The organism is Streptomyces parvulus (genome assembly GCF_014648855.1).
GTDB classification, from domain to species: Bacteria; Actinomycetota; Actinomycetes; order Streptomycetales; family Streptomycetaceae; genus Streptomyces; species Streptomyces parvulus.
Genome location: NZ_BMRX01000002.1, coordinates 343,202 through 399,665, shown reverse-complemented (window position 1 = coordinate 399,665; position 56,464 = coordinate 343,202). Strand labels below are relative to the sequence as shown.

General features: G+C 72.9%; 51 protein-coding genes (1 of these 51 only partly in view). 28 read left to right on the top strand and 23 right to left on the bottom strand.

The annotated features are described in order from the left end of the window. Positions 1-494: 494 nt before the first annotated feature. From phoH2 to IE108_RS04730, 3 genes are all read left to right on the top strand, one after another. Entirely contained in the window at positions 495-1,820 is a 1,326-nt protein-coding gene (gene phoH2, locus IE108_RS04740; protein WP_161343966.1) for an RNA 5'-3' helicase PhoH2, read from the top strand. Positions 1,821-2,258: 438 nt separating this feature from the next. After that, complete coding sequence (locus tag IE108_RS04735) at positions 2,259-2,960, top strand: aggregation-promoting factor C-terminal-like domain-containing protein (RefSeq protein ID WP_189397576.1); 702 nt, start codon at positions 2,259-2,261, stop codon at positions 2,958-2,960. A 151-nt stretch (positions 2,961-3,111) separates the two neighbouring features. After that, the gene (locus tag IE108_RS04730; protein ID WP_064729608.1) at positions 3,112-4,494 is read left to right on the top strand and encodes an AI-2E family transporter; all 1,383 of its coding nucleotides are present in this window, start codon (positions 3,112-3,114) and stop codon (positions 4,492-4,494) included. A 92-nt stretch (positions 4,495-4,586) separates the two neighbouring features. Here IE108_RS04730 and IE108_RS04725 read toward each other — a convergent pair whose 3' ends face one another. After that, a complete protein-coding gene (locus IE108_RS04725) occupies positions 4,587-5,123 on the bottom strand; it encodes an alkyl hydroperoxide reductase (RefSeq protein ID WP_064729609.1) in 537 nt (178 codons plus the stop codon). 6 nt (positions 5,124-5,129) lie between these two features. After that, entirely contained in the window at positions 5,130-5,684 is a 555-nt protein-coding gene (locus IE108_RS04720; protein WP_064729610.1) for a peroxiredoxin, read from the bottom strand. A gap of 133 nt (positions 5,685-5,817) precedes the next feature. On the opposite strand from IE108_RS04720, the gene IE108_RS04715 reads away from it, so the two are divergent. Further along, entirely contained in the window at positions 5,818-6,756 is a 939-nt protein-coding gene (locus IE108_RS04715; RefSeq protein ID WP_064729611.1) for a LysR substrate-binding domain-containing protein, read from the top strand. A 572-nt stretch (positions 6,757-7,328) separates the two neighbouring features. Here IE108_RS04715 and IE108_RS04710 read toward each other — a convergent pair. The 5 genes from IE108_RS04710 to IE108_RS04690 form a co-directional block, all read right to left on the bottom strand. Further along, positions 7,329-9,707: an ABC transporter permease gene (locus tag IE108_RS04710; protein ID WP_064729612.1), complete on the bottom strand. Its 2,379-nt coding sequence runs from the start codon at positions 9,705-9,707 to the stop codon at positions 7,329-7,331. Further along, a complete protein-coding gene (locus tag IE108_RS04705) occupies positions 9,704-10,393 on the bottom strand; it encodes an ABC transporter ATP-binding protein (RefSeq protein ID WP_064729613.1) in 690 nt (229 codons plus the stop codon). The genes IE108_RS04710 and IE108_RS04705 overlap by 4 nt, the downstream gene beginning before the upstream one ends. Further along, positions 10,390-10,914, bottom strand: coding sequence for a PadR family transcriptional regulator (locus IE108_RS04700; RefSeq protein ID WP_064731948.1), 525 nt, complete (start codon positions 10,912-10,914; stop codon positions 10,390-10,392). The genes IE108_RS04705 and IE108_RS04700 overlap by 4 nt, the downstream gene beginning before the upstream one ends. 163 nt (positions 10,915-11,077) lie before the next feature. Then, positions 11,078-11,428 carry a type II toxin-antitoxin system antitoxin gene (locus IE108_RS04695; RefSeq protein WP_264200419.1) on the bottom strand — a complete coding sequence of 117 codons (351 nt, stop codon included), beginning with the start codon at positions 11,426-11,428 and terminating at the stop codon, positions 11,078-11,080. Beyond that, positions 11,374-12,312 carry an SPFH domain-containing protein gene (locus IE108_RS04690; RefSeq protein ID WP_064729615.1) on the bottom strand — a complete coding sequence of 313 codons (939 nt, stop codon included), beginning with the start codon at positions 12,310-12,312 and terminating at the stop codon, positions 11,374-11,376. The genes IE108_RS04695 and IE108_RS04690 overlap by 55 nt, the downstream gene beginning before the upstream one ends. Before the next feature lie 282 nt (positions 12,313-12,594). Here IE108_RS04690 and IE108_RS04685 point away from each other — a divergent pair, with 282 nt between their 5' ends. Continuing rightward, the gene (locus IE108_RS04685; RefSeq protein ID WP_064731949.1) at positions 12,595-14,901 is read left to right on the top strand and encodes a transglycosylase domain-containing protein; all 2,307 of its coding nucleotides are present in this window, start codon (positions 12,595-12,597) and stop codon (positions 14,899-14,901) included. 77 nt (positions 14,902-14,978) lie between these two features. Here IE108_RS04685 and IE108_RS04680 read toward each other — a convergent pair whose 3' ends face one another. From IE108_RS04680 to IE108_RS04665, 4 genes are all read right to left on the bottom strand, one after another. Next, entirely contained in the window at positions 14,979-17,066 is a 2,088-nt protein-coding gene (locus IE108_RS04680; RefSeq protein WP_064729616.1) for a SpoIIE family protein phosphatase, read from the bottom strand. 282 nt (positions 17,067-17,348) lie between these two features. Continuing rightward, positions 17,349-18,053, bottom strand: a complete 705-nt coding sequence (gene fomD, locus IE108_RS04675) for a cytidylyl-2-hydroxypropylphosphonate hydrolase (protein ID WP_064729617.1) — start codon at positions 18,051-18,053, stop codon at positions 17,349-17,351. Positions 18,054-18,119: 66 nt separating this feature from the next. Further along, entirely contained in the window at positions 18,120-19,505 is a 1,386-nt protein-coding gene (locus IE108_RS04670) for a class II fumarate hydratase (protein ID WP_064729618.1), read from the bottom strand. 70 nt (positions 19,506-19,575) lie between these two features. Further along, entirely contained in the window at positions 19,576-21,243 is a 1,668-nt protein-coding gene (locus IE108_RS04665) for a fumarate hydratase (protein WP_064731950.1), read from the bottom strand. A 199-nt stretch (positions 21,244-21,442) separates the two neighbouring features. Here IE108_RS04665 and IE108_RS04660 point away from each other — a divergent pair, with 199 nt between their 5' ends. Further along, complete coding sequence (locus IE108_RS04660) at positions 21,443-22,126, top strand: DUF1707 SHOCT-like domain-containing protein (RefSeq protein WP_064729619.1); 684 nt, start codon at positions 21,443-21,445, stop codon at positions 22,124-22,126. 104 nt (positions 22,127-22,230) lie between these two features. After that, positions 22,231-22,611: a WhiB family transcriptional regulator gene (locus IE108_RS04655; protein WP_079163650.1), complete on the top strand. Its 381-nt coding sequence runs from the start codon at positions 22,231-22,233 to the stop codon at positions 22,609-22,611. A gap of 191 nt (positions 22,612-22,802) precedes the next feature. Here IE108_RS04655 and glpX read toward each other — a convergent pair whose 3' ends face one another. Then, complete coding sequence (gene glpX, locus IE108_RS04650; protein ID WP_064729621.1) at positions 22,803-23,834, bottom strand: class II fructose-bisphosphatase; 1,032 nt, start codon at positions 23,832-23,834, stop codon at positions 22,803-22,805. Positions 23,835-23,960: 126 nt separating this feature from the next. Here glpX and IE108_RS04645 point away from each other — a divergent pair, with 126 nt between their 5' ends. After that, the gene (locus IE108_RS04645; RefSeq protein WP_064729622.1) at positions 23,961-24,494 is read left to right on the top strand and encodes a DUF4245 domain-containing protein; all 534 of its coding nucleotides are present in this window, start codon (positions 23,961-23,963) and stop codon (positions 24,492-24,494) included. An 88-nt stretch (positions 24,495-24,582) separates the two neighbouring features. Here the strand turns inward: IE108_RS04645 and IE108_RS04640 are convergent, their stop codons facing one another. Then, a complete protein-coding gene (locus IE108_RS04640; RefSeq protein ID WP_064729623.1) occupies positions 24,583-25,173 on the bottom strand; it encodes a malonic semialdehyde reductase in 591 nt (196 codons plus the stop codon). 224 nt (positions 25,174-25,397) lie between these two features. Here IE108_RS04640 and IE108_RS04635 point away from each other — a divergent pair, with 224 nt between their 5' ends. The 4 genes from IE108_RS04635 to IE108_RS04620 all read left to right on the top strand — a co-directional run bounded on the left by IE108_RS04635 (position 25,398) and on the right by IE108_RS04620 (position 30,087). After that, a complete protein-coding gene (locus IE108_RS04635; RefSeq protein WP_064729624.1) occupies positions 25,398-26,690 on the top strand; it encodes a nucleotide sugar dehydrogenase in 1,293 nt (430 codons plus the stop codon). Next, positions 26,687-28,150: a glycosyltransferase family 2 protein gene (locus IE108_RS04630; protein WP_064729625.1), complete on the top strand. Its 1,464-nt coding sequence runs from the start codon at positions 26,687-26,689 to the stop codon at positions 28,148-28,150. The genes IE108_RS04635 and IE108_RS04630 overlap by 4 nt, the downstream gene beginning before the upstream one ends. A 100-nt stretch (positions 28,151-28,250) precedes the next feature. Continuing rightward, on the top strand, positions 28,251-29,768 hold the full coding sequence (locus IE108_RS04625) for a polysaccharide deacetylase family protein (protein ID WP_064729626.1): 1,518 nt from the start codon (positions 28,251-28,253) through the stop codon (positions 29,766-29,768). Between the two features lie 106 nt (positions 29,769-29,874). After that, complete coding sequence (locus tag IE108_RS04620; protein WP_064729627.1) at positions 29,875-30,087, top strand: DUF4287 domain-containing protein; 213 nt, start codon at positions 29,875-29,877, stop codon at positions 30,085-30,087. Between the two features lie 25 nt (positions 30,088-30,112). On the opposite strand, the gene IE108_RS04615 is transcribed toward IE108_RS04620, so the two are convergent. The 3 genes from IE108_RS04615 to IE108_RS04605 form a co-directional block, all read right to left on the bottom strand. Further along, a complete protein-coding gene (locus IE108_RS04615; RefSeq protein ID WP_064729628.1) occupies positions 30,113-30,379 on the bottom strand; it encodes an exodeoxyribonuclease VII small subunit in 267 nt (88 codons plus the stop codon). A 9-nt stretch (positions 30,380-30,388) separates the two neighbouring features. After that, the gene (gene xseA / locus IE108_RS04610) at positions 30,389-31,597 is read right to left on the bottom strand and encodes an exodeoxyribonuclease VII large subunit (protein ID WP_064729629.1); all 1,209 of its coding nucleotides are present in this window, start codon (positions 31,595-31,597) and stop codon (positions 30,389-30,391) included. Positions 31,598-32,236: 639 nt separating this feature from the next. Further along, positions 32,237-33,613, bottom strand: coding sequence for an APC family permease (locus IE108_RS04605; RefSeq protein WP_064729630.1), 1,377 nt, complete (start codon positions 33,611-33,613; stop codon positions 32,237-32,239). 128 nt (positions 33,614-33,741) lie between these two features. Between IE108_RS04605 and IE108_RS04600 the strand changes: the two genes are divergently transcribed. Continuing rightward, the gene (locus tag IE108_RS04600) at positions 33,742-34,758 is read left to right on the top strand and encodes a 4-hydroxy-3-methylbut-2-enyl diphosphate reductase (RefSeq protein WP_107420265.1); all 1,017 of its coding nucleotides are present in this window, start codon (positions 33,742-33,744) and stop codon (positions 34,756-34,758) included. 30 nt (positions 34,759-34,788) lie between these two features. Then, positions 34,789-35,529: a polyphosphate--glucose phosphotransferase gene (gene ppgK, locus IE108_RS04595; protein WP_064729632.1), complete on the top strand. Its 741-nt coding sequence runs from the start codon at positions 34,789-34,791 to the stop codon at positions 35,527-35,529. Between the two features lie 28 nt (positions 35,530-35,557). Here the strand turns inward: ppgK and IE108_RS04590 are convergent, their stop codons facing one another. After that, the gene (locus IE108_RS04590; RefSeq protein WP_064729633.1) at positions 35,558-36,172 is read right to left on the bottom strand and encodes a DUF6542 domain-containing protein; all 615 of its coding nucleotides are present in this window, start codon (positions 36,170-36,172) and stop codon (positions 35,558-35,560) included. Between the two features lie 174 nt (positions 36,173-36,346). Here IE108_RS04590 and ychF point away from each other — a divergent pair, with 174 nt between their 5' ends. Next, positions 36,347-37,435 carry a redox-regulated ATPase YchF gene (gene ychF, locus IE108_RS04585; protein ID WP_064729634.1) on the top strand — a complete coding sequence of 363 codons (1,089 nt, stop codon included), beginning with the start codon at positions 36,347-36,349 and terminating at the stop codon, positions 37,433-37,435. A gap of 35 nt (positions 37,436-37,470) precedes the next feature. Continuing rightward, complete coding sequence (locus IE108_RS04580; protein ID WP_064729635.1) at positions 37,471-38,208, top strand: helix-turn-helix domain-containing protein; 738 nt, start codon at positions 37,471-37,473, stop codon at positions 38,206-38,208. Here the strand turns inward: IE108_RS04580 and IE108_RS04575 are convergent. Both IE108_RS04575 and IE108_RS04570 read right to left on the bottom strand, forming a co-directional pair. Further along, positions 38,198-38,776: a dihydrofolate reductase family protein gene (locus IE108_RS04575; protein ID WP_064729636.1), complete on the bottom strand. Its 579-nt coding sequence runs from the start codon at positions 38,774-38,776 to the stop codon at positions 38,198-38,200. The genes IE108_RS04580 and IE108_RS04575 overlap by 11 nt on opposite strands. A gap of 110 nt (positions 38,777-38,886) precedes the next feature. Continuing rightward, positions 38,887-39,576, bottom strand: a complete 690-nt coding sequence (locus IE108_RS04570) for a TetR/AcrR family transcriptional regulator (RefSeq protein ID WP_064729637.1) — start codon at positions 39,574-39,576, stop codon at positions 38,887-38,889. A gap of 258 nt (positions 39,577-39,834) precedes the next feature. Here IE108_RS04570 and IE108_RS04565 point away from each other — a divergent pair, with 258 nt between their 5' ends. Both IE108_RS04565 and IE108_RS04560 read left to right on the top strand, forming a co-directional pair. After that, complete coding sequence (locus IE108_RS04565) at positions 39,835-40,515, top strand: DUF3159 domain-containing protein (RefSeq protein ID WP_064729638.1); 681 nt, start codon at positions 39,835-39,837, stop codon at positions 40,513-40,515. An 82-nt stretch (positions 40,516-40,597) separates the two neighbouring features. Next, positions 40,598-41,194: a TetR/AcrR family transcriptional regulator gene (locus IE108_RS04560; protein WP_229851600.1), complete on the top strand. Its 597-nt coding sequence runs from the start codon at positions 40,598-40,600 to the stop codon at positions 41,192-41,194. Positions 41,195-41,293: 99 nt separating this feature from the next. Here IE108_RS04560 and IE108_RS04555 read toward each other — a convergent pair whose 3' ends face one another. Beyond that, on the bottom strand, positions 41,294-41,794 hold the full coding sequence (locus IE108_RS04555; RefSeq protein ID WP_064729640.1) for a DinB family protein: 501 nt from the start codon (positions 41,792-41,794) through the stop codon (positions 41,294-41,296). Positions 41,795-41,929: 135 nt separating this feature from the next. Continuing rightward, positions 41,930-42,556 carry a class I SAM-dependent methyltransferase gene (locus tag IE108_RS04550; RefSeq protein ID WP_064729641.1) on the bottom strand — a complete coding sequence of 209 codons (627 nt, stop codon included), beginning with the start codon at positions 42,554-42,556 and terminating at the stop codon, positions 41,930-41,932. A 99-nt stretch (positions 42,557-42,655) separates the two neighbouring features. On the opposite strand from IE108_RS04550, the gene IE108_RS04545 reads away from it, so the two are divergent. The 3 genes from IE108_RS04545 to IE108_RS04535 all read left to right on the top strand — a co-directional run bounded on the left by IE108_RS04545 (position 42,656) and on the right by IE108_RS04535 (position 47,357). After that, a complete protein-coding gene (locus IE108_RS04545) occupies positions 42,656-43,240 on the top strand; it encodes a helix-turn-helix domain-containing protein (RefSeq protein ID WP_064729642.1) in 585 nt (194 codons plus the stop codon). A 53-nt stretch (positions 43,241-43,293) separates the two neighbouring features. After that, entirely contained in the window at positions 43,294-45,537 is a 2,244-nt protein-coding gene (locus tag IE108_RS04540) for a DEAD/DEAH box helicase (RefSeq protein ID WP_064729643.1), read from the top strand. A 236-nt stretch (positions 45,538-45,773) separates the two neighbouring features. Beyond that, complete coding sequence (locus IE108_RS04535; protein WP_064729644.1) at positions 45,774-47,357, top strand: S8 family peptidase; 1,584 nt, start codon at positions 45,774-45,776, stop codon at positions 47,355-47,357. A gap of 21 nt (positions 47,358-47,378) precedes the next feature. Here the strand turns inward: IE108_RS04535 and IE108_RS04530 are convergent, their stop codons facing one another. Continuing rightward, positions 47,379-48,581 carry a serpin family protein gene (locus IE108_RS04530; RefSeq protein ID WP_064729645.1) on the bottom strand — a complete coding sequence of 401 codons (1,203 nt, stop codon included), beginning with the start codon at positions 48,579-48,581 and terminating at the stop codon, positions 47,379-47,381. Between the two features lie 118 nt (positions 48,582-48,699). Between IE108_RS04530 and IE108_RS04525 the strand changes: the two genes are divergently transcribed. The 7 genes from IE108_RS04525 (at position 48,700) to IE108_RS04495 (ending at position 56,355) form a co-directional block, all read left to right on the top strand. Beyond that, positions 48,700-49,899 (top strand): DUF4190 domain-containing protein, encoded by a 1,200-nt coding sequence (locus tag IE108_RS04525; protein WP_064729646.1) that lies wholly within the window; start codon positions 48,700-48,702, stop codon positions 49,897-49,899. Positions 49,900-50,046: 147 nt separating this feature from the next. Then, complete coding sequence (locus tag IE108_RS04520) at positions 50,047-50,799, top strand: GntR family transcriptional regulator (protein ID WP_064729647.1); 753 nt, start codon at positions 50,047-50,049, stop codon at positions 50,797-50,799. Between the two features lie 407 nt (positions 50,800-51,206). Further along, positions 51,207-51,398 (top strand): hypothetical protein, encoded by a 192-nt coding sequence (locus IE108_RS04515; RefSeq protein WP_064729648.1) that lies wholly within the window; start codon positions 51,207-51,209, stop codon positions 51,396-51,398. Positions 51,399-51,455: 57 nt separating this feature from the next. Then, the gene (locus IE108_RS04510; RefSeq protein ID WP_064729649.1) at positions 51,456-51,878 is read left to right on the top strand and encodes a (deoxy)nucleoside triphosphate pyrophosphohydrolase; all 423 of its coding nucleotides are present in this window, start codon (positions 51,456-51,458) and stop codon (positions 51,876-51,878) included. Between the two features lie 136 nt (positions 51,879-52,014). After that, entirely contained in the window at positions 52,015-52,425 is a 411-nt protein-coding gene (locus IE108_RS04505) for an ATP-binding protein (RefSeq protein WP_064729650.1), read from the top strand. Positions 52,426-52,634: 209 nt separating this feature from the next. Further along, positions 52,635-55,217: a SpoIIE family protein phosphatase gene (locus IE108_RS04500; protein WP_064729651.1), complete on the top strand. Its 2,583-nt coding sequence runs from the start codon at positions 52,635-52,637 to the stop codon at positions 55,215-55,217. A 97-nt stretch (positions 55,218-55,314) separates the two neighbouring features. Further along, a complete protein-coding gene (locus IE108_RS04495) occupies positions 55,315-56,355 on the top strand; it encodes a glycoside hydrolase family 18 protein (protein WP_229851597.1) in 1,041 nt (346 codons plus the stop codon). Here the strand turns inward: IE108_RS04495 and IE108_RS04490 are convergent. After that, positions 56,352-56,464, bottom strand: the final stretch of a protein-coding gene (locus tag IE108_RS04490) for a succinate dehydrogenase/fumarate reductase iron-sulfur subunit (protein ID WP_064729653.1). 655 nt of this gene lie beyond the right edge of the window; the window shows 113 of its 768 coding nt (coding positions 656-768); its start codon lies beyond the right edge, outside the window — the gene reads right to left on this strand; it ends in the stop codon at positions 56,352-56,354. The genes IE108_RS04495 and IE108_RS04490 overlap by 4 nt on opposite strands.

Below are 56,464 nucleotides of genomic sequence, written 5' to 3'. Positions count from 1 at the left end.
CCCCCCTCGGGCCGGTCCGTATCCCCCCCCCACGGACCGGCCCGTTTTTTCTGCCCGGGCGCAGGGTCGCCCGTGAGTGCCCGCCCGGACGTCCTCCGGGGGCCGCGGCAGGGGCGTCGCGCGGTGCGCCCGTAACGAGGAGTTCACCGGTGCGCCCTCCTGTGCCGTGGCATGGCCGCGCTCGTTCCAGGGCATAAGGCAAGCAGGTCGACGCCCGAACCACGGGTGTCGGATCTCAGCGGACGGCACGGAGCCGTCCGCCCGGGAGGCCCTTTGCACCAGCCCCACCGTGCGGTCACAGCACGGAAGACGCGGCGGAGGACCGGCCCACGGTCCGCGCCAGTGCAGGGCGGCCCCGAGGGTCAGTCGGACCATTCCCGCAGGCCCGAACCGGTCGGCTCGTTTCCGCCCTCCCGGCGCGACGCGATCCCGCCCTCCCGGCCCAGCGTCCACTCCGTCGCTCCCCGACCTCATCCGAGGGGGTACGTCCTTCCGTGGTGACCAGCACAAAGCGCCACAAGCCAGATAGGCGCACCTACGTTCTCGACACCAGCGTCCTGCTGGCCGACCCGAACGCTCTGAGCCGCTTCGACGAGCACGAGGTAGTGCTCCCGATCGTCGTGGTGACCGAGCTGGAGGCCAAACGGCACCATCCCGAACTCGGCTACTTCGCCCGGCAGGCCCTGCGCCTGCTCGACGAGTTCCGCGTCCGGCACGGTCGCCTCGACGCCCCCATTCCGATCGGGGACCTCGGCGGCACCGTCCGTGTCGAGCTCAACCACTCGGACCCCAGCGTGCTGCCCAGCGGCTACCGCCTGGGGGACAACGACTCCCGCATCCTCGCGGTCGCCCGCAACCTCCAGGCCGAGGGATTCGACGTCACCGTCGTCTCCAAGGACCTCCCGCTCAGGATCAAGGCGTCCTCGGTCGGTCTGCTCGCCGAGGAGTACCGCGCCGAGCTGGCCATCACGGACTCCTCCGGCTGGACCGGGATGTCCGAACTGACGCTGCCCGGCGAGCAGGTGGACATCCTCTTCGAGGAGGGGCACGTCTACGTCCCCGAGGCGGCCGAGCTGCCCGTGCACACCGGTCTGACCATCCAGTCGGAGCGCGGCAAGGCCCTCGGCCGGGTCACGCCCGACGGCAACGTCCGGCTGGTGCGCGGCGACCGGGAGGCGTTCGGCATCAAGGGCCGCAGCGCCGAGCAGCGGATCGCGCTCGACCTGCTCCTCGATCCGGACGTCGGCATCGTGTCGATGGGCGGCCGGGCCGGCACCGGCAAGTCGGCGCTGGCCCTGTGCGCGGGGCTGGAGGCGGTCCTGGAGCGCCGGCAGCACCAGAAGGTGATGGTCTTCCGTCCCCTCTACGCGGTCGGCGGGCAGGAGCTGGGCTATCTGCCCGGGTCCGAGGCCGAGAAGATGAGCCCGTGGGCGCAGGCGGTCTTCGACACGCTGTCGGCGGTCACCAGCCGCGAGGTCATCGAGGAGGTCACCGCCCGCGGGATGCTGGAGGTCCTGCCGCTCACCCACATCCGCGGACGCTCCCTGCACGACGCGTTCGTCATCGTGGACGAGGCCCAGTCCCTGGAGCGGAACGTCCTGCTGACGGTCCTGTCCCGGGTGGGCGCCAACTCGCGGGTCGTCCTGACCCACGACGTGGCCCAGCGGGACAACCTGCGGGTGGGGCGGTACGACGGAGTCGTCGCCGTGGTCGAGAAGCTGAAGGGGCATCCGCTCTTCGCGCACGTCACGCTCACGCGGTCCGAGAGGTCGCAGATCGCGGCGCTGGTGACCGAAATGCTGGAGGACGGACACATCTGACCCGTCTTCGACCATCCGCGAACTCCGACCCGTGGCGGGTCGGTTGTCCGACAATCGGCGCCGTCCGGAAAGGCCAAGAGCCTAGCCGGGCGGCGCCGCGGTGTGTGTGCGTTTCCGGGAATCCCTTGGGCCAAACGGGATGTGAGCTTTCACACGCAACACAGAATTGCCTCACCCCGTCGGGTTACGGCAGAGTCTCATTCCTGTCAGGCCCCGCATACGACACACCTGTACCCCCAGCGGTACGGCACCACAGCAGCACCAGCCTCAACTCCATAGCAGCGTCGTATGCCGCCCGAGCACCACACGGCGCTCCCCGCGAGGGGAGTTGTCCACCGGGCCCGTGCCTCCCGTGACCAGTAGTTGAGGAGGCCAGCGCCAGGGGCACGATTGCGTCCGCGAGGGTCACCGAAGCGGGCGATGCTGGAAGGAAACCGTGTGAGCCGGATCTCGGTCCGGGGATTCGCAGTGGCCTCGGCCACGGCAGTCACCGCTGTCGGTAGCGTCGTCGGAGTTGCCTCGGGCAGCACCGCGCAGAGCAACGACGCGGAGGCGACGGCAGCCGGCACGACGCTGCTCGCGGACATCCCCATGGGTGAGCAGGCGCAGGTGCAGACCGCGTCCCTGACTCAGCAGGCCGACGTGCAGGCCATCGCCGCGGACGCGAGCGCCAAGAAGGGCGCCGAGGAAGCCGCCCGCAAGGCCGCCGCCGAGACCGCCGTGGCCAAGCAGGAGAAGGCCAAGAAGGCGGCCGAGGAAGCGGCCAAGAAGCGCGAGGAGGAGAAGGAGGCGGCTGCCAGTCGCAGCGCCGAGCGCGACTCGACCAGCTTCGCCGTCCAGAGCTCCTACAGCACGAGCCAGATCCAGGCCATGGCCCGTCAGATGGTGCCCAGCGGCCAGTTCCAGTGCTTCAGCAACATCGTGGACCACGAGTCCAGCTGGAACTACCAGGCCGTGAACCCGTCCTCCGGCGCCTACGGTCTCTTCCAGGCCCTCCCGGCCGGCAAGTACGCCTCCGCGGGCGCCGACTGGCGCACCAACCCGGCCACCCAGATCAAGTGGGGCCTCAGCTACATGGACGGCCGCTACGGCAGCCCGTGCGACGCCTGGGCCTTCTGGCAGGCCAACCACTGGTACTGAGCCCGCCGCCCGCCCGGCGCGGATCACCGCTCAACCTCGCGGAGCCCCTCACCGTCCTACGGTGAGGGGCTTTCGCGTTGCCGCCCTGTACCGTCGGACCGGACGGCTCCAGGGGGGAGTGGTGGGGACAGACGGGGGAAGAGGACGGATCATGTCGCGAGTGCCAGGGTGGCTCGGCCGGCTCGGCGCCGGACTGACCGAGATGAGTGGGCGGTTGGAGCAGCGCCGCCAGGAGGCGCGGCGCAGCGCCGCCGACGACGGCCGGTCGGCCTCCTCCGACCAAGGGCCCCCGACCCCCGAGGAAGCGGCCCTGGAGTACGCCGCCACCCACCACGCGGTCGTGGTCCGCGACCGCCCCGACCCCGCGCAGGCCGTGCCCTGGGGCGTGCGCGTCGCCGCCGAGGCCGGCTGGCGGCTGCTGGTCCTGGCCGGCACGGTCTGGGTCCTCATGCGCGTCATCAGCGCCGTACAGCTGGTGGTGCTGGCGTTCGTCGCCGCGCTGCTCATCACGGCGCTGCTCCAGCCGACCGTGGCGTGGCTGCGCCGGCACGGGGTGCCGCGCGGACCGGCCACCGCCCTGACCGCGATCCTCGGGTTCGTGGTGATGGGCCTGATCGGCTGGTTCGTCACCTGGCAGGTCATGGAGAACATCGACAACCTCTCCGACCAGGTCCAGGACGGCATCGACGAGCTGCGCAACTGGCTGCTCAACAGCCCCTTCCACGTCACCGACAAGCAGATCAACGAGATCGCCAAGAACCTGCGCGAGGCGGTCGGCGCCAACACCGACCAGATAACCTCCGCCGGCCTGGAGGGCGTCACCGTCGTCGTCGAGGCGCTCACCGGCATCCTGCTGGCCGCGTTCTCCACGCTCTTCCTGCTCTACGACGGCAAGCGCATCTGGCAGTGGACGCTCAAGCTGGTGCCGGCCGCGGCCCGGCCGGGCGTCGCGGGCGCCGGGCCGCGTGCCTGGCGGACGCTGACGGCGTACGTGCGGGGCACGGTGATCGTGGCGCTCATCGACGCCATCTTCATCGGGCTCGGCATCTACTTCCTGGACGTGCCGATGGCCGTCCCGCTGGCCGTGTTCATCTTCCTGTTCGCCTTCATCCCGCTGGTCGGCGCGGTGGTGTCGGGCGCGCTCGCGGTCGTCGTGGCGCTGGTGACGCAGGGCGTGTTCGCGGCCGTCATGACGCTCGTGGTGGTGCTGGCGGTGCAGCAGATCGAGGGGCACATCCTCCAGCCGTTCATCCTCGGCCGCGCGGTGCGGGTCCATCCGCTGGCGGTGGTGCTGTCGGTGGCGGCCGGCGGAATGATCGCCGGCATCGGCGGCGCGGTGGTCGCCGTACCGCTGGTGGCCGTGACGAACACCGTCGTCGGCTATCTGCGGGCGTACTCCCGCGAGGCCGCCGCCCGGCAGACGCCCGAGCCGCGCGGAGCGACCGCCGTGGGCGCCTCACCGGCGACGGATCCGCCGCCCGGGCCGCCCCAGCCCCCGTCCGCCGAACCGCCGTCGGACGCCTCACCGGCGTGACCCCCGCGGTCCCGGACGACCCGACCACGCGAAGGGCCCCGCCCACCCGAAGGCGGACGGGGCCCTTGCGCGCGGGTGGTGCGTGCGGACGGCTACTCGCCGGCCAGGACCGCCTCGGCGTCGAGCGTGACGCCGACGGCCTCGACCACGGCGGCGATCTTGAACGCCTCCTGGATCGTCTCGCGGTCCACACCGGCCTTGCGGAGCACCTGCTCGTGCGAGTCCAGGCACATGCCGCAGCCGTTGATGGCGGACACCGCGAAGGACCACAGCTCGAAGTCGACCTTGTCGACGCCCGGGTTGCCGATGACGTTCATCCGCAGACCGGCGCGCAGGGTGCCGTACTCGTGGTCCGACAGCAGGTGCCGGGTGCGGTAGAAGACGTTGTTCATCGCCATGACGGCGGCGGCCGACTTGGCGGCCGAGTACGCCTCCGGCGAGAGGTTCGCCTTCGCCTCCGGCTCCAGCTCGCGCAGCACGATGGGGGAGCGCGAGGCGATGGCGGTCGCCAGCACGGTGCCCCACAGCTGCTGCGCCGGGAGGTCGGAGTTGCCGATGACCGAGCCCAGGTTGAGCTTCAGGTCCTTGGCGTAGTCCGGGACGGCGGACTTCAGGGAGTCGAGGGACATGTCAGCTCACTCCCCGGAGAGCAGCGCGACCGGGTCGAGGGTCTCGTCGCCCTTGCTCCAGTTGCACGGGCAGAGCTCGTCGGTCTGCAGGGCGTCGAGGACCCGCAGGACCTCCTTGGGGTTACGGCCGACCGAGCCGGCGGTCACCATGGAGAACTGGATCTCGTTGTTCTGGTCCACGATGAACACGGCGCGCTTGGCGAAGCCGTCCTCGCCCTCGATGCCGAGGTCGCGCATCAGCTCGTGGCGCGAGTCGGCCATCATCGGGAAGGGCAGGTCACGCAGGTCGTCGTGGTCCTTGCGCCAGGCGTGGTGGACGAACTCGGAGTCGCCGGAGAAGCCGAGGACCTGGGCGTCGCGGTCGGCGAACTCGTCGTTCAGCTTGCCGAAGGCGGCGATCTCGGTCGGGCACACGAAGGTGAAGTCCTTGGGCCACGCGAAGATGACCTTCCACTGACCCTCGTAGGTCTTGTGGTTGATCTGCTGGAACTCCTCGCCCTTCTCCAGCGAGACGCAGGCGGTCAGGTCGAACTCGGGGAACTTGTCACCGACAGTGAGCACACGCTCTCCTTGCAGCGAGGAAACACCCGTTTTGCTGGTGTTTCCCATGGGTTGGACGTTCTTGATGTTGGCACAGGGTGCATTGATTAGTGAAATAGCTACACTCGGTCGAGTTGATCGGAGGTGGCTATTAGTGTCCGGTAAGAAGAGGCAGCCCAGCCTCGCTCAGCTGCGGGCTTTCGACGCCGTCGCGGAACACCTGCATTTCCGCGACGCCGCCGCGGCGATCGGGATGAGCCAGCCGGCCCTGTCCGGCGCCGTCTCCGCGCTGGAGGAGGCACTGGGTGTCACGCTCCTGGAGCGTACGACGCGCAAGGTGCTGCTCTCGCCGGCCGGCGCGCGGCTCGCGGTGCGGGCGAAGGCGGTACTGGCGGAGGTCGGCGCGCTCCTTGAGGAGGCGGAGGCGGTACGGGCGCCCTTCACCGGCGCGCTGCGGCTCGGCGTCATCCCGACCGTCGCGCCGTACCTGCTGCCGTCGGTGCTGCGCCTCGCGCACGAGCGCTACCCCGACCTCGACCTCCAGGTCCACGAGGAGCAGACCGCGAGCCTCCTGGACGGCCTCACCACCGGCCGCCTCGACCTGCTGCTGCTCGCCGTGCCGCTGGGGGTTCCCGGTGTCACCGAACTTCCGCTCTTCGACGAGGACTTCGTCCTCGTGACGCCGCTCGACCACCGGCTCGGCGGCCGGGAGGGCCTGGAGCGCTCGGTGCTGCGCGAGCTGAACCTGCTGCTGCTCGACGAGGGGCACTGCCTGCGCGACCAGGCGCTGGACATCTGCCGCGAGGCGGGCCGCGCCGGGATCCCCGCGACGACCACGGCCGCCGGTCTGTCGACCCTGGTCCAGCTGGTGGCCGGCGGCCTCGGGGTCACGCTGCTGCCGCGCACCGCGGTCCGCGTGGAGACCTCCCGGTCCAGCCAGCTCCTCACCGCGTCCTTCGCCGACCCGGCCCCCACCCGCCGCGTCGCGCTCGCCATGCGCACGGGTGCGGCGCGCGGCGCGGAGTACGAGGAACTGGCGGCGGCCCTGCGCGAGGCGATGACGGACCTGCCGGTACGGACGGTCGACGCCTGAGAGGCCGTCCGACCGACCTCGCTGCCCGCCGGGAGGACCACACCGGTCACCGGGCGCCTGCCGTCGGGGGGCGGCCGTGCCCAGGGTCGCGAACTTCGCCCCGTCGCCCGGCGGGTGCGGTCGTGCGGGGGCATGGCGGGGGTCTCCTCCCGCCGTCCGGCTGCGGCCGCCGGGACCCGCCCTCGCGGCACCGGTGAAGTCGCCCGGCGGGTGCCGCGTCGAGGGGAGGGCCCAACGGCGGCCTCTGCCCAGCCCTCCTCGCGGGGACGCGCCCACCGCCGCCGGACGGCCGACATCCGGCCCGCCGCGTGTCACCCCCGTTTGGCGTCCGGGCCGCCACCCCCGCCGCGTCCGCCGTCCGGGCCGCTGCACGCCACCCGCCCCAGCCGTCCGGGCCGCTGCACGCCACCCGCCCCAGCCGTCCGGGCCGAGTCCTACAGGACCCCCGAGGCCCGCGGCCCCGAAGCCGGCCGCCCCGAACCCCGCCCCGTCGTCGGCCTGTTCCCCGACCGCGACGAGGGCCCGGCGGGAAGGGCACCCCCTCCCGCCGGGCCCCTGCCCAGCCCGCGCCGCTATTCCGTGCGCAACCCCTCCGGCCGCATCAGCCGCAGCAGCGGAGGCAGGCTGCACAGCGTCACCGCCAGGACGACCGCCGCGCCGATGCCCGTCATGGACAGCACGCCGGTCCAGTCGACGCGGACCGGTGTGGCCGTCATCTTCAGCAGGACGGCGCCCAGGGTGAGGCCCACCACCGACGCCAGGAGCAGGCCCAGCGTGATGGGGATCGCCGTCTGCCACAGCACCGACAGGCTCAGCGTGCGGCGCCGGGTGCCGAAGGCGACCAGCGCCGACAGCAGCTTCTTCCGCTCGCGCAACTGCTCCAGCTGCGAGACCAGCAGACTCGCGCCGATCAGCGCCAGCACGCACGCCGCTCCCACGAGCAGCCCGGTGCGGATGGCGTCGAACCGGTCGGTGCGCTCCGTGGACGACCACGTCATGGGGTCCGCCAGCGGATGGATCGCCGCCGTGGTGTTCCGGACGTAGTCCCGCACGTCGGGCACCGACTCGTCGAGCCGCAGGTAGGCGTGCCCGGTCAGGCCGGGGGCCAGCGCCGCCGCCATGGCCTTCGGCGTGAGCAGGAAGCCGCCCCGGTCGATCCCGGCCAGCAGGCCGCGGCTCGGCTCGGCCGCCTTGACGCCCGCGGGCACCGTCCAGGGGATCTCCCGGCTCTTCGGGCTGCCCTCGTAGGACGGGTCGAGGTACAGCTTCCGGCCGGCCGCGGACAGCTTCGCCATGTCCACCCCGCCGTCCCACTCGGCACCGTGGACGGCGAAGACGTCTCCGTCCGCGCACGAGCCGATCCGGGCGATCTCGCGCAGCGAGGCGCAGTCGCCGACGGTCATCATGGTGGTGTTCTCCGGGTCCAGGCGTGCGTCCCCGAGATAGCCCTCGGAGTAGTCGTAGACCGTGTTCACACCCTCGGTGTCCCGGAGCCGCTCGGCGGCCGGGGACACCGGCACGTCGGCGGGCAGGGAGATCTCCATCTGCGCCCGCGTCAGGTCCTGCCCGGTCGACTTGGTGTAGTCGCCGTCCACGCCGGCGAACAGCATCTGCAGGGCGATCGCGCCGGCGACGGCCACCGCGATGCCGTTGACCATGCGGGCCGCCGTACCGCTGCTCATCTGGAGCCTGCGCACGGCCAGTTGCCAGGCCACCCCGCCGGAGCCGAGCCGCGCGACGACGGTCTCCACGACCCACGGCAGCAGCGCGGTCACGCCGACCAGGAGCAGGACCACACCGCCGGTGACCATGTACTGGTTGAAGTCGCCGTTCTCGCGGCCGTTGCCGACCATCGGGTACAGCAGCGCCAGTCCGGCCAGCGGCAGCAGCAGCCGCCACCACAGCCGGCGCCGGGCCGGCCGCCCCGAGCGGACCACCCCGAGCGGCTCGATGACCACCCCGCGCAGCGCGAAGAGCGTCACCAGCACCGCCGCCGCCGGCACCGCCACGGCGACCAGCAGGGCCAGCAGCGGGGACGGGTTCAGGTAGCTCGGGAAGACGCTGATGTCGAATACCTCGGCCGTGCCCGCGAGCTGGCGTCCGACCATGAAGAACCCGGCTCCGAAGACCAGGCCGAGGACGGCGCCGGCCAGCGCCTCCCCGGCGGCGATCCGCCGGGTCATGTGGCTGTCGGAACCGACCAGCCGCAGCGCGGCCAGCCGCCGGTCCCGCCGCTCCCCGCCGAACCGCACGGCCGCCGCGATGAACACCGCGACCGGCATCAGCAGCACCACGAAGACCACCAGGACCAGCAGGAGCAGGACCGGGTCGGACTCCTGCTCGCCCGGATCCGTGTCCCCGAACCGGTCGATGCGGGTGACCCGACCGCCGTCGATCAGGGGAGCGAGGCCGTCGGCGCCCTGGTAGAAGGCGAGTTCGCCCGAGCCGATCAGGCCGCTCTCCCCGATGGTGCCGACGATCCGGTCCGGCAGCCGCTCCCGCAGCAGCGCGCCCGAGTCCGACTCCAGCAGCCTCTTCAGCGCGGGGGAGACCACCATCTCGCCCTCCGCCGGGAACTTCTCCAGACCGGGCGGCAGCGGTGCCCGCGGACCCTCGGGCTCCAGCGCCCTGCCCCGCACGCTGTCCTCGCGGAAGTCGGTGCCCACGTTGGCGACCACGAGGGTGTCGTCGGCCCGGGGCGGCCGTTCCTGGGAGAACGTGAAGTCGTTGCGGGCGCTCTCCCGTTCGTGCCGGACCTGGAGCGCGTTCGGGATGGCCGTCGTCAGCAGCAGCAGCGCCACGCCGAGCCCGACGCCGACGGCCGTCAGCAGGGCCCGGGTCCAGCCCTCCCGGCCTCCGGTGAGGGCGAACCGGACACCCAGCGCCAGGTCAGCGGTCCTCCTCCACGCTCGGCCCCGCTCGCGCGGGAGGTGCCCCCTGCGGACGCTCATACGACCCGCTCCATGTCCCGGGACCTGCCGTCCCGTACGACGATCTCGCGGTCGGAGTAGGCCGCGACCCGCGCCTCGTGCGTGACGAGGACCACGGCCGCGTTGGTGGAGCGCGCGGCGTCCGTGAGGAGTTCCATCACGCGCTCGCCGTTGAGGGAGTCCAGCGCGCCGGTCGGCTCGTCGGCGAAGAGCACGCGGGGGCTGGTGACCAGCGACCGCGCCACCGCGACACGCTGGCCCTGCCCGCCGGAGACCTCGCCGGGCCGCTTCTTACGCAGGTCGTCGACCTCCAGCCGCTCCATCCAGGTCAGCGCGGCCCGCTCGGCCTCCTTGCGGGAGGTGCCGTTCAGGCGCAGCGGAAGGGCGACGTTCTCGACGCAGGTCAGCTCCGGCACGAGCTGGCCGAACTGGAACACGAACCCGAAGTCCGAGCGGCGCAGGGCGCTGCGCTCCGAGTCGCCCATGGCGGACAGCTCGCGCCCGTTGTACGTGATCGTCCCCGAGTCGGGCGGCACGATGCCGGCGAGGCAGTGCAGCAGCGTCGACTTGCCGGAGCCCGAGGGGCCCATGACCGCGACGACCTCGCCGGGGTGGATGGAGAACTCGGCGCCGTCGAGGGCGAGGGTGGGACCGTAGGCCTTGCGGAGCTGCTCGGCCGAGAGCAGGGAACCTGCGGGGGGAGTCATCGGGCCACCGCCTCACGGAGCTTGTCGAGGCGCGCCGCGGTCAGCTCCAGCCAGCGCAGGTCGGCCTCCAGGTGGAACAGGGCGTGGTCGCAGATGAGCTGGTCGGCGAGGTCGCCCTTGCGCTTGCGGTCGGTGAGGATGCGCATGCCGCGCAGGTGCTCCGAGCGCTGGGTGTCGAGGATGTCGGCGGCGTCGCGGTGGGTGAGCAGCGCGAGGACGACCTTGGTGTACAGCGTCGACTGGAGGTAGGGCTCGGGCTTCTCGGGCGTGGCGAGCCACTGCTGCACGTCGGTGATCCCCGCGTCGGTGATCGCGTACCGCTTGCGCTCGGGACCGTCGCCCGCCTCTATGCCGTCGACGACGACGAGGCCGTTCTTCAGCAGGCGGGACATCGTCGAATAGACCTGGCCGTAGTGGAGCGGCCGGTCGTGACCGAACTTCTCGTCGAAGGCACGCTTGAGGTCGTAACCGTGGCGTGGCCCGGACTCCAGGAGCCCCAGGAGGGTGTGACCGATGGACATGCGGAGCACTCTACACACGGTGTATACCCGCCATGTATACGCACGGTGCAGACGCCGTGCCCGCGCGTACGGGAGTGCAGGTCGGAGCCGATTGTCACGGTTGTGGAACGACGGAAGCCGCGCCTCCGCGGAGTGCGGCGGCGCGGCTCGGGGCCGTGGTCGGTCACGACGGCGGCGTCTCCCCGGGTCCGTTTCCGGGTCCGTCCTTCGGCGGGCGGCCCCGGCGCGGCAGCGGCCCGGCGTCACCGGGGAGGCGGCCCGCCTCCGCCAGCGCCCTGCGGAGCAGGAACTCGATCTGCGCGTTGGCGGAGCGCAGGTCCTCGCCCGCCCAGCGGGCCAGTGCCTCGTACACCTGGGGGTCCAGCCGCAGCAGCACCTGCTTGCGCTGCTGCGGCCGGCGCCTCGGGGCGGGCCCCCCGGGCGGCGGACCCTCGGGCGGTGCACCCTCGGAAGGGGTCGTCACTGGTAGAGCGTCCCCGTGTTCAGGACCGGCTGGGCGGCGCGGTCCCCGCAGAGCACGACCATCAGGTTGGACACCATCGCGGCCTTCCGCTCGTCGTCCAGCTCCACGATGTCCTGCTCGCTGATCCGGGCGAGCGCGGCCTCGACCATGCCGACGGCGCCGTCCACGATCTGCCGCCGGGCCGCGACCACCGCGCCGGCCTGCTGCCGCTGGAGCATCGCCGAGGCGATCTCCGGGGCGTACGCGAGGTGGGTGAAGCGGGACTCGATGATCTGGACCCCGGCCGCCTCCACGCGTGCGTGCAGCTCGACGGCGAGCTTCTCGGTGATCTCCTCCGCGTTGCCGCGCAGCGAGAGGCCGTCCTCCTCGTGGGCGTCGTACGGGTACTCGATGGCGATGTGCCGGACGGCCGCCTCGGTCTGGGTGGAGACGAACTCGACGTAGTCGTCCACCTCGAAGGTGGCCTGCGCGGTGTCCTCCACCCGCCACACCACGACCGCCGCCAGCTCGATGGGATTGCCGTAGGCGTCGTTGACCTTCAGGACCGCCGTCTCGTGGTTGCGCACCCGGGTCGAGATCTTGGTGCGCGAGGTGAAGGGGTTCACCCAGCGCAGGCCGTCCTCGCGGATCGTTCCCCGGTACCGCCCGAAGAGCTGCACCACGCGCGCCTCGCCCGGCGCGACCATGTTCAGCCCGCACATCGCGAGGAAGGCCGCGATGGCGATCAGGATGCCTCCGATGATGAGCCCGGCCTTCCCGCCGGCGGAGGAGACCGCGGTGGCGGAGACGATCAGGCCGGCCCCGACGAGCAGTCCGAGCAGACCCAGGAGCAGGGCGGCGCCGCCGCCGATGCTGTGCGCCTGGTTCTCCCGTACGCGAGGCGCCGGCATCTCGGGCACATCCGCGGTGACCTGCGGGGCATCGTGCGTGGACATGGGTGGTCCCCCGTTCTCGCGGGGCGCGCTCGGGCGCGCCTCGGTTGCTTACTTTGGTCTAGCTAAGTGATATCACTTTACATGAAAGTCGCAACCTTGCGCCTGCTTCGTACGTCGGTTCCTACGGAACGGGTGCTGATTCTCACGTCCGTACAAGGCCGGATCGGTAGCCGTTTGTCATATCTCCCGGTGTTAGCTTTCTGAGCTGACCTGAGCGACGAACCTGTGTGACACGTGAGCGAGGCGTGCCCACAGATGACCGAAGCGGAGCGGATCGGACCCATGGGACGAGCGGAAGAGAGAAAAGCGCGACAGCGCGGTGGCCGCCGCGCGGCGCCCAGACGCCGCTCGTCGGGCGCGGGCGGCAAGAGCGGCATACGCCGCCTGTTCACCTGGAAGAAGATCCTCGGCACGTTCTTCGGCCTCTGCCTGCTCGGCATGGGCGCCTTCATCGTGCTCTACATGGTGATCGACATACCCGAGGGCAACGCCGACGCCGAGCTGCAGAGCAACGTCTACAAGTACAGCGACGGCAGCGTCATGGCCCGCACCGGCGACCGCAACCGCGAGATCGTCGACCTGGCCAAGGTGCCCAAGGACGTCCAGCGCACCTTCGTCGCCGCCGAGAACAAGACCTTCTACGACGACGCGGGCGTCGACCTCAAGGGCACCACGCGCGGCGTGCTCAACACGCTCTCCGGCAAGGGCGCGCAGGGCGGGTCGACGATCACCCAGCAGTACGTCAAGAACTACTACCTGTCCCAGGAGCAGACCGTCTCCCGCAAGCTCAAGGAGCTGGTCATCTCCCTGAAGCTGGACCGGGAGAAGTCCAAGGACTACATCCTCGCCGGCTACATGAACACCAGCTACTACGGCCGCGGCGCCTACGGCATCCAGGCCGCCGCCCAGGCGTACTACCGCGTGGACGCCGAGGACCTGACGGTCGAGCAGGGCGCGTACCTCGCCGCCCTGCTCCAGGCGCCGAACCAGTACGACTGGGCGAACGCCGGCGAGACCGGCAAGAAGCTGGTCCAGGAGCGCTGGAACTACGTCCTGGACAACATGGTCGAGCAGAAGTGGCTGGCCGCCTCCGACCGGCAGGGCATGGAGTTCCCGGTGCCGAAGGAGCCGAAGGCGGCCCCGGAGCTGAAGGGCCAGACCGGGTACCTGGTGGAGGCCGCCAACGCCACGCTGAAGAAGCAACTCGTCGCCCAGGGCGCCGCGGAGGACATGGAACAGGCCAAGGCCCTGGTGGACCTCGGCGGTTACACGGTCACCCTCAACATCGACAAGAAGAAGCAGGCCGCGCTCGAGAAGTCGGTCAAGGCCAAGCTCACCAGCAAGCTCGACCCCGGCAAGCGCGACGTCGACGCCGACGTCCAGGCCGGCGCCGTCTCCGTCGACCCGAAGACGGGCCGGGTCCTCGCCATGTACGGCGGCGAGGACTACGTGAAGCACTACACGAACAACGCCACCCGCGCCGACTACCAGCCCGCCTCCACCTTCAAGCCGGTGATCCTCGCCGCCGCCGTCGACCAGGACGCCGAGACCCAGGACGGCGTGCCGATCACCGCCAACACCATGTACGACGGCACGAGCAAGCGCCCCGTCATGGACGGCGACCAGAAGGCCGGCTTCGCGCCCCCGAACGAGGACGACGTCGACTACGGCGACATCGACGTCCAGGAGGCGATGAACAAGTCCGTCAACTCGGTCTTCGCGCAGATGGGCGTCGACGTCGGCATGTCCGAGGTCATGAAGGTCGCCGGCGAGCTGGGCATGGACACCGAGGGCGAGCAGGCCGTGCCCGCGCAGACCCTCGGCAGCATGGGGGCGAGCCCGCTGGAGATGGCCGGCGTCTACGCCACCCTCGACAACCACGGCAAGAAGGTCACCCCGCAGATCGTCAAGTCGGTCGAGCACAAGGACCGCACCGTCGACATCCCCGAGGCGGTCGGCGGACAGGTGATCAGCGAGCAGGCCGCCGACACGGTGACCTCGGTGCTCACCGGCGTGGTCGACGACGGCACGGCCAGGACGTCCGTACGGGAGAACCCGCTGCGCGACGGCCAGCAGGTGGCCGGCAAGACCGGTACGTCCGACAACAACAAGTCGGCCTGGTTCACCGGCTACACCCCGGGCCTGGTCACCTCGGTCGGCCTCTTCGGCGAGGACCCCGAGAGCCACAACCAGGTCCCCATGTACAAGGCCGGCGGCGTCGACCACCGCGTCAACGGCGGTGGCTTCCCCGCCGAAATCTGGGCCGCGTACACCTTCGGCGTCATGGACGGGGTCACCCGATTCGACCTCGACACCAAGCAGGGTGCGGCGGTGAAGCCGAGCAGGTCGCCGTCGGTCAGCCAGTCGCCGAGCCAGTCGCCCACGCAGGAGGAGACCCGGGAGGAGTCGCCCTCCCAGGAGCCGACGACCGAGGAGCCGTCGACCGGGACGCCGACGACCGAGGAGCCCTCCCAGTCGCCGTCGCAGTCGCCGTCCAACAGCCCGTCCACCCAGCCGCCCACGGGCGGCGCGACCACGGATCCGGAGAACCCGTTCCTCCCGGACGGGGGCCGGGACGACGGGGAGTAGCCCGCGACGGCCGACGGCGGGAGCGGACAGACGCGAAGGGGCGCCCGGTGCTCACCGGGCGCCCCTTCGCCTGTGTCTCAGCCGCGGTTCAGCTCGAACCAGACGACCTTGCCCGTGCTCAGCCGCGTCGCGCCCCAGCGCCGGGCCAGCCGGTTCACCAGGTACAGCCCGCGCCCGCCCTCGTCGGTGGCGCGCGCCTGCCGCAGCCGGGGCAGCTGGGGCACGTCGTCGCCGACCTCGCAGCGCAGCACGTCCGTACGCAGCAGCCGCAGGGTGACCGGCCGCGAGGCGTACCGCACCGCGTTGGTGACGACCTCGCTGACCAGCAGCTCCACCGAGTCCGTGAGGTCCTCCATGCCCCAGCGGGCCAGCGCCCGCCGGGCCAGCCGCCGGGCCCGGCCGGGCGCCGCGTCCTCCGGCTCCAGGAACCAGTACGCCACGTCGCTCGGCGCGATGCCGTCGAAGCGGGCGGCGAGCAGCGCGATGTCGTCGTCCCGGTCGCCGGGGCCGAGCATGTCGAGGACCTCGTCGCACAGGGCTTCCAGGGGCGGCGGATGGTCCGGGCCGGTGAGCTGCGCGGTCGCCGCGAGGCGCTCCCGCAGCTGCTCTATGCCGGTCCACACGTCGCGCAGCCGGGACTCGACCAGGCCGTCCGTGTAGAGGAGCAGGGTCGCGCCGGCGGGCGCGTCCAGCTCCACGGCCTCGAAGTCGACGCCGCCCACGCCGATCGGGGCGCCGGCCGGCACCCGCAGCACTTCGGCGTGGCCGCCCAGGTGCAGCAGCACGGGCGGCGGATGCCCGGCGTTGGCGACGGTGATGCGGTGGGTCACCGGGTCGTACACCGCGTACAGGCAGGTCGCCATGCGGTCGGAACCCAGGCGCTGCGCCTGCTCGTCGAGGTGGTGCAGCACCTCCTGCGGGGGCAGGTCGAGCCCGGCCAGGGTCTGCGCGGTGGTGCGCAGCTGGCCCATGATGGCCGCCGACGTCATGGAGTGGCCCATCACGTCGCCGACGACCAGCGCGACGCGGCTGCCGGGCAGCGGGATGGCGTCGTACCAGTCGCCGCCGACCCGCGCGGTCTCGGCGGCCGGGAGGTAGCGGGAGGCCAGCCGCACGCCGGTGCAGCGGGGCAGGTTCTCCGGGAGCATGGTGCGCTGCAACTCGTCGGCGATGTACGCCTCGCGCCCGTACAGCACCGCCTTGTCGATGCCGAGGGCGCTGTGGGTGGCGAGCTGCGCGGCGACCAGCAGGTCGTCGGCCTCGAAGGCGACGCGCTCCGGGCCGCGCAGGAACAGCGCGGCGCCGATCACCCGGCGCCTGCCGCGCAGCGGGGCGAGGATCGCCCGGCGGCCGTCCGGCACCGCGAACTCCCGGCCGTCACCCAGCAGTTCAGGCAGCGCGGCGTGGGCGGCCGGGGTGTCCGTGAAGACCGGGCGGACCCCGCGCAGCACCTCGGCGAGCGCGCTGCCCGGCCGTACCTCGCACAGCTCGGAGCCGACCGACTCCAGCTCCGAGGGTTCCGGCTGGGCGGCCGGGATGAAGCCGCCGTCGGTGTCCCGCTCGGCCGGTATCCGGTCGGTGCGGCGCAGCCGCAGCACCAGCGGACCGGTGGGCCGCTCGTCGCCGACGGGCAGCGGTTCGCGCAGGTAGACGAGGATCGCGTCGGCGAACGTCGGCACGGTGGCCCGGCACAGGCCCATCACGATCTCGTCGAGGTCCATGCCCCGGGCGATCCGCCGGGTCGCCGCACCCACGAACCGCAGCCGGTCCCCGTCCCGGCGCATCGGCGTGGGCTGTCCGGGCGCGGTGACCTGGCCGGTCCGCCGCTCGGGTTCGGCCGCGGCCCGGCGGTCCGCACCCGCCGGCGCGACCGGGCCGGCCGACGCGCCGCCCGGCTGCACCGGCACGCCCTCCGCCGCCGGGCGCGGGCGGTGCGTGTCGGGCTCGGCGGCCTGCTCGGCGCCCGGCTGGGCGTGCTCGAAGGCGCCGGGGGTGCCGGCGGTGGGCGGTGTCTCGCCCGCGCGTCCCTGTGCCGGTAACGCGGACCCGGAGGCGCGCGGCGGCACGGGGGTACGCATGAGTGCCCCGCGGGGATCCGTGGGGTCGGCGCCCGTCAGCGGGGGCTCGAAGGAGGTCGGGTGCTCCGTCACGCGTGTCGAATCCATCCGTCCGGGACTGCGCGCGGCGCGTGCAGTTCGTCCCGCAGAAATCCCGATACCCCGAATACGTGCCCGAGGAACGGGGTTCCCGCGTGGTCAGGGGCTGTTGCCGTGTCACCGGCGGGCCGTCGGCGGCCCGTCTGCGTGTTGCCCTCGTACCCCTCGCTCACGTCCAGCCGCCCCTCGGTGACGATCGGTCAAGCACAGCGCACGCTCCGCCGGTTGCCGTTGCCGCGCTCCTTGCGGAGGACGATCCTACGTTTCTTGCCGGGGGGCACTTCAAGGGTCTCACGAGGACACGTGCGCGGGCGTGCGATCCCAGTCCCCCGGCAGCGACGGTACCGTCCACGCCGGATCGGGGCGCCAGTCCTCCCAGCCGTCGGAGAACGGCGAGCCCCAGGCGCGGATCTCCGCGACCGCGGCCCGGCCCGCCGCCCGCACCCGCTCGGCCTGCCCGGCGTCCATCAGGCGGTCCCGCTGGGCCTGCGCGAACTCGTCCTCGTCCCGCCAGTACCAACCGCGGTCCGGGTGGACGGAGATGTCCAGGAAGTGGTCCTCGGAGTCCACGCCGCCCTCCCAACGGGTCAGCGGCTCCTCCAGGTTCACGTACCAGTTCTTGAACCGCCAGCCCGGGTCCCAGAACAGCCACACCGACCAGGCCACCCCGGGCCGCGCCAGCTTGAGCACGCCGGTGCCGAACCAGCGGTCGCGCTGCACCGCGCGGGGCTTGGTGTAGCGCGACGCCAGGGGTTCCAGGTGCACGGGCGTGCCGTCGGCGAGCACCGGCTTCACGCACTCGGTGCCGGGCGCCAGCCACACGGCGAGCAGGTCGGCGTCGTCCCGCACGACGGTGACGGGGCGGGCGATGTGGAAGCGCGGTCCGCCGTTCTCCCGGTACCGCCACAGGATGTGACTTCCCGGCGCCCAGAACTCCGCCCGGCCCGCCGCACCGCCCGCCTCAGTGGCCCCGTTCACCGCTTCACCGTCTGCCATGCACAGATATTAGGTGCCGTGACCACCCGGCGCGCCGGTGATCGCGAGAGCGGTTGCCGGCGCGCGTCACGGACGGGTCATCCGCAGGACGTCCAGCGCCTCGTCCAGCTGCCCGGCGGTGAGGTCGCCGCGCTCGACGTAGCCGCCCTCCTCGACCACCTCGCGGATCGTCCGCCGCTCCGCCAGCGCCTTCTTCGCGACCTTCGCGGCCTCCTCGTACCCGATGTACTTGTTCAGCGGCGTGACCACGGAGGGCGACGACTCCGCGTACTCGCGCGCGCGGTCCCGGTCGGCGGTGATGCCGTCCACGGTGCGGTCGGCCAGCAGCCGCACGACGTTGGCGAGCAGCCGGACCGACTCCAGCACGTTCTTGGCGATGACCGGCAGCATGACGTTCAGCTCGAAGTTGCCGGCCGCGCCCGCCGCCGCGACGGTCGCGTCGTTGCCCGTGACCTGGGCGGCGACCATGAGGACGGCCTCGGGGATCACCGGGTTGACCTTGCCGGGCATGATGGACGAGCCCGGCTGGAGGTCGGGCAGCGCGATCTCCGCGAGCCCCGTGCGCGGTCCGGACGCCATCCACCGCAGGTCGTTCGCGATCTTCGTCAGTCCGACCGCGATCGTCCGCAGCTGCCCGCTGGTCTCCACGATGCCGTCTCGGGCGCCCTGCGCCTCGAAGTGGTCGCGGGCCTCGGTCAGCGGCAGCCCGGTCGCGCGGGCCACCTCCTCGATGACGGCGGCGGAGAAGCCGGGCGGGGTGTTGATGCCGGTGCCGACGGCGGTGCCGCCCAGCGGCAGCTCGGCCAGGCGGGGGAGCGAGGCGTTCAGCCGCTCGACGCCGTACCGCACCTGCGCCGCGTACCCGCCGAACTCCTGGCCCAGGGTGACGGGCGTGGCGTCCATCAGGTGGGTGCGCCCGGACTTGACCACGTCGGCGAACTCCTCGGCCTTGCGGCCCAGCGCGGTGGCCAGGTGCTCCAGGGCCGGGATCAGGTCGCGGGTGACGGCGGCGGTGGCGGCGATGTGGATCGAGGACGGGAAGACGTCGTTGGACGACTGGGAGGCGTTGACGTGGTCGTTGGGGTGCACGTCGCGGCCCAGGCGCTCGGTGGCCAGGGTCGCGAGGACCTCGTTGGTGTTCATGTTGGACGAGGTGCCGGACCCCGTCTGGAACACGTCGACCGGGAAGTGCTCGTCCCACCGGCCCTCGGCGACCTCGTCCGCCGCCTCCCGGATCGCGGCGGCGACGTCCTCGTCCAGGACTCCCAGCTCGGCGTTGACCTTCGCCGCCGCGCCCTTGATCCGGGCCAGCGCCTCGATGTGGGCGCGCTCGATCCGCTGACCGGAGACCGGGAAGTTCTCGACGGCGCGCTGCGTCTGCGCCCGCCACTTGGCGCCGGCGGGGACGCGGACCTCGCCCATGGAGTCGTGTTCGATGCGGTAGTCGCTCATACCGGGTACAGCGTGCGGGGCGGTGCGGATGTTCCGGCACCGCCCCCGTTCGGCCGCTGCGGCCGGTCCGCTACGCCAGGCCCGGCCCGCGCACCGGGATGCTCGTGAACGTCGGCGCCGGCGCCGGGTCCTGGAAGAAGTCGTTGCCCTTGTCGTCGACGACGACGAACGCCGGGAAGTCCTCCACCTCGATCTTCCAGACCGCCTCCATGCCGAGTTCCTCGTACTCGACGACCTCGACCTTCTTGATGCAGTCCTGCGCGAGCCGCGCGGCCGGCCCGCCGATGGAGCCGAGGTAGAAGCCGCCGTGCGCGTCGCACGCGTCGGTGACCTGCTTGCTGCGGTTGCCCTTGGCGAGCATCACCTTGGAGCCGCCCGCGGCCTGGAACTGCTCCACGTAGGAGTCCATGCGCCCGGCGGTGGTCGGGCCGAAGGAGCCGGAGGCGTAGCCCTCGGGGGTCTTCGCCGGGCCCGCGTAGTACACCGGGTGGTCCTTCAGGTACTGCGGCATCTCCTCGCCCGCGTCCAGCCGCTCCTTGATCTTGGCGTGCGCGATGTCGCGGGCCACGACCAGCGGACCGGTCAGCGACAGCCGGGTCTTGACCGGGTGCCGGGTCAGCTCGGCGAGGATGTCGTCCATGGGCTGGTTGAGGTCGATCTCGACCACGTCGCCGGCCTCGTCGAGGTGCTCGTCCGTCGTCTCCGGCAGGAAGCGCGCCGGGTCGGTCTCCAGCTGCTCCAGGAAGACGCCCTCGGCGGTGATCTTCGCGACGGCCTGGCGGTCGGCGGAGCACGACACGGCGATGGCGACCGGGCAGGAGGCGCCGTGCCGCGGCAGCCGCACCACGCGCACGTCGTGGCAGAAGTACTTGCCGCCGAACTGCGCGCCGATGCCGATCTTCTGCGTCAGCTCGAAGACCTTCTCCTCCAGGTCCTTGTCCCGGAAGCCGTGCCCGAGCGCCGAACCCTCGGCGGGGATCTCGTCCAGGTAGTGCGCGGAGGCGTACTTGGCGGTCTTCAGCGCGTACTCGGCCGACGTGCCGCCGACGACGATCGCCAGGTGGTACGGCGGGCAGGCGGCCGTACCGAGCGAGCGGATCTTCTCCTCCAGGAACTTCATCATGGAGGTCTCGTTGAGGACGGCCTTCGTCTCCTGGTAGAGGAACGACTTGTTGGCCGAGCCGCCGCCCTTCGCCATGAAGAGGAACTTGTAGGCGCCGCCGTCGGTCGCGTACAGCTCGATCTGGGCGGGGAGGTTGGAGCCGGTGTTCTTCTCGTCCCACATGGTGAGCGGGGCCATCTGGGAGTAGCGCAGGTTCAGGTTCTGGTAGGCGTCGTAGATGCCGCGGCTGAGGGCCTCCTCGTCGCCGCCCGACGTGAGCACGTTCTGGCCGCGCTTGCCCATGACGATGGCCGTGCCGGTGTCCTGGCACATGGGCAGCACGCCCGCCGCCGCGATGTTCGCGTTCTTCAGCAGGTCCAGCGCCACGAACTTGTCGTTGCCCGACGCCTCGGGGTCGTCGACGATGCGGCGCAGCTGCGCGAGGTGGGCGGGGCGCAGGTAGTGCTGGATGTCGTGGACGGCCTCCTCGGCCAGCTTGCGCAGCGCCTCCGGCTCCACCTTGAGGAAGGTCCGCCCGTCGGCCTCGAAGGTGGACACGCCCTCGGCGGTCACCAGCCGGTACGGAGTGGTGTCCTCACCCTGGGGGAGCAGGTCGGTGTACGCGAACTCAGGCATCTCGCCCATTCCTCACTAGACATCGCGCGCGGCTGGATTTCGCTGGATCTCTCAGCAACGACGGCTGGCCTCCATCGGCAGCGCCAACCAGCGTAGAACCTGCCCGCGGGGCCGGGCTTGTGAGGTAAGGCTCAGTAGGGTGCGACAAGGTTGTCCACAGGTCTGGTCGCGATCTATCGCGTTTCGGTACTCTGCTGCCGTGGACCTTCAGAAGCACGCCCAGACCGACGCCCCGCGCACCTCCGAGCTGCGCGCCTCGGACGCCGACCGCGACCGCGTCGCCGACATGCTCCGCGAAGCCCTCGCCGAGGGGCGGCTCACCGCCGACGAGCACGCCGAGCGGGTCGAGGGCGTGCTGGCCGCCAAGACCGTCGGCGAGCTGGACGTCTTCGTGCGCGACCTGCCCGCCGCCCACCGCGACCGCCCGGCCGCCGCCGCGGCGCCCAACCGCCCGACCGCCGGCGCCATCCCCCCGGAGCCCGACGAGAACGTGGTGGCGGTCTTCAGCAGCGCCGTCCGCAAGGGCCGCTGGCGGGCCAGCCGCCGCATCCACGCCTACGCGGTGTTCGGCAGCGTCGAGATAGATCTCAGCGAGGCCGTCTTCGAGTACCAGCAGGTCGTGATCAAGGCCTTCTCCGTCTTCGGCAGCGTGGAGGTGCGCGTCCCGGAGAACGTGTCGCTGCGCGGTACGGGCGGCGGGGTGCTCGGCAATTTCGAGGTGCACACACTCGACTCCGACGAGCCCGAGGCCCCCGTCGTCTACGTCGACGGCTGGGCGGTCCTGGGCAACGTGGAGGCGCGCCCCAAGCGCGGCAAGGTCGTCGCCGATCTGCTGGACCGGGTGCACCGCAGGGTCGAGAAAGGTTTGCGCAAGCACCTCTAGCGCACGGTCGGCAGCCGTTGGGAACCCAGTGCATAGGCCCGCGCACAACGGGTAAGCCTTGACGCATCGTCTCTCGCTCGCGAAGCCGTCGTCAGGAGTAGACCGTGCTGCAACCGCCGCATTCGTCCCTGCAGGTAGCTGCCGTTCCGGCCCAGCGGGGGCCGGTGCGGGACAGGGACCAAGACGCTCCGTGGCACACCGAGGCGGTGTGCCGGCGCGACGAGGCCGGACTGTTCTTCGCCCCCTCCAAGGAACCGACCGCCGCCCGGCTCTCCCGCGAGGAGGCCGCCAAGCGCGTCTGCGCCCGCTGTCCCGTCATGGTCGAGTGCCGCGAGCACGCCCTCCTCCAGCCCGAGCCCTACGGCGTCTGGGGCGGCCTCACCGCCGCCGAACGCCGCGTGGTCCTCGCCCGCCGCCGTCGCCGCGAGGCCGAACTGAAGAAGCCGCCGCGCACCCCGACGGCCCGCATAGCCGCGGCGGGCTAGCCGCCTACGACGCGAAGAAGGCACCCTCTCCGCACAGAGGGTGCCTTTTCACGCGCCGACGGTACCTTTGCCGCCCCGGCCTGGGCATCGCCCTCAGGGGCGCGGGGAACTGCGCGACCAGCCACACTCCACCCGCACCCGCCGACGGGCAGGCGCCCCCACTTCGGAAGGCGCCCCCGAGACCGACGGAGTCACTTCGCCCGGTCGAAGTCCACCGCGCTGTACGCCCGCAGCTTGCTCAGCCGGTGCTCGGAGTCGATCCGCCGCACGGTGCCCGACTTGGACCGCATCACGATCGAGTCGGTCGTGGCCGTCTGCGACCGGTACCGCACCCCGCGCAGCAGCTCGCCGTCGGTGATGCCGGTGGCGACGAAGAAGACGTTGTCCCCGGAGACCAGGTCGTCGGTGGTCAGGACGCGGTCAAGGTCGTGCCCGGCGTCGATCGCCCGCTGGCGCTCCTCGTCGTCCTTCGGCCACAGCTTGCCCTGGATCGTGCCGCCCAGGCACTTCACCGCGCAGGCCGAGATGATGCCCTCGGGGGTGCCGCCGACCCCGAGGAGCAGGTCGATGCCGGTGCCCTCGCGCAGCGCCAGGATGGAGCCGGCCACGTCGCCGTCGGAGATGAGCTTGATCCGGGCGCCGGTCTCCCGGACCTCCTTGATCAGCCCCTGGTGGCGGGGCCGGTCGAGGATGACGACGGTGACGTCCTCGGGCGTGCGCCGCTTGGCCTTGGCGATGCGGCGGATGTTCACGGAGACCGGGGCGTTGATGTCGACGAAGTCCGCCGCCTCCGGGCCGGTGACCAGCTTGTCCATGTAGAAGACCGCGGACGGGTCGAACATGGAGCCGCGCTCGGCGGCGGCCAGCACCGCGATCGCGTTGGTCATGCCGTTGGCCGTCAGCGTGGTGCCGTCGATCGGGTCGACGGCGATGTCGACCTCGGCGCCGGTCCCGTCCCCGACCCGCTCCCCGTTGAAGAGCATCGGGGCCTCGTCCTTCTCGCCCTCGCCGATGACGACGACGCCGTTCATCGAGACGGTGTGGACGAGGGTCCGCATGGCGCGCACGGCGGCACCGTCGGCGCCGTTCTTGTCACCGCGCCCGACCCAGCGGCCGGCGGCCATGGCCGCGGCCTCGGTGACCCGCACCAGTTCCATGGCGAGGTTGCGGTCGGGGGCCTCTGAGGGGACGTCCAGCTCGGACGGCAAGTGATGCTCGGTCATCGGAGCGCACCTTTCTGATACGACGACGGCCGGATGAGGGTATGGCCACGACTCTATCGTCAGTCCGACAAAATGAGCAGGGGACCCCACGTTTGAGCGGATCAGGCACCTGCGACGATAGGGGGCGTGGCAGGTATGAAAGGCAAGCAGAAGTCGGCCCGGGACATGATCCTCTCCCTCGGGCTCATCGTCCTCGCGGCGGGCGTCATCTGGATCTTCATCCCGCACGACGACGGCGAACCGGACGTCAAGCGGGTCGACTACCGGGTGGAGCTGCTGACCGCGCAGCGCGCCGCGTCGTACCCGGTGGCGGCGCCCGAGGGGCTGTCCGAGGACTGGAAGCCGACCTCGGTCCGCTTCCAGGGCGACGACTTCGACGCCTGGCACCTGGGCTTCCACGCCCCGGACGGCCAGTACGTGGCGGTCGAGCAGTCCACGCAGAAGCCCGCCTCCTTCATCGAGGACGCCAGCCAGGGCTCGCGGGCCACCGAGCGCACCGAGGAGATCGGCGGCCGCACCTGGACCCGGTACACCGGCGGCCGGTACGACGCGCTGGTGCTGGAGGGCGACTCCGCCATGAAGGGCGCGACGACGGTCGTGGCCGGCACCGGGTCGTTCGAGCAGCTGGGGAAGATGGCGGCGGCGCTGAAGCTGGCGTGAGCCCCCGCACGACGCAGCCCCGCACGGCGAAGCCCCCGGCCGCTGGGCCGGGGGCTTCGCCGTGGGTCCGTGCGGACCGGGCCGGTGATCAGACCGTCGTGACGACCTGCTCGTAGGTCAGGCGCGGGGAGCGCGGGAACCAGGCGTCCGGGCCCGGACGGCCGATGTTGACGACCATCAGCGGGGTGTGGTCGTCGTCCAGGAACTCCTTGCGGACGCCCTCGAAGTCGAGGCCGGTCATCGGGCCCGCGGCCAGGCCGGCGGCGCGGACGCCCACGATGAAGTACGCGGCCTGGAGCGCGGAGTTCAGCAGGGCGGCACCCTCGCGCGCCGGGCGCTCGCTGAAGAAGGCGTCCTTGGCCTGCGGGAAGTGCGGGAAGAGCTGCGGCAGCTCGTCGTGGAACTCGTTGTCCGCCGAGAGGATCGCGACCAGCGGCGCGGCGGCCGTCTTGGGCCGGTTGCCCTCGGCCATGTGCTGGACCAGGCGCTCGCGGGCCTCGGGGGAGCGGACCAGCGTGATGCGCAGCGGGGACTGGTTGAAGGCGGTCGGGCCGTACTTGACCAGGTCGTAGATCGCCTGCATCTGCTCGTCGGTCACCGGCTCGTCGGTGAAGGTGTTCGCGGTGCGGGCCTCGCGGAACAGCAGGTCCTGGGCGGCGGGGTCAAGAACGAGAGACATACGTGATCTTCCTCGGTGGTGCGTCGGCCTCGTGCCCGTCGGGCGCCGGGAGCCGTTGACCGTGACGACGCTACGGCAGAGAAGTTCAAGTTTCAACCAAAAGGGGAGTGTGGTGATCCGCTTCACACCACCGCCCGGGTGACGGGGGTCTGGCGTATTCGGGGGCGGGTGTGTCGGGAGGGGGAGGTTCATGCGGGGTCCGCCTATATGACCGTGTGAAATCTATGTCAAATGGTGATGTAACCGGACTCACGGTCGCGGTCGTCGGACTCGGCTACGTCGGACTGCCCACCGCGCTCGCCCTCTCGGACGCCGGCGCCACGGTCGTCGGCATCGACAGCAGCCCCGCGCGGCTGCGCGCCATCGCCCGCGGCGCCGTGGACCTGCTCCCGCTGCACCACGCGCAACTGGCCTGCGCCTCGGCCGGCGACCGCTTCCGGCTCACCCCGGACCCCACCGCCGTACGTTCGGCGGACGCCGTGGTCATCTGCGTCCCCACCCCCGTCGACGCCCGCCGCGAACCCGACCTCACCGCGCTGGCCGCCGCCTGCGCCTCGGTGGTCGAGCACGCCGTCCCCGGCCAGCTGATCGTGCTCACCTCCACCAGCTACGTGGGGACCACCCGGGACCTCCTCGTCGAACCGCTGAGGGCCCGCGGGCTCACCGTCGACGAGGACGTCTACGTGGCCTTCGCCCCCGAGCGGATCGACCCCGGCAACGAGCACCACACCCCCGAACGCACCCCCCGCCTGGTCGGCGGAGCCGGACCGCACAGCACCCGCGCGGCCGCCGCCCTGCTGGCACCGACCGCCTCCCTGGTCCGCACCGTCGCCGACCCCGAGACCGCCGAGATGGCCAAGCTCTGGGAGAACACCTACCGCGCCGTCAACATCGCCCTGGCCAACGAACTGGCCGACGCCTGCCACTCCCTCGGCCTGGCGCCGGTCCCGGTGATCGAGGCGGCGGCGACCAAGCCGTACGGCTTCATGCCGTTCTACCCCGGCCCCGGAGTCGGCGGGCACTGCATCCCCTGCGACCCCCACTACCTGCTCTGGCAGCTGGGCAAGGTGCGGCAGCCGGCGCCCCTGGTGGCCACCGCGCTCGCGGCGAACAGCGACCGGCCCGCGCGGATCACCGAACGCGCACTGGACCTGCTCGCGGAGCAGGCCGTCCCCGCGCGGGGCGCCCGGGTGCTCCTGATCGGCGTCGCCTACAAGGAGGGCGTCGCGGACGTCCGGGAGAGCCCCGCGCTGGAGATCCTCGCCGGTCTCGCCGCGGTCGGCGCGGACGTCGCCTACTGCGACCCCCTGGTCCCCTCGCTCCGCACCGCGTCGGGCCCCCTGGACCACGTGCCCGACCCGCACACCCGCGCCTGGGACCTGGTCGTCCTGAACACCGTGCACACCGTGCACGACCTGGCCTGGCTGCGCGCCGCCGACGCCCCGCCGGTCCTCGACACCCGCCAGCGCGGCCCCGTGGCGCCCCGCCCCGCCCCCGCCGCCGAGGTCACCGCATGACCGTCCTGCGCACCGGCCGAGTACCGGCCCGCCCCGCCCCCGCCGGCCCCCGCCACCGCCTCCGCACCCGCCTGGACGCCCTCGACCCCGGCGTCCGCCGCGACGTCGTACGCCTCCTCAGCCTCCTCGCGCTGCTCCCCCTCCTGCTGCTCCTGGCCCGCGCCGCGGTCCGCCTCCCGCACTCCTTCGACCTGCTCACCCTCTACGGCCTCACCGTCCTCGCCGGCACCGTCTGCCTCCTCCACCTCGCCTACAGCCGCTACGACGACCCGGCCGTACGCCCCCTGCGCTCCCGGCCCCGCGACGCCGACGCCTTCCCGGCGCTGCCCGCCCGGCCCCGCGTGAGCTTCCTGCTGGCCGTGCGCAACGAGCGCGCGCACATCGAGGACTGCGTGCGCTCCATGGCCGCCGTCGACTACCCGGACCTCCAGATCGTCGTGGTCGACGACGCCTCCGACGACGGCACGCCCGAGGTGCTGGAACGCCTCGCCGGGGAACTGCCCTTCACCCTCGTGCGGCTGACCGAGAACCTCGGCAAGAAGGGCGCGCTGGTCCGCGCCTGCGCCCTCGCCGACGGGGACGTCCTGCTGTTCACCGACTCGGACTGCGTCGTGGCGCCCGACGCCGTGCGGACCTGCGTCGACGCGCTGGTCCGCCACCCGGAACTCGGCGCCGTCAGCGGGCACTGCCGGGCGCTCAACACCGACGCCGGGCTGCTGGCCCGGGTCCAGGACATCTGGTACGAGGGCCAGTTCCGCGTCAGCAAGGCCGCCGAGGCGTCCTTCGGCTCGGTGTCCTGCGTCTCCGGACCGCTCGCCGCCTTCCGCCGCGAGGCGATCTACAACTACCTGCCCGCCTGGGCCGAGGACCGCTTCCTCGGCGCCCCCTTCCGCTTCGCCACCGACCGCCAGCTCACCGGCTACGTCCTCGGCCAGGCCTGGCGCGGCCGCGCGCTCAAGGAACGGCACGCCGACTCGCCGTTCGTCCGCGACCACGACTACCCCGAGCTGCGCTGGCGGGTGGGCTACACCCGCTCCGCCCGCGTGTGGACCCGGGTGCCGTCGCGGCCGGCCGCCTTCCTGCGGCAGCAGATCCGCTGGAAGAAGAGCTTCATCAGGAACCTCTTCTTCACCGGCGCCTTCATGTGGCGCCGCGGCCCGGGCGCCGCCGCCCTGTACTACGGCCACGCCCTCTGGGTGATCGCCGCGCCGGTGCTGGTCGTACGCCACCTGGTCTGGGCCCCGCTGCACCTGGCCGGCCTGCTGACCCTGCTGTACCTGGGCGGGGTCGTCCTCAAGGGCTGCGTGTGGGGCGTCGCCTACCGGTTCGACCACCCCGGTGACCCCGCCTGGCGCTTCCGCCCCCTGATGAGCCTGCTCTCCTGCTGCGTACTGGCCTGGCTGCTGCCGTACGCGCTGCTCACCCTGCGCCGCAACGTCTGGTCGAGGAGTGCCGCATGAGGAACGTCCTGCACGGCCTCGGCCGTGTGCTCGCCGTCGGCGCGACGCTCGCCGTCATCGCGCTGGTGTACCTGTTCGTCATCACCCGCGGACGCCCGCTGTGACGCGCGCGCAGTCCCGCACCGGCCGGCGCCGGCCCCTGCTGCGCGCCGCCCTCGCCGTGCTCACGGTGACCGTGGTCGCGCTGCCGTTCGCCGCCGCCCGGCAGTACGACACCTTCCGCCGGACGGTCGCCCAGCAGTCCGCGCCGCCCGGGAGCGGGGCGGCCGGGACGGACGCCAAGGCCGCCCCGGCCGGCGGCGCGCCCGTCGTCCTCGCCTACCACGACGTCGGCCCGGGCGCCTCCAGCCGGTACACCGTCTCGCCGGAGGACTTCGACGCCCAGCTCGGCGCCCTGCGCGAGGCCGGCTACCGCACCCTGTCCACCCGGGAGTTCACCGCCTTCCTGCGCACCGGCCGCACCCCCGCGCCCCGCACCGTCTACCTCACCTTCGACGACGGCACCCACGGACTGTGGGTGCACGCCGACCCGCTCCTGGCCCGGTACGGGGTGAAGGCGGCGGCCTACCTGATCACCGGCCAGGTGGGCACCCACCGGCCGTACTACCTCTCGTGGGCCGAGACCCGGCGGATGGCGGACTCCGGGCGCTGGGACTTCCAGGCGCACACCCACCTCAGCCACGAGCGCGCTCCGGTCGACGCCGCCGGGCACGAGCGGTCGGCGTTCACCAACCGGCTGTGGCGGCCCGGCGACGGGCGCGTGGAGACCGGCGAGGAGTACCGCCGCCGGATCGCCGCCGACCTCGACCGGTCGGTCGGCGACCTGACCGGGCACGGCCTGCCCCGGCCCGAGCTGTTCGCCTACCCCTTCTCGGAGCGGCTGGAGGAGTCCAACCTGGGCCGGGGCGGTGCCGACGCCCTGCGCTCGATGCTCCGGGCGCGCTTCACCGCCACCCTCACCAACAGCACGGCGCGGCCCCTGCCCCCGGGGCGGCGCGCGGCCGCCGCCGGGCAGGTGCAGCGCCTGGAGGTCACCCGGGACACCACACCGGCCGGCCTGCTGCGCGCCATGGCCCGCTGGGCGCCGGTGGCACCGGCCGACGCCGACCGGCCGCTGTCCCACCCCGGGCACTGGCGGGCGACCGGTGACACGGAGGGCGCGGGACCCGGCACGCTCACCGGCGCCGTCCGCCCGGCGCCCGGCACGGAGTACGTCTCGGCCGCCTACCGCCCCCTGGCCACCGCCGACTGGACCGCCTACAGGCTGCGGGCCTCCGTGGCCGGGCTGCGCGGCACCTCCAACGGCGCGGGCATCACCCTGCGCGAGGGCAGCGGGCACCCGGTGGCGCTCTCCGTGGGCCGCAACACGGTGAGCCTGACCGAGGAAGGACCGCGCGGCACCGCCGACTCCTGCCGGCCGGCCCCGGCCGCGCGGCACACGGTCACGGTGTCGGTGACGTCCGAGCGAGTGCGGGTGACCGTGGACGGCGACACCTGCGCGACGGTCGGCGCGGCGGGACAGCGGGCCGCGGAGCTGGCCGGGGGCTTCTCCCTCAGCCTGCGCAACGCCGGGCCGCAGCGGCAGTGGCCCCGCTTCACCGCACTGAAGATCGAGTGACGCACGTCACGCGCGGCCGCCGATCACATCCTTCGCCGGGCGCGGTCATAGAGGGCACACGTCAACACTCGTGGACGTGAGCCTCGCACCCAGGGAGCGCATCGACATGACCGCCACCGCGAAGGGCCCCGCCTCCTACTTCCCGTCCATCGAGAAGAAGTACGGCCGCCCGGTCGCGGAGTGGAAGGACCTCATCCGCTCCTCGCCGCTCACCAAGCACATGGAGCTCGTGGCCTGGCTCAAGACCGAGCACGGTCTGGGCCACGGGCACGCCAACGCGCTGGTCGCGCACACGCTCGCGGAGGACACGGCGAAGTAGGGGGCGGGAGAGGGCCGAAGGGCAGCTAGAGGGACCCGTCCTTCTCCCGGTCCTCCTCCTCGTCCTCCTCCGCCTCCTCGGCGAGGGCCGCGTCCAGGCGGGCCCGGGCACCGTCGAGGCGGCGGCGGCACACCTTCGCCAGTTCCTCGCCCCGCTCCCACAGGGCGAGGGACTCCTCCAGCGTCGTACCGCCGGCCTCCAGGCGCCGGACGACCTCGATCAGCTCGTCCCGCGCCTGCTCGTACCCGAGCGCCTCGGACATGGCCGTCGGCTGCTCCACCTCGCTGGTCATCCACCCACCCTATGCGTCGACTCGTACGGAGAAATCGCCCTCGGCGACACGCGCCCGCAGCGCCTCGCCCGGCTCCACCTCGCCGGGGTCCCGGACGGCGTGCCCGTCGGCGCGCTGGAGTACGGCGTACCCCCGCTTGAGGGTCGCGGCGGGGGAGAGCGCCACCACGCGCGCGTGCGTGTGCGTCAGCTCGGAGTCGGCCCGGTCGAGATGGTGCCGCAGCGAACGGCGGCCACGGTCCAGCAGCGCCGTCACCTGCTCCGCCCGCTCCTCGGTCATCCGGTGGGGATCCTGTATCGACGGCCGGGCCAGCGCGTGCGCCAGCCCCCGCTCCTCGCGGTCGACGAACGCCGCCACGCACCGGCGGGCGCGGTCGCGCAGCAGCCGGACCCGCTCGTACTCCTCGCCGACGTCCGGCACCACCTTCTTCGCCGCGTCGGTCGGGGTGGAGGCGCGCAGGTCGGCCACGTGGTCCAGGAGTGGATTGTCCGGTTCGTGCCCGATCGCGGAGACGACCGGCGTACGGCACGCGGCGACCGCGCGCACCAGCTGCTCGTCGGAGAAGGGCAGCAGGTCCTCGACGCTGCCGCCGCCGCGCGCGACGACGATCACGTCCACGTCCTCCCGCGCGTCCAGCTCCTTGACCGCCTGCACCACCTGCGGCACGGCGTGCACGCCCTGCACCGGCACATTGCGCACCTCGAAGCGGACGGCGGGCCAGCGGTGCCGGGCGTTCTCCAGGACGTCGCGCTCGGCCGCCGAGGCGCGGCCGCAGACGAGGCCGATCAACCGCGGCAGGAACGGCAGCGGCTTCTTCCGCTCCGGCGCGAAGAGCCCCTCCCGCGCGAGCGCCTTCTTCAGCTGCTCCAGCCGCGCCAGCAGCTCCCCGACGCCCACGGGCTTGATCTCGGCGGCCCGCAGCGACAGCTGCCCGCGCGGCGCGTACCACTCCGGCTTTGCGTGCACGACCACCCGCGCGCCTTCGCCGACCACGTCCGCCACCGCGTCGAACACCTGCCGGTAGCAGGTGACGCTCACGGAGATGTCGTACGAGGGGTCGCGCAGCGTCAGGAACACCACGCCCGCGCCCGGCCGCCGCGACAGCTGCGTGATCTGCCCCTCGATCCAGACCGCGCCGAGCCGGTCGATCCACCCCCCGATCAGCCGCGACACCTCACCCACGGGCAGCGGACTCTCGGGAGTCGAGTTAACAGCCATGCGCCCGAGCGTAACGGCCGGGTACGACATCCCTGCGGGGCTTGAGCGACTGGGGGCTCGGCACGCACGCGTGCGTACCGCCGGCGGCAGCCGTGCGGGGCGCCCCGCTTCCGCGCGGGCGGGGGGGCGCTTCCCACGCACGCGCGCGTGCACGGCGCCGGGTGAGCGGACCGGGGGCGGGTCCGCCTGCCGACGGACGCGTCCGGGCATTCGTCGTGCCCCGACGGACGCGTCCGGGCACGCGTCCGGGCACGCGTCGTGCGTGCGGACACGGACGGGCCGGTCGGCGGGGTGCAGGGGCGTGGCCGCCGGCGCGCGGTGCCCGCACGGCGTGGCCGTGAGCCGGTGCGGGGCCCAGCCCCCGCAGGTCCGGCCGGAGCCCACGTGCCGGGGCCGGCCCGGTCCGGCGGGCGCGGACGCGCGTACACCCGCGAGGCGCGCAGGCGGACCGTCCTCGTCGTGGTGCGCACGCCCGTCGCGGTCGTCGTCGCCCGCGCCGGCCGACGGCGGGTCGGCCCGGCCGGGGCGCCGTGCCGGGCCCGGCGGGCGTGGGCGCGCTGCGGCCTGCGCGAGGCGCGCGTGGGGGTCGCAGCGCGTCGGATCCTCGTCGCGGGCGTCGTCCACACCGCCGTGCGCGGGTCACGTCCGCGCCGCGCGCCTCCCGCGGGCCTGCGCCGCCAGGACCACCAGGCCCACCGCCAGCCAGATCGCGCCGACCACCTGCGCCGAACCGGACGCCTCCACGATCACGGCGACGGTGATCGCCGCGCCCAGGACCGGCACCACCAGGTGCTTCCACCAGTTCACCGGCGCGTCCCCGCGCCGCCGGACCACGAACCAGCCCACCACGCTCGCGTGCAGCAGCGTGAACGCGGTCAGCGCGCCGACGTCGACCACCGAGACCAGGTGGTCGAGGCCGTCGTCCCGGCGCGCCGCCCACACCGCCGCCACCATCGTGATCACCGCCGAGACCAGGATCGCCACGCGCGGCACCCCGGAGTCGGTCCGCGACAGCACCCCCGGCAGCCGCCGGTCGCGGCCCATCGCGAACAGCAGCCGCCCCGCCGCCGCCTGCCCGGCCAGCGCCGCGAACGCCGCACCGATCGCCTTGCTGACCGCGACCAGGTCGTGCAGCCACGTGCCGACCGACGCGTCCACGGCGTCGTAGAAGGCCGACCCCTGCCGCTCCGGCTCCGCCGCCAGCTGCGCCGACGACACCGGCTCCAGCAGCGCCACCAGGTACGTCTGCGCCACGAAGAGCACGCCGGCCAGCGCCAGGCAGAACAGCAGCGCCCGCGCCACCTTCGCCGACCCGCCCGTGACCTCCTCGGCGAACGTCGCGATCGCGTCGAAGCCCAGGTACGAGAGCACGGCCACCGAGACCGCGCCGACCACCGCGGACAGCGCGAACGCCCCCTGCGTCCCGTCACCCGCCAGCGGCGACAGCCAGTCGCGCGCGGCCCCGTCCCGGGCCAGGACCACGATCGCCGCCACCACGAAGACCAGCAGGACCACGATCTCCATGGCGAGCACCAGGAAGCCCACCCGGGCCGCCGCCCGCACCCCCCACAGATTCAGCAGCGTCGTGACGACCACCGCGATCGCCGTCCACACCCACCGGGAGACCTCCGGAACCAGCGCCTCCATCGCGATCCCGGAGAACAGGTACGCCACCGCCGGGATCAGCACGTAGTCCAGCATCGCCATCCAGCCCGCGATGAACCCCGCCCCGTTGCCGAGCCCCACGCGCGCGTACGCGAACACCGACCCGGCCTGGGGGACCACCCGCACCATCTGCGCGTAGCTGAATGCGGTGAACGCCATCGCGACCGTGGCGACCACGTAGACCAGCGCCACCGCGCCGTGCGACTTGGCGTCCAGCGTGCCGAACACCCCGACCGGCGCCATCGGCGCGATGAAGAGCAGGCCGTAGACGACCAGGTCCCTGAAGCCCAGAGTGCGCTTCAGCCGCTGTTCCCCATCGGCCCCCGGGGCCGTCGTACCGGTCTCCGCCATCGTGCCTCCGCCAGCGTCTCGGGCTCCGCCTCGAACTGCGTCTCGAACTCCGCCTCGGAACGTTCCCGCCAGTCTCCCCGGCAACGCGGGACCCACGCGATCTTTGAGCCGCCGAACGCGGCCTTACGATGGGTGCCATGACTGCTTCGCCTGGCCGCCGTGTCCTGCTCGCCGCCCCCCGTGGCTACTGCGCGGGTGTGGACCGCGCCGTGATCGCCGTCGAGAAAGCCCTGGAGCAGTACGGCGCTCCGGTGTACGTCCGGCACGAGATCGTCCACAACAAGTACGTCGTCCAGACCCTGGAGAAGAAGGGCGCGGTCTTCGTCGAGCGGACGGAGGAGGTCCCCCCGGGGAACATCGTGATGTTCTCCGCGCACGGCGTGGCGCCCGTCGTCCACGAGGAGGCCGAGCGGGGCCGCCTCGCCACCATCGACGCCACCTGCCCCCTCGTCACCAAGGTCCACAAGGAAGCCGTCCGTTTTGCGAACGACGACTACGACATCCTCCTGATCGGCCACGAGGGCCACGAGGAGGTCATCGGCACCTCCGGGGAGGCCCCCGACCACATCCAGCTCGTCGACGGTCCCGAGGACGTCGCGAAGGTCGAGGTCCGCGACCCGTCCAAGGTGGTGTGGCTCTCCCAGACGACCCTGTCCGTCGACGAGACCATGGAGACCGTCGACGCGCTCAAGGACAAGTTCCCGCAGCTCATCTCCCCGCCGAGCGACGACATCTGCTACGCCACGCAGAACCGCCAGCTCGCGGTCAAGCAGATGGGCGCCGAGGCCGACCTGGTGATCGTCGTCGGCTCGCGCAACTCCTCCAACTCCAAGCGGCTCGTCGAGGTCGCCAAGCAGGCCGGCGCCCGCGAGGCGTACCTCGTGGACTTCGCCGACGAGGCCGACGAGGCCTGGCTGGAGGGCGTGACCACGGTCGGCGTCACCTCCGGCGCGTCCGTCCCGGACATCCTGGTCGAGCAGGTCCTGGAGTGGCTGTCCCAGCGCGGCTTCGAGGACGTGGAGATCGTCAAGGCCGCCGAGGAGTCGATCACCTTCTCGCTGCCCAAGGAACTCCGCCGCGACCTGCGCGAGGAGGCCGCGAGCCTGGTGGCGGAGCGGGGCGGCTCGGGTACCGCCGGGGCGTGACCGTCAGTCGCAGGCCGTAACGTGGGTGCCATGCAGATCTTCGGCGTGGACATCGGCGGATCCGGGATCAAGGGCGCTCCTGTGGACCTCGACAGGGGCGACCTGGCCCAGGAGCGCTGCAAGGTGCTGACCCCGCAACCGGCCGACCCGGACGGTGTGGCCGACGGCGTCAAGGAGGTCGTCGAGCACTTCGGCTGGACCGGACCGGTCGGGCTCACCTTCCCCGGCGTGGTGACCGGCGGCGCCATGGTGCGCACCGCGGCCAACGTCGACAAGAGCTGGGTCGACACGGACGCGCGGAGCCTGTTCTCGGAGCGCCTGGGCGGCCTGGACGTCACGGTGGTCAACGACGCCGACGCGGCGGGCGTCGCCGAGATGAACTTCGGCGCCGGCCGCGGCCGGCAGGGCACCGTCATCCTGCTCACCTTCGGCACGGGCATCGGCAGCGCCGTCTTCCACGGCGGCGTCCTCGTCCCCAACACGGAGCTGGGGCACCTGGAGCTGGACGGCCACGACGCGGAGAAGCGCGCCTCCAGCAAGGTCAAGGAAGACCACGACATGTCGTGGGAGCAGTGGGCCCACCGGGTGCGCAAGTACCTCGCCCACGTCGAGATGCTGTTCTCGCCGGAGCTGTTCATCATCGGCGGCGGGGTCAGCCGCAAGTCCCAGAAGTTCCTGCACTACATCGAGGGCATCCAGGCGGAGATCGTCCCCGCCCAGCTCCAGAACAACGCGGGGATCGTCGGCGCGGCGATGCACGCGTCCGGCTGACGCCGGCCCCCGCACCGCCCGCCGCGGGTCACACCGGCGGGCGGTTCCGGGCGGCTGCGGCCCGCCTGCGCACCAGCCGGATCCTGCGCACGAGCACCGTGACGCCCGCGACGAGCGTCCCGCCGTAGAGCCACCCGGCCTCGGTGGCCAGCGCGGTCACGATCCCCATCAGGCGCCCGCCGACACCGCCGTCCCCGGTCTCGGCCACCGTCACCAGGCCCACCGCGAAGGCGATCGGCACCACGATGGGGGCGGTCAGCAGGTCGCCCCGGCGCACCCAGACCGCGGTGAGCAGGCAGACCGGCACGAACAGCACGCCGTAGACGGTCAGGGACGCCCCGAACAGCAGGTCGTCGAGGTAGCCGAGCAGGACCATCACCGCCGCGCAGAACAGTCCACTGCCCAGACCGGTCAGCCGCGGATTGGGCATCGAGCGCAGGGCGCGCACCGCGCGGGCCGGCGGCGACTCGGGCCGGCCGGGGTCGCGGGGGGCGGCCGCCCGCCCCGGTCCGGCGGCCGCCCGCGGCACCGGCGGCCGCCCGACCGGCCGGGCGGCAGCGGCGCCGCCTCGCCCCTGCGGGGGCAGCGGGGCCCGGCTCCGTCGCGGTCCGTACTGCGCAGGTCGCGTCCTGTGTTGCTCCACTGGACCAACTTAGGTCGTTTTATGTGCCGAATAGGCCGACAGACACGCCGTCGGCTGGAGCTGGCCAAGCGTTCGACAGGGCGCACCGGCCGTATCGGCCACCCCGTAGACTGGTGGATCGGCCCTGCCTGGCCCGCCCCACCCTCCGCACCCTCACGTACGGGAAGTCGCAACGTGTCGCTCACGATCGGAATCGTCGGTCTGCCAAATGTCGGCAAGTCGACCCTTTTCAACGCCCTGACCAAGAACGACGTGCTCGCGGCCAACTACCCGTTCGCCACGATCGAGCCCAACGTCGGCGTCGTGGGCGTCCCCGACCCCCGCCTGACGAAACTGGCCGAGATCTTCTCCTCCGAGAAGGTCCTCCCGGCCACGGTCGACTTCGTGGACATCGCGGGCATCGTGCGCGGCGCCAGCGAGGGCGAGGGCCTGGGCAACAAGTTCCTCGCGAACATCCGCGAGTCCGACGCGATCTGCCAGGTCATCCGCGCCTTCAAGGACGAGAACGTCGTCCACGTCGACGGCAAGGTCTCGCCCAAGGACGACATCGAGACGATCAACACCGAGCTGATCCTCGCCGACCTCCAGACCATCGAGAAGGTCCTCCCGCGCCTCCAGAAGGAGTCCCGGATCAAGAAGGACGTGGCTCCCAAGGTCAAGGCCGTCGAGGAGGCCAAGGAGATCCTGGAGAAGGGCGACACGCTCTTCGCGCACGGCATCGTCCAGGGCACCGAGCGCAACGAACTCCTGCACGACCTGCACCTCCTCACGACCAAGCCCTTCCTCTACGTCTTCAACGTCGACGAGGACGAGCTGACCGACGAGGACTTCAAGAGCGAGCAGCGCGCCCTGGTCGCCCCCGCCGAGGCGATCTTCCTCAACGCCAAGCTGGAGTCGGACCTCGCCGAGCTGGACGAGGACGAGGCCCTGGAACTCCTCCAGTCCGTCGGCCAGGAGGAACCCGGCCTCGCCACCCTCGCCCACGTCGGCTTCCGCACCCTCGGCCTCCAGACCTACCTGACGGCCGGCCCCAAGGAATCCCGCGCCTGGACCATCAAGAAGGGCGCCACGGCCCCCGAGGCCGCGGGAGTCATCCACACCGACTTCCAGAAGGGCTTCATCAAGGCCGAGGTCATCTCCTACGCCGACCTCGTAGAGACCGGCTCGGTCACGGAGGCCCGCGCGAAGGGGAAGGCGCGGATGGAGGGCAAGGAGTATGTGATGCGGGACGGGGATGTGGTGGAGTTCCGGTTCAACGTCTAGCCCCGGGCCGACCAGGCCCGGCCTATCCTGCCCCCGTGTCCCTCAGCTTCGAGACCCGTCACTCCGACTCCTCCTGGGTCGACGTCGTGTGGACTTGCCGGAGTGAGCGGGTCACCGGGATGACCTCCGTGGCCGGGGTGCGGTTGGGGCTGGTGTTCTGGGAGCAGGGCGGGCGGGCGTTCGCGGGGGTCACCGGGCCCGAGCTGCGGGCCGGGACGGCGGCGGTGCCCGAGGGGGCGGTGTTCACCGGGATCGAGTTCGCCGTCGGGACGTCGTTGCGGGCGGTGCCGGCGTCCGTGCTGGGCGAGGGCGGGGTCGCGCTGCCCGACACCACGCGGCGGACGTTCCGGCTCGACGGCGGGCGGTGGGAGACGCCGGGGGCCGATGACGCCGAGGCGCTGGTGGAGCGGCTGGTGCGGGCCGGGGTGCTCGTGCGTGATCCGGTCGTCGCCGAGGTGCTGCGGGGTGGTCGTCCTGACGTGTCGGGGCGTACGGTCGAGCGGCGGTTCCGGGCCGCCACGGGGCTGACCCGGGGGGCGGTCCGGAAGATCGAGCGGGCCCGTGCGGCCGCCGAGTCGCTGGCGGCCGGGGAGCCGGCCGCCGACGTCGTCACCAGGCTGGGGTACTTCGACGAGCCGCATCTGGCGCGGGCGCTGAGGGCCTGTGTCGGGCGTACCGCGGGGCAGTTGCGCGAGGGCGCCGGCGGGCCGATCGCGCTCGATCTGCAAAGCGCCCGGAGCGACGCCCAGAGCGCCGCCCTGATCAGCGCCTGACGTCGTAGACCAGCTTCAGGATGCCGTTCGAGTAGCTCTGCGACTCCCGCAGCGTCAGCATCTGCTTGTCGCGGTCGGACCGGCCGAACAGGCTCTTGCCGGCGCCGAGCAGCGTGGGGAAGACGAGCAGGTTGTACTGGTCGATCAGGCCCGCGTCGGACAGGCGCCGGGCCAGTTCCGCGCTGCCGTGGATGAAGATCGCGCCGCCCTCGCCCGCCTTGAGCGCGGCGACGTCCTCGGTCGAGCGCAGGACGGTCGTCGGGCCCCAGCCGTCCACCAGGGCGTCGTCGGAGAGCGTCGTCGAGACCACGTACTTGGGCAGGTCCTTGTACGCGGCGTGGTCCTCCGAGCCGGGCCAGACCGGTGCGAACGCCTCGTAGCTGCGTCGTCCGAACATCAGCGCCGTCGTGTCGGCCAGTTCCTCGCCCTTCAGCGACCAGGCCTCCGGCACGAACTCGAGGTCCTTGAAGACCCAGCCGCCGCTGCGGTGCTCCTCGGTGGGGCCGCCGCCGGGCGAGTCCACGACGCCGTCGAGCGACATGAAACCGGTGTAGACCAAGTCGCGCATGGTGCTGTCTCCCTCAGGGATCACGGTGGTCGGCGAGCTGTCGGGTTCACCGTAGAGCGCGGGCGCGGGCTCGTCTTGTACGGAAACGACAGCCGGCCCGGCGGGACGGGTCAGGCGTCCGTGCCCGTCTCGTCCGCGCCCTCCACCGGGTCGCCCACCGCCCCGCCGGTCGCCCTGCGCACCGCGTTCGCGATGAGCGAGGCCGCGTCGGAGAACTCCCGCGGGTCCACGCCGTCCAGAAGGGCGGCGCCGATGTACTCGTTGATGACGCGCAGCGCTGCGGACGCGGCCGCGGCGTGCAGGCGTACGTCGAGGTCGTCGGGCTTGCCGTCGAGGCGCGTCGCGATGATCTCGGCCATCTCGTGCTCGACCTGGTCGCAGGCCATGAGCCAGGCGGTGCGCAGCGCCGGTTCCGAGTCGGCGAGGCGGATCATCCGGATGCCCAGCGCGGTGTCGGCCTGCTCCAGCGCGGTGGACTCGCGGCCGAACCGGTCGGCCTCTGCGGCGAAGTGGTCCTCCAGGGAGAGGTGCGGGGGCCAGCTGCGCAGCGTGGACATCTCCCAGGCCACGCTCTGCGTCACGATCGGCTCGGCGCAGCTCTCCTTGCTCCGGAAGTGGCGCCAGATCGTGCGCGTGGACAGGCCGACCGCCGCCGCGATCTGGTCGCCGCTGGTCGCGTCCACGCCCTGCTGCCAGAACAGGCGGGCGGCCTCGCGGGAGATCTCCAGGCGCACCCTGCGGCGCCGGTGCTCGCTCATGCCGCCCCGGCCGCGCTCCGTCGATGTCTCGGCGGTCCCCATGCTGCTCCTTGCTCACACTTGTGCCTCAAGTGCCAGAATGACATTAAGTGACGCCAAATGCCAGGCTCGGCCGCGGGGACGCGCGGCGGGCCTCCCGGACGGGTAACTACACCGTCGCTGTCGGCGCGCGCCGCTGTCACTAAATGACACCTAATTCGGCTCCCATGCTTGCGTGCCGGTTCACTCGATGCCACCCTGTCACTAAGTGACGCACGGGTTCGTGATGCGTCCCCAGACGAACCGGAAGAGCTGATCACCATGAACGACGTCAAGCACCAGGCGACCGGCAACCCGACCGCCACTCCGACCGCTCCCCGCGCCAGGCCCACCGCGCTCGAACAGGCCGGGGGCACCAAGGGCCTCGTCTACGCGGCCCTGCCCGTCGTGGCGTTCGTCCTCGCCAACAACTACCGAGGCCTCAGGGCCGGCGTCACCGCGGCCGTCGTGGTCGCCGTCGCCATCGCCATCGAGCGCCTCCTGCGCAAGGAATCGCTCCAGCCCGCCCTCGGCGGCCTGTTCGGCGTCGCGATCGCCGCCGGAATCTCCTGGTACACCGGGTCCGCCAAGGACTACTTCCTCATCGGCATCTGGGCCAGCCTCGCCGGTGCCGTCGTCTTCCTGGCCTCCGTACTCGTCCGCAGGCCCCTGGCCGGCGTGCTGTGGAACTCCGTCACCGGCAAGGGCGGTGCCTGGCGCGCCGACCGGCGTTCGCGGCGGTACTACGACATCGCCACGCTGACCCTGGCCGCGATCTTCGCCGCCCGCTTCGCCGTCCAGCAGTACCTGTACGAGAGCGACGAGGTCGGCTCCCTGGGCTTCGCGAAGGTCATCATGGGCTACCCCCTGCTCGCCGTCGGACTCCTCGTCGTCGCCTGGGCCGCTCGCCTCTCCGACAAGCGCCTCAAGGCCGCCGGGACGCGGTCCACCGGTCGCGCCTGACCTGAGCACGGGCGGCGACATGAACGGCGGACGCGGGGCGGGGGGTCCCGGCGCCGACGCGGCGCGTCGCGACCGGCTCCGGATGAACATCTCCCGGGAGGCGTGCCGCCTCTTCTGGGAGCGGGGGGTGGACGCGACCACCGGCGACCGGATCGCCCGCGCGGTGGGCGTGTCCACCCGCACCGTCTGGCGCCACTTCCGCAACAAGGAAAGCTGCGCCGAACCCATCGTGACCCGCGGCGCGGCATGGGAGACGGCCGTACTGCGCCGCTGGCCGCCGCACCTGTCCCTGGAGGAACACCTCGCCGCCGAGGCCCACCGCTACGCCCGCGCCGCCACCGACCTGGACCGGCTGGACGACCTGCTCGCGACGCGGATGGCCGTGCTGGCCGCCACCGAACCGGCCGTGCGCACCGCCTGGTTGATGGCCCGCGACCAGGCCCGCAGGGAACTCGCCGAGGCGATCGCCCACCGCACGCGCCGGCCGCCCGACGACCTCCAGGTGCTGCTGTACGCCGCCGCGGCCTCGGCCTCCGTGCGGGTCCTCCACGAGACCGTCGGCGCCGCCCTGCTGACGGGTGCCGACCCCGAGGACTTCGCCGACACACCGCACCGGGTCGCCCGCGCCGTCCGGAGTGCCACGGGGGGTGCGGTCGGTGATCCGACGGAGGCGGTCTGAGGCCTGACGGCCGGAAGGCCGGAAGGCCGGAAGGCCGGAAAGCAGGACGGCCGGGCCGCGGGCCCCGTCACCGTCCGCCCGCGGTACCCGCCTCCCCGCTCACCTCCCCGTGACCCCGTCGATCAACTCGCGCAGGATGTCCGCGTGGCCCGCGTGGCGGGCGGTTTCCTCGGTCATGTGGGTGAGGGCCCAGCGCACGCTGGGCGCGGACTTGCCGGGGGCGTGGCGGGGAAGGGGCGCGGCGAGGTCGGTGCACGCGTCGAGGACGGCGTTCGCCCGCTCGACGGCTTCGCGGTAGCGGGCCACGACGTCGGTGACGCTGTCCTCGGGCGCCGCCCGGAAGGTGGCCTGCCAGTCCCGGACCTCCGCGCCGAGGAAGAGGGCGCGCTCGACCTGGGTGAGGTGATGGAGCAGCCCGAGCAGATTGGTGCCGGAGGCCACCGCGGCCGTACGGACCTGCGGTTCGGGGGCGCCGTCGACCTTGCCGGCGACCGAGGCGCGGAGGTAGTCGAGGAAGCCGCGCAGGGTCTCGGCCTCGCTGCTACCGGTGCGCGGCGGCGGGGTGTCGCGGCGACGGCCGCGTCGGGTGGCGGGGGGCATGGTGGCCTCCTTGGTCGGCTTTGGTGAGGGGGCAAGGTGATCGGCCCGGTCGGGGTGGGGCGGGGCTTGCGACGCAGTGGTCCCCGGCATTCACCGCCCCGTCGATCGGGCCTCGGTCTCAGGTCCCGGCCGCTCTCACGCGTCGCGCCGCACGAGCAGTACATGGTCGACGACCTCGGCGGTGCGCCCGCCGGGGCCCGTCGCACGGCGGTGCGGGGAGTCGGCCCGTTCGACCCGGAAAGCGGCCGAGTCGAGGCCGATGTCCGCCGCGACCTCCCGGGGGCCGGGGTACCGGGCGTCGGGGTCCTGGTCCCACGACCACGGCGCGGTCGAGCCGTGGTCGACGACCAGCAGCCGTCCGCCCGGACGCAGCGCGTGCGCGGCCGTGCGCAGGAGGGCCGCCCGGTCCAGGCCGAAGGGCGTGTGCAGGTAGTGGGCGGTGACCAGGTCGAACCGGCCCTCCGGGAAGGACGCGCCCAGGTCGTGCCGTTCGGCGGTGACCAGGTGGCCGAGATCCTGTGCGCGGGCGTGCGCGGCGAGCCGGTCGGTCGCCACCGCCGAGATGTCGACGGCCGTCACCCGCCAGCCCCGGCGGGCGAGCCACAGCGCGTCGCCGCCGTTGCCGCACCCGAGGTCCAGCGCATCGCCGGGCGGCAGGTCGGCGACCGACTCGACGAGCCGCCGGTTGGGCGGCGCGTCGTCCGCGGCGGGCCGGGCCGCGTAGAGCCCGTCCCAGAAGGTGACCTCGTCGGTGGCGTCCATCGGAACTCCTCGCTCGGCAGCGTGTGTCGTGATGCCGCCAGTCTCGGCACGCACCCGGGCGGCTGGCACGAAAACTTGCCGTTGTGGCAAGGTGGCCGGATGGACGCCCCGACGGACGCCGGAACCGACGACGTGCTCGACGCCGTCGGCCCCAGGCTGCGCGCGCTGCGCCGGGACCGGGGCATCACCCTCGCCCACCTCGCGACGGCCACCGGCGTGTCGGAGAGCACCCTGTCGCGGCTGGAGAGCGGCCGGCGCCGGGCCACCCTGGAACTCCTGCTCCCGCTCGCGCGGATCTACGGCGTCCCCCTGGACGACCTCGTCGGCGCACCGCGCACGGGCGACCCCCGGATCCACCTGAAGCCCGTCCGGCGCTTCGGGATGGTCTTCGTGCCCCTTTCCCGGCGGCCCGGCGGCACCCAGGCGTTCAAGATGATCATCCCGAGCCGGCCGGCGCCGCTCGAACCGACCCCGCAGACGCACGAGGGCTTCGAGTGGCTGTACGTGCTCAGCGGCCGGCTGCGGCTGCTGGTCGGCGAGCGCGACCTGACGCTCTCCTCCGGTGAGGCCGCCGAGTTCGACACGTCCCTGCCGCACTGGCTGGGCAGCGCCGACGGCGGCGCGGTCGAACTGCTCGTCCTCTTCGGGCTGCAAGGGGTACGCGCGCATGTGCACAGCGGCTGAAGGGCCGACCGGGGGAGCGGCCGCCGGACGGCCGGGAGGGGGCGCGGTACCGGATGGGGCGCGATGAGCGGGAGGCGGTCGCCCGCGGCACGCGGCTGCACGAGGCGGCCCGTTCGCTGGCCGGTGACCACGAGCGGGCCGTCGACGCGGTCCGGGCGGCGCTGAAGCCGCTGCACGACGAGGCGGTCGAACAGGCCCTCGACGCCATCCCGGTGGCCCGGTTGCAGGACGTCACCGGCGGGCGGCTGCGGCTGGGGGCCGTCGAGAAGAGCGGACTCGCCACCGTCCGCGCGGTACTGGACGCCGGCCCCTACCGGTTGCGGCAGATCCCCGGCGTGGGCCAGCGCACCGTCGATCAGATCGTCGCCGCCGCACGGCAGTTGGCGGAGGCCGCGGGGGAGGCGGCCGCCGTGCACCTGGACGTGGACCGGCCCGAGCCGCGGACGACGGCCCTGGTCGCGGCCCTGCACGTGCTGGTCGGCGCGGGACCGGAGGCACGGCGCGCGCTCGACACGGCGGCCGGGCTGGTCCGGCGGCTCGACCCGCTGCTGGCCGAGGCCCGGCCCGCCGCCGGGCGGATCGGCCTGCTGCTGGCCGGGCGCGAGCGGAAGGCCCGCGCGCTGGAGGCCGTCGCCGGGATCCGCTCCCTGACCGAGGAGGCGGAGCGCGACGGCACGCCCGAAGTGCTGGCCCAGGCCTCCGTGGACCTGCTGCGCGGACCGGCCGGCGACCTGGCGGCCTGGACGGACTTCGAACTGCGCTCCGCCGAGTACTACGGCGTGCTGGGCGAGATCGCCGGACACACCTCCGACACCGCGGCGGCCGAGGGCTTCCTGCCCGACGACATCGCCGAGCGGGTGCGCGGACTGCGGCTCGACGACTCCCGGCGCCGGGTCTCCCTGCGCGGCTACCAGGCGTTCGGCGCGCGCTTCGCGCTCGCGCGGCGCCGGGTGATCCTCGGCGACGAGATGGGGCTCGGCAAGACCATCCAGGCCATCGCGGCCCTGGCCCACCTGGCGGCCGGCGGGCACACGCACTTCCTGGTCGTCTGCCCGGCGAGCGTCCTGGTCAACTGGACGCGCGAGATCGAGGCCCGCAGCACCCTGCCCGTCCGCCCGCTGCACGGCCCCGACCGGCGGGACGCCTTCGCCGACTGGGGGGCGCGGGGCGGGGTCGCCGTGACCACCTTCGACTCCCTGCGCGGGTTCCCGGACCCCGGTGGCGACGCGGGCGGTCCCCCGGGCGGCGAGCCGGAGGGCGGCGGCCCGGACCGGCCGCCCGCACCCGCGATGCTCGTCGTCGACGAGGCGCACTCCGTGAAGAACCCGCAGGCCCTGCGGTCGCAGGCGGTCGACCGGTGGGCCGCGCGGTGCGAGCGCGTGCTGTTCATGACGGGTACGCCGATGGAGAACCGGGTCGCCGAGTTCCGCAACCTGGTCCGGATGCTCGACCCGGAGGTGGCCGACCGGCTGGGGGACGGCACCGGGCTGACCGGCTCGGTGGCCTTCCGCCGGGCGGTCGCCCCCGTCTACCTGCGCCGCAACCAGGAGGACGTGCTCACCGAACTGCCCAGCCTCCAGCACACGGACGAGTGGGAGGAGCTGAGCGCCGCCGACGAGGACGCGTACCGGGAGGCCGTGCGCGAGGGGAACTTCATGGCGATGCGCAGGGCGGCGTACGCCCGGCCGGAGAAGTCCGCCAAGCTCGGCCGGCTCCGGGAGATCGTGCGGGAGGCCGGGGAGAACGGGCTCAAGGTCGTGGTCTTCTCCAACTTCCGCGACGTCCTGCGCGTGGTCGAGGCCGACCTGGCCGCCGCCGACGGCGCCGAACCGCGGCCGTACGGGCCCGTGTTCGGTCCGCTCACCGGCGCGGTGCCGCCCGCCCGCAGGCAGTCGCTGGTCGACGGGTTCACGGCCGTGACCGGTCCGGCGGTGCTGCTGGCGCAGATCCAGGCGGCGGGGATCGGGCTCAACATGCAGGCCGCGTCCGTGGTGATCGTGTGCGAACCGCAGATCAAGCCGACCATCGAGCACCAGGCGGTCGCGCGCGCCCACCGCATGGGCCAGGTCAGGCCCGTGCGCGTGCACCGGCTGCTGGCCGCCGGCGGGGTGGACGAGCGGATGGTGCGGCTGCTGGAGCGCAAGACCCGCCTGTTCGACGCCTACGCCCGGCGCAGCGCGGTGGCCGAGGCGACGCCGGACGCCGTGGACGTGTCGGACACGGACCTGGCCCGGCGGATCGTCGAGGAGGAGCAGGCCCGGCTGGGCGTCGACGACGAGCGCACCGCGCCGTCCTGACGGCGCGTCGCCCCGGCGGGTCGACCCGGAGCGGACCGGGGTGTCGCTCAAACGATTCAGGGGTGCGCACATCCGTGCACGCCTCTTGTGCAATTCCTCTGGAAGCCTCAATCTTTCGGCTGACGCACCAAAAGCCGCCCCAAATTGACATGACCATGACCTAATGGTCCCCGGGGGCGGTCTGCTCGGCGTGCACGAACCCCACCACGCACCACCGACCGAGGAGGACCCCTCACATGGCAGTGCTGCGTCACAACCCCCCTCGCACCACCCGGCGAAGACTGTCCGCCGTCGGCGCCGTGGCCACCGCGGCCCTGGCCGCGAGCCTCGTCTCCGCGCTCCCCGCCACCGCGGCGGAGGGCCACGTCCAGTACGCGGACGCGGCGAACGCGGTCGCCGGCAGCTACATCGTGACCCTGAAGGCGGACGAGGCGACGTCCGGCTCCGCGGAGGGCCGCGCGCTGGCGAAGAAGTACGGCGCCGACATCGAGCGCACCTACACCAAGGCCCTCAACGGCTACGCGGTCGAGGCCTCCGAGACCGAGGCGAAACGGTTCGCCGCCGACCCGGCCGTCGCCTCCGTCGTCCAGGACCGCACCTTCCACGTCACCGGCACCCAGCCCAACCCGCCCTCCTGGGGCCTGGACCGCGTCGACCAGCGCAACCTCCCGCTGAACAGCTCGTACACCTACCCGGACAGCGCCGGACAGGGCGTGACGGCGTACGTCGTCGACACCGGCGTCCGCATCACGCACAGTGACTTCGGCGGCCGCGCGTCCTACGGCTACGACGCCATCGACAACGACAACACCGCCCAGGACGGCCACGGCCACGGCACCCACGTCGCCGGGACCGTCGCGGGCAGCGCCTACGGCGTGGCGAAGAAGGCGAAGATCGTCGGCGTCCGCGTGCTCGACAACTCGGGCTCGGGCACCACCGCCCAGGTCGTCGCCGGAATCGACTGGGTCGCCCGCAACGCGGTCAAGCCCGCCGTCGCCAACATGTCCCTCGGCGGCGGCGCCGACAGCGCCCTCGACACCGCCGTGCGCAACGCCATCGCCTCCGGCGTCACCTTCGTCGTCGCGGCGGGCAACGAGTCCACCAACGCCTCCACCAAGTCCCCGGCCCGGGTGACCGAGGCGATCACGGTCGGCGCGACCACGTCGGGCGACGCCCGCGCGAGCTACTCCAACTACGGTTCCGTGGTGGACCTGTTCGCGCCGGGCTCCTCGATCACCTCCGCCTGGAACAGCGGCGACTCGGCCACCAACACCATCTCCGGCACGTCCATGGCCAGCCCGCACGTCGCCGGCGCCGCCGCGCTCCACCTGGCCGCCAACCCCACGGCCACCCCGGCGCAGGTCGCCACCGCCCTGACGTCCGCCGCCACCACCGGCGTCGTCACGAACCCGGGCAGCGGCTCGCCCAACCGGCTCCTGTACACCGGCGACGGCGGCACCACGCCCCCGCCGACCGGCGACCTCTACGAGAACACCGGCGACTACACCATCCGGGACAACGCCACCGTCGAGTCCCCGGTGACCGTCTCCGGCGAGGCCGGCAACGCGCCCTCGGCGATGCCCGTCCAGGTCCGCATCGTCCACAGCTACATCGGCGACCTCCAGGTCCAGCTGATCGCCCCGGACGGCACCGCGTACACGCTGAAGTCGTACGGCACCGGCGGCAGCGCGGACGACATCGACACCACGTACACCGTGAACGCCTCCTCCGAGAGCGCCAACGGCACGTGGAAGCTCCGGGTCAGCGACAACGCGTCGCTGGACACCGGCCGCATCGACGCCTGGGGCCTGCGCCTGTGACACGGCCCCGGTGACACGGGATCACCGAGGCGGATCCCCCTCGTCCTCGCGGTAGGGCTCCGGGTCGTCGACCCAGCCCGCCGCGAGGACGAGCCGCGAGTGCCGGTGCACGGCGAGAAACCCGAAAGGCCGGTCGAAGACGGCCCGGACGGTGGTGCTGAGCCAGCGCAACTCGGGGACACCGGCCGCGACCATGCCCACCGCCGTCACCGCGGCGGCCTCGAAGCCCGAAGCGTCGAACCGCGCCAGTGCGGACTGCCGCGCCGTGTCGACGCGCAGCGGATACGCGCTGATGCCCGGGAAGTGACCGGGCACGGGCAGAGCGGCCGCCCCCAGACCGAACACCCCGGCGTGCTCCAGGAGGTCGTGGTCCGAGGTGACGCCGTACGCGACCGTCGTCACGTCGAGCGTCGGCGGCCGGGGTGTCATGGTCCGCTCCCGCCCGACGACCAGCCCCGGCCCCACCTCGCCGGACGGCAGACGCGAACCCGGAGTCACCCGGCGGGCGTCCGCGAGGATGCCGACACCCGCCCCCAGCACCCCACCGGGCGCCATGCCCTCCTCGCCCAGCAGCAGGTGGACGTCGACGGCCGTGTCGCCGAGCACCTTCAGCTCGGTCACGTGGCCGCCGGGCGTGTCCGCGACGCCGATCCGGTCCAGCAGCACGCTCTGCCGCTCCAGTCCCCGCAGCTCACGCCCCTGCCAGGGCCCGGACTCCGGGGCGAGGTACGTCTCGTCGAAGGGCCTCAGCCACCGGGTGCGCAGGGCCAGCGCGCTCGCGAGCACCAGCTCCGTCTCCGGGGTCACCGCCACCGGCATCCGCTCGATCAGGCCGCCGGTGCGCCGCGCCGCCCACCCGTCCAGCGCCGGACCGTCGGTCCCCGCGTCGCCGGTGAGGACACCATGGGCGCCGGCGGGCAGCCCGGCGGTCCACTCCCCGCGCGGTTCCAGCGCGCGTCCGGTCCACAGGCCGAGGGCCGTCTCCAGGCCGCGCACGGCGCCGAGTCCGGCGAGCAGTTCACGGGCCGCCGCGGCCGCCCGGTCCGCGGACACCCCCAACGCCTCCGCCAGCTCCGACCGCGCCGCGCCCGCCGCACCGTCCGCGAGGAGGGCGAGCAGGGGCCAGACACCGGGCGCGGAGAGCACGGTGCCGCCCTTCGCGCCTGCGGCCCAGCGGGCGGTGAGGCCGTTCACCGCCCGGACGGTCGTGTTCGCGACCCGCATACCGCCCCCGCCCCGCCGCGCGCTTACCATGCGCTCAGTGATCGGCCGGGCACCGCGAGGTCCGGCCGCTGTCCCGCGGCGCCTTCGCGTCACCGTCCGAAACAGGAGCACGGTACACGTGTCCATACCGCCGCCGCCCGGGCCCCAGGGGCCCCAAGGACCCTATGGCCAGGGGCCGTACCCGGCGCCCCCGCAGCAGCCGTACCAGGGTGCCTGGGGGTACCCGCCGGCCGGGCAGCCCTACGGGCCCCACGGGGCGTACCCGGCGCGGCCGTCCGTCAACGGGCTCGCCATCGCCGCGTTCGTGCTCGGTGTGCTGTGCTTCGTGCCCGCCGTCGGACTCGTCCTCGGCCTGGTCGCGCTGGGCCAGATCAAGCGGCGGGGCGAGCGCGGCAAGGGGTTCGCCGTGGCCGGTTCCGTGCTGTCCTGCGTGGGGCTGGCGCTGTGGGCGCTGTCGCTCACCACGGGCGCCGCGAACGACTTCTGGGACGGCTTCCGGGACGCCGCGCGGGGCGAGGGCACGGCGTACGGCCTGGAGACGGGCCAGTGCTTCACCACCCCCAGCGGCTCCCTCCAGGGGGTCACGTACGACGTCGACGAGGTGCCCTGCGAGGAGGCGCACGACGGCGAGGTCTTCGCCTCCTTCGAGCTGCCGGGCGGGTCCTTCCCCGGCGACGCGGAGATCACGCGGGCCGCGGACGAACGCTGCTACGCGCTCCAGGACACCTACGCCATGGACCGGTGGGCCCTGCCGGGCGACGTCGACGTGTACTACCTGACCCCGACCTCCGACAGCTGGCGGACCGGCGACCGGGAGATCACCTGCCTGTTCGGGAACACCGACGAGGGCGCCACGCTCACCGGTTCGCTCCGCAACGACGGCGCGGGGCTCGACCGGGACCAGCACACGTACCTGGTGGCCGAGGGCCACCTCAACCGGGCGATGGACGAGGTGCCCGAGGCCGAGGCCGTCGAGGACGACCTGGCCGGCTACCGGATCTGGGCGGGCCAGGTCGCGGAGGGGCTCCGGAGCGAGGTCACGATGCTCGGCCGGCACGACTGGTCCGGTGAGGCCGACCGTCCGGTCGCCGAGCTGGTCGAGGACCTGGAGGCGGCCCGCGAGGAGTGGGCCCTGGCCGCGAAGGCCGCCGACGCCGACGCCTACTACGAGCACTACGGCAAGGGGTACGACCTCGTCGTCGCCGACACCACGGTCACCGCCCGCAAGGCCCTGGGGCTCGCCACCACGTCGCCGGAGTACGGAAGCGGCGGCGACGGCGGCGACACCGGCGGGGAGGACCCCGGCCTGGAGGTGTGATCGCTTCTATAACGGGGAGAAAGTGCCTGCGTAAAGCCCTCGGGCGGTACAAGTCATCACATCGAGTGATTCTCTGGCCTTTGCTTGCCTGGCCCAACCTACGGTTGCCACGCTGTTGCTGTCTGTACAACCTGATGGGAGCGGCCAGTGACATTCGGTGAGCAGCCGGCGTATCTGCGTGTTGCGGGTGATCTCCGTAAGAAGATCGCCGACGGCCTGCTGCCGCCCCATACCCGCCTTCCCTCACAGGCGCGGATCCGAGAGGAGTACGGCGTCTCCGACACCGTCGCCCTGGAGGCCCGCAAGGTGCTGATGGCCGAGGGTCTGGTCGAGGGCCGCTCCGGCTCCGGCACCTATGTGCGCGAGCGCCCCGTGCCCCGCCGGGTCGCCCGCTCCGGGTACCGGCCGGCCGGCGGCGCCACCCCCTTCCGCCAGGAGCAGGCCGACGGCGACGCGCACGGCACCTGGGAGTCGCGCAGCGAGCAGGCCGAGGCGAGCGTGGCGGTCGCCGAGCGCCTCGCCATCAAGCCGGGCGACCGCGTGATGTGCACGCGGTACGTGTTCCGGGAGGCCGGCGAGGCCATGATGCTCTCCACCTCGTGGGAGCCGCTGGACCTCACCGGCCGCACCCCGGTGATGCTGCCCGAGGAGGGGCCGCTCGGCGGCATGGGCGTCGTCGAGCGGATGGCCGCCATCGACGTCGTCGTCGACAACGTCACGGAGGAGGTCGGCGCCCGCCCCGGCCTGGCCGAGGAGCTGCTCGCCCTCGGCGGTGTCCCCGGCCACGTGGTCCTGGTCGTCCAGCGCACGTTCTACGCGTCCGGCCGCGCGGTGGAGACCGCCGAGGTCGTCGTCCCCGCCGACCGGTACCGGGTCGCCTATCACTTGCCGGTGAGGTAGCGAGCGCGCCCGCCGCCAACCCCCGGCGCCGCCGGGGGTGTTGAGGCGTCCTCAGGGGTGTGAGATGGCGCACGCCTCCCGTGCGCCTCCCGCGCCCCTTTCTCCGTGCCGACGGTCCCTCCCGCCGTCCGGGCGTGCCCCGGGCCTCACGTCTGAATCCGGTCATTCCGGTCGTTCCCGCAGGTGGCCTCCGTCGGCCCCCGCATGCCTGCGACCGGAAGCATCAGGGTGCGGCGAGGGCGCGTCCCGCATCGTGCGCCCCCTGCGTTCTGGCTGGTTGCGTACCTCTTTGTGCAAAGCCGTATTCGCTCCGTGAAGGTTGGGCGTAGGCTCGGGCATATGCGGATCGGGGTTTCCTTGGCGGGCGGGGCGCGGCTCGGGCCGCGGGCGGGAAGTGGAGGGGCGCGATGAACGACGGCACGGTCACTCTTCCCTGGCTGGTCTTCCGGCAGGACGACAACGGCAATCGCTACCGCGTGGGCAGGTACGCGACCCGGGCCGAGGCCCAGGAGATCGCCGACACCCTCGACGGCCGCGGCCACAAGCAGCTCTACTGGGTCGAGCGGCTCGGCGCCAACGGAAAGGGCGCGACGGACTGACCGGGCCCCGGCCGCCCGGGCCCGCGAGCCCGCCCGGCGGCCCGTAGGCTCCGGACCATGACGGAACGGATCGTGGTGGGCGCCGCCCTGGTCGACGGCGGACGCCTGCTCGCCGCGCGCCGCAGCGCACCGGCGGACCTCGCCGGTCGCTGGGAGCTGCCCGGCGGAAAGGTCGAACCGGGCGAGGCGCCCGAGGCCGCCCTCGTACGCGAACTGCGCGAGGAACTGGGCGTCGCGGCCGAGGCCGGTGAGCGCGTCCCGGGACAATGGCCCCTGAGACCACCCTTCGCCCTGCATGTATGGACCGCGCGGCTGCTCCCCGGTTCCCCCGCCCCCGCACCGCTCGAGGACCACGACGCCCTGCGCTGGCTGACCCCCGCCCGGATCTGGGACGTGCCCTGGCTCGACCAGGACGTACCGGCGCTCCGGCAGGCGCTCGCGCACCTCGGAATGGACACGGCGGACGCACGGGGTGCGTGAACGGGCGGTGGTGAGCGCCCCCGCGCGCCGCCGGTGCCACAGTGCGCCCTCCTGGGCGGTACCGAGCCCTGAATCCCGGGTATGTGCCCATTAACCCCATGAAAGCGGACATGGGTGGGGGATCGCCGGCCGGGAAGTGAGCGGCGTGATCGACAGCGAGGGCGGCCGTGCCGAGTGGGTCTTTCCCGCGGTGCCGGACGCCGTGCGGACCGCTCGCGCCCAGGTCCGCGGCGCGTTGCGGGCGTGGGGGCTCGACGGTGTCAGCGACCTCACCGCCCTGCTGGTCAGCGAACTCGTGACCAACGCCCTGCGGCACGCCACCGGCCCCATCGGCGTCCGCCTGCTGCGCCGCCCCGCCGCGCCGCCCGGGATCCTGCTGGTGGAGGTCTCCGACCCGCTGCCCGACCCGCCCCGCGCACGCGTCGCCCGTCCCGAGGACGAGGACGGCCGCGGACTCCAGTTGGTGGCGTCCTCCGTACACCGCTGGGGCACCCGGGCCGGGGAGGCGGGCAAGACGGTCTGGTTCGAACTCGTGCTCCCGGGATGACGGAGCGGCGGTAGTTGCCGGACTGCGTGATTCGATGCCGTGTCCGCTGGTTAGAAGACTGGAAGTATTGGCACGGTCCGGACCGAAAACCATCGGGACCGTGCTGTGATCGTGAACACCGTGTTGTGCGGCGCCGTAGTGCTGGATACTGCGGGCAGCCGCCTTTGGTGACCGGTGCCGGACGCGGTGAGCTGGAGGGGACGGTTCGCGTGAGCGAGATACCAGCGAGGCCCACGGAGTCGGAGGGCCCGTCGGCAGACGCGCCACTCGGTGACGCGGTGTGGCAGAGCAGCCCGCCCGGCTCCATCTACGACTACATCAAGGTCGCCTCCTTCTCGATCGGCCCCGACGGACTCGTCGACCAGTGGAGCCTGCGCGCGGAGCAACTGCTCGGCATCCCCGCCGAGCACGCCGTCGGCACCGACCCCATCGACGCCTTCATCGACCCGGACCTGCGCGAGCGCGGCCAGCGCAAGATGGCCGAGATCCTCGACGGCCGGGAGTGGACCGGCGTGGTCCCCTTCCGCGCGCCGGACGACGGCACCGGCCACCGGACCGGCCGCGGGACGCGCGGCCTCGCCGAGGTGTACGTCATGCCGACACGCACCGAGGACGGGGAGAAGGCCGCCGTCTGCATCGTCGTGGACGTGCGCGTCCTGCGCAGCATCGAGACCGATCTCGCCGCCTCGCAGGCCATTTTCGGCCAGTCTCCGTTCGGCTTCCTGCTGATCGACCCCGACCTCCGGGTGCGCCGCGCCAACCAGCGGTTCGCCTCCACCTTCGGCGGCACGCCGGACGACCACCGCGGCAAGGGCGTCCACGACTACCTGCCCCGGGCCGAGGCCGACCGGGTCTCCGCGACCCTGCGCCGGGTCCTGGAGAGCGGCGAGTCGATCACGGACATGCACGTCACGGGGTTCGTGCCGGGGACGGAGGAACGCCGCCACTGGTCGGTCAACCTCTACCGCGTGCACAGCGGTTCCGGCCGCCCCATCGGCGTCGCCTGGCTCGGGACGGACATCACCGCCCGCCGCGCCGCCGCCCGCGAGGCCGCCGCCGCCCGGCGCAACCTCGCCCTGCTCAACGAGGCCGGTGCCCGCATCGGCAACTCCCTCGACCTGGAGACCACCGCCCGCGAACTCCTCGACGTCGTCGTCCCCGGCTTCTGCGACCTGGCCACCGTCGACCTCTACCAGGGCCTCCTGGTGGGCGACGAGACCCCGCCCGGCCTCGCCGACGGCAGCGCGGAGCTGCGCCGCGTCGCCTACTCCAGCGCCGTCTCCGACGCGCCCCTGCACGGCGCCGGCGAGCGCGTCCAGCTCGGCGCCGTCCACCACTACCCCTTCAACTCGCCGTGCGCGGACGCCCTGCGCACCGCCCGCCCGCGCACCGTCCCCGCCGAGGACGGCAGCCTCGTCCAGTCCACCCTCGCCGTGCCGATGGTCGCCCACGACACGGTCGTCGGCCTCGCCCAGTTCGCCCGCACCAAGGGCAGCGAGCCCTTCGGCGACCGGGACCGCGACCTCGCCGTGGAACTGGCCGCGCGCGCCGCCGTCTGCATCGACAACGCCCGCCTCTACCGGCGTGAGCACGAGCGGGCGCTGATACTGCAGCGCTCACTCCTGCCGCCCGGTGACCCCGAGGCCTCCGGGCTCGACATCGCCTGCCGCTACCTGCCCGGCGAAGCGGCGACCGGCCGGGCCAGCGAGGTCGGCGGCGACTGGTTCGACGTCATCGAACTCCCCGGCCACCGCACCGCGCTGGTCGTCGGCGACGTCATGGGCCGCGGCCTGCGCGCGGCCGTCGCGATGGGCGAACTGCGCACCGCCGTCCGCACCCTGGCCCAGCTCGACCTCGAACCGGCGGAGGTCCTCTCCCAGCTGGACGAGATCGCCCGCGGACTCGGTGCCCCGGGAGGCGTCCAGCAGGCCACCCGGGCCGCCCGCCGCCCCCGCGAGGCCGACCTCTCCGAGGTGTACCTGGCGACCTGCGTGTACGCCGTCTACGACTCGGTGACCCGGCGCTGCACCTTCGCCAACGCCGGCCATCTGCCGCCCGTCCTGGTCGAGCCCGGCGAGTCCGCGCTGATGCTGGACGTGCCGCCCGGCCTGCCGCTCGGCGTCGGCGGGGAGCCCTTCGAGGAGGTCGAGGTCGAACTGCCCGAGGGCGCCCTCCTCGCCCTCTACACCGACGGCCTGGTGGAGAGCCGCGACCACCCCCTCGACGAGGGGCTCCAGGCCTTCGTGGGCGCGCTCACCGACCCCACCCGGCCCCTGGAGGACGTCTGCGACCAGGTCCTCAACACCCTCGACAGCCACCACGGCGAGGACGACATCGCCCTGCTGATGGCCCGCGTCCAGGGCCTGCCCACGGAGTCCGTCGGCGACTGGACCCTGCCCCGCGAGCCCCGAAGCGTGGGCCGGGCCCGGGAGTACGCCCGCCGCCAGCTGCTCGACTGGGACATGGAACCGCTGGTCGACACGACGGAGCTGCTGGTCAGCGAACTCGTCACCAACGCGCTTCGCTACGGCGAGGGCGAGATCAGGCTCCGCCTCCTGCTCGACCGCACCCTGGTCTGCGAGGTCTGGGACTCCGGCCTGGTCCAGCCCCGCAGGCGCCGCGCCCGGGACACCGACGAGGGCGGCCGCGGCCTGCAACTGGTCGGGCTGCTCAGCGCGGCCTGGGGCTCACGCCGGACGCCGCGCGGCAAGACGGTCTGGTTCGAACTGCCGCTGCCCGGCGGTGACACCCCGCTCACGGACCCGGCGGAGGCGCTGCTGAGCCTGTTCTGACCCGGGCGTCCCCCCGACCGCAACCGGAACACCGGTTCGAGTCGTCCCCGGAGGCGACACGTCGGGAGCGATCGCGCTCCGCAGGGAGGGGACCCCGGTGGAACAGAGTGAACCGAAGGCGGCGGGCGGCAAGAGACGGAAGAGGTGGCTCCGGCGCCTCGCCCTCGCCGTCCCCCTGGTGCTGCTCGTCCCCCTCCTCACCGCGCTGACCGCCCTGCGCGTCAACTACACCGGCGACCCCGCCGACGGCACGTACACGAGGAACCGCGACGCGATCTGGCTCGGCCACGCCTGGGTGGACGGCCGCAAGGACGACGCCGACCTCGCCGCCTTCGCGCTCCGCGTCAGGACGACCGGCATCCGCGACCTGTACGTCCACACCGGCCCGATGGAGCACGACGGCACCCTGCCGAAGTCGCTGTATCCCAAAGCCCGCTGGCTGATCGACACCGTCCACCGCGACCTGCCCGGCGTCCGCGTCCAGGCCTTCCTCGGCGACGTCCTCGCCACCGAGGGCCCGGACGGCATGCGCCTGGCCGACGCCGGCACCCGCGCCGCCGTCGTAGGCTCGGCCCGCCAGGTCCTCGACGCCGGCTACGACGGCGTCCACCTCGACCTGGAGCCGCTGCACTCGGGCGACCGGGACTACCTCTCCCTCCTGGACGACGTCCGCGAGGTCACCCGGGCCCGCGACGCGCAACTCTCGGTCGCCGCCCACCAGATCGACCCGCTCCCCGCCCTGCACTCCGTCTTCGGCCTCTTCACCGAGCACCCCAAGTGGTGGTCCCAGGAGTACTTCGGGCAGGTCGCCCGCCGCGTCGACCAGATCGCCGTGATGTCGTACGACACCGCGCAGCCCCTGGAGGGCACCTACGGCGGCTACGTGGCCCAGCAGACCTCCCTCGCGCTGGAGGTCACGCCGCCCACCACCCATCTGCTGATGGGCCTGCCCTTCTACCACGAGAGCAACTTCGACCACTGGGGCCATGCCGAGACCGTGGCCGCCGCCGTGCGCGGCGTCCGCCTCGGGCTCTCCCGCACCGACGCCGACCGGCGCCTCTTCGGCGTCGCCCCGTACATCGACTTCGCCGCGACGGACACGAACTGGGAGGAGTACCGCGACGGCTGGGTCCGCTAGGAACGGCGCCGGATTTTGGACCCCAGCCACACCAGCGGGTCGTACTTGCGGTCCACGGCCCGCTCCTTGAGCGGGATCAGCGCGTTGTCCGTGATCCTGATGCCCTCCG

Bases quoted from the DNA above. Each gene is read 5' to 3' on its own strand.
- IE108_RS04730 (WP_064729608.1), top strand. From the start codon at position 3,112: ATGTCGCGAGTGCCAGGGTGGCTCGGCCGGCTCGGCGCCGGACTGACC.
- IE108_RS04725 (WP_064729609.1), bottom strand. From the start codon at position 5,123: ATGTCCCTCGACTCCCTGAAGTCCGCCGTCCCGGACTACGCCAAGGAC.
- IE108_RS04710 (WP_064729612.1), bottom strand. From the start codon at position 9,707: ATGAGCGTCCGCAGGGGGCACCTCCCGCGCGAGCGGGGCCGAGCGTGG.
- IE108_RS04705 (WP_064729613.1), bottom strand. From the start codon at position 10,393: ATGACTCCCCCCGCAGGTTCCCTGCTCTCGGCCGAGCAGCTCCGCAAG.
- IE108_RS04700 (WP_064731948.1), bottom strand. From the start codon at position 10,914: ATGTCCATCGGTCACACCCTCCTGGGGCTCCTGGAGTCCGGGCCACGC.
- IE108_RS04690 (WP_064729615.1), bottom strand. From the start codon at position 12,312: ATGTCCACGCACGATGCCCCGCAGGTCACCGCGGATGTGCCCGAGATG.
- IE108_RS04685 (WP_064731949.1), top strand. From the start codon at position 12,595: ATGGGACGAGCGGAAGAGAGAAAAGCGCGACAGCGCGGTGGCCGCCGC.
- IE108_RS04680 (WP_064729616.1), bottom strand. From the start codon at position 17,066: ATGGATTCGACACGCGTGACGGAGCACCCGACCTCCTTCGAGCCCCCG.
- fomD (WP_064729617.1), bottom strand. From the start codon at position 18,053: ATGGCAGACGGTGAAGCGGTGAACGGGGCCACTGAGGCGGGCGGTGCG.
- IE108_RS04670 (WP_064729618.1), bottom strand. From the start codon at position 19,505: ATGAGCGACTACCGCATCGAACACGACTCCATGGGCGAGGTCCGCGTC.
- IE108_RS04665 (WP_064731950.1), bottom strand. From the start codon at position 21,243: ATGCCTGAGTTCGCGTACACCGACCTGCTCCCCCAGGGTGAGGACACC.
- glpX (WP_064729621.1), bottom strand. From the start codon at position 23,834: ATGACCGAGCATCACTTGCCGTCCGAGCTGGACGTCCCCTCAGAGGCC.
- IE108_RS04640 (WP_064729623.1), bottom strand. From the start codon at position 25,173: ATGTCTCTCGTTCTTGACCCCGCCGCCCAGGACCTGCTGTTCCGCGAG.
- IE108_RS04635 (WP_064729624.1), top strand. From the start codon at position 25,398: ATGTCAAATGGTGATGTAACCGGACTCACGGTCGCGGTCGTCGGACTC.
- IE108_RS04630 (WP_064729625.1), top strand. From the start codon at position 26,687: ATGACCGTCCTGCGCACCGGCCGAGTACCGGCCCGCCCCGCCCCCGCC.
- IE108_RS04620 (WP_064729627.1), top strand. From the start codon at position 29,875: ATGACCGCCACCGCGAAGGGCCCCGCCTCCTACTTCCCGTCCATCGAG.
- IE108_RS04615 (WP_064729628.1), bottom strand. From the start codon at position 30,379: ATGACCAGCGAGGTGGAGCAGCCGACGGCCATGTCCGAGGCGCTCGGG.
- xseA (WP_064729629.1), bottom strand. From the start codon at position 31,597: ATGGCTGTTAACTCGACTCCCGAGAGTCCGCTGCCCGTGGGTGAGGTG.
- IE108_RS04605 (WP_064729630.1), bottom strand. From the start codon at position 33,613: ATGGCGGAGACCGGTACGACGGCCCCGGGGGCCGATGGGGAACAGCGG.
- IE108_RS04600 (WP_107420265.1), top strand. From the start codon at position 33,742: ATGGGTGCCATGACTGCTTCGCCTGGCCGCCGTGTCCTGCTCGCCGCC.
- ppgK (WP_064729632.1), top strand. From the start codon at position 34,789: ATGCAGATCTTCGGCGTGGACATCGGCGGATCCGGGATCAAGGGCGCT.
- IE108_RS04575 (WP_064729636.1), bottom strand. From the start codon at position 38,776: ATGCGCGACTTGGTCTACACCGGTTTCATGTCGCTCGACGGCGTCGTG.
- IE108_RS04570 (WP_064729637.1), bottom strand. From the start codon at position 39,576: ATGGGGACCGCCGAGACATCGACGGAGCGCGGCCGGGGCGGCATGAGC.
- IE108_RS04565 (WP_064729638.1), top strand. From the start codon at position 39,835: ATGAACGACGTCAAGCACCAGGCGACCGGCAACCCGACCGCCACTCCG.
- IE108_RS04560 (WP_229851600.1), top strand. From the start codon at position 40,598: ATGAACATCTCCCGGGAGGCGTGCCGCCTCTTCTGGGAGCGGGGGGTG.
- IE108_RS04555 (WP_064729640.1), bottom strand. From the start codon at position 41,794: ATGCCCCCCGCCACCCGACGCGGCCGTCGCCGCGACACCCCGCCGCCG.
- IE108_RS04550 (WP_064729641.1), bottom strand. From the start codon at position 42,556: ATGGACGCCACCGACGAGGTCACCTTCTGGGACGGGCTCTACGCGGCC.
- IE108_RS04545 (WP_064729642.1), top strand. From the start codon at position 42,656: ATGGACGCCCCGACGGACGCCGGAACCGACGACGTGCTCGACGCCGTC.
- IE108_RS04540 (WP_064729643.1), top strand. From the start codon at position 43,294: ATGGGGCGCGATGAGCGGGAGGCGGTCGCCCGCGGCACGCGGCTGCAC.
- IE108_RS04535 (WP_064729644.1), top strand. From the start codon at position 45,774: ATGGCAGTGCTGCGTCACAACCCCCCTCGCACCACCCGGCGAAGACTG.
- IE108_RS04530 (WP_064729645.1), bottom strand. From the start codon at position 48,581: ATGCGGGTCGCGAACACGACCGTCCGGGCGGTGAACGGCCTCACCGCC.
- IE108_RS04515 (WP_064729648.1), top strand. From the start codon at position 51,207: ATGAACGACGGCACGGTCACTCTTCCCTGGCTGGTCTTCCGGCAGGAC.
- IE108_RS04510 (WP_064729649.1), top strand. From the start codon at position 51,456: ATGACGGAACGGATCGTGGTGGGCGCCGCCCTGGTCGACGGCGGACGC.